We start from the raw sequence: 57,671 nt of genomic DNA, 5'->3' as shown, positions 1-57,671 counted from the left end.
CCGCCGCTTCCCGCGCCCGGTGCTTCGCCGTCAGCCACCGTGGGCTGTGCGGGATCGTGAACAACAGGGCGAGCAGGATCACCGCCGGCACCGCGGTGACGCCGAACTTCACGCGCCAGTCCCACGTCCCCAGATCGAGGCTCGAAACGAAGAAGTTCGACAGATAGGCGACGAGGATGCCGAACACGACGTTCAACTGGAACGCGCCGACCATCGCGCCGCGCTTCTCCGCCGGTGCGATCTCCGCGATGTAGACGGGCGCGAGCACCGACGATGCGCCGACCGCCAGCCCCGCCATGACGCGGAACAACAGCAACGCTCCCCAGTCCCACGCCAGCAGGCAACCGACGCCCGACAGGATATACAGCAGCGCGATGGCTTGCAGCGACGTGCGCGCGCCGTAACGGTCGCCGGGAATGCCAGCGGTCAGTGCACCGATCAACGTGCCCCACAGGGCGCTGGACACGGTAATGCCGACGCCGCCCGCATCCAGCGCGAAGGCATCGCGCACACCCGATGTGGTTCCCGCGATCACGGCCGTGTCGAACCCAAACAACAGGCCGGCGAGCGCGCCGACCGTCACACCCCGGATCAGCGTTGCGTTCAAACGGCTACTCCTTCGCTCGCGTGGGGGCCCGTGGTGCGCCCGACGCTGCGGGCGGGTCAAGCCATGTGAGGCAACCCACTGATGAAGAATGTTTCATGGGCAGCAAAGCATACGCAACAATCATTGATCGTATACCGGGTTTAGTATACGATCCTCAACCTCACTGGACAGCGATCCAGATTTTTACGGGGGCTTCAATGATTTACAGGATTCGAGCAGCGGGTGCGATCGCGGCGGCGTGTGGCGCTTTGCTGACCAGCACGGCAATGGCGCAGGTTGCGAGTTCTCCGGCCGATCTGCCGCAGGGCGCGCCCACCGGTACCGATGAGGGTAGCGCCGACATCCTGGTCACCGGCACGCGCATCAAGCGCGCGGACCTGAACAGCAACAGCCCGCTGACCGCCGTCGACAGCCAGGAGATCCAGTATCAGGGTGCGACGACCGCGGAGGCCGTGCTGAACCGCCTGCCGCAGTTCACCGCCGACGCGAACGAGAACGTCTCCAACGGATCGGACGGCACCGCGAACGTCAACCTGCGCAATCTCGGCAGTTCGCGCGTCCTGACGCTGATCAACGGTCAGCGCATGCTGCCGCAGCAGGCGGTCGACATCAACTTCATCCCCAGCGCGCTGATCGAGCGGATCGACGTGGTCAGCGGCGGCGCATCGGCGGTGTATGGCTCGGACGCGCTGGCCGGCGTCGTCAACTTCGTCCTCCGCAACAAATTCGACGGGCTGCGGATCGATGCGCAGGCCGGGTTCGCGCAGCACATCAACGATAACAAGGACATTCGCGCCGTCCAGGCCGCACGCGGATATGCGCTGGCGCCGCGGCAAGTGGCGGATGGCGGCAAGCAGGACATCAATGCGGTGTTCGGCAAGACCTTCCTCGACGGTCGCGCCAACATCACCCTCTACGGCGGCTACCGCCACTTCGATCCGGTGCTGCAATCGAACCGCGACGTGTCGTCGTGCGGTATCAACCCCGACGGAGACTCCGCCTTCGTCTGCGGCGGATCGAGCAACACGCCGTTCGGCACCTTCGTACCCCTCGCCGGGCCGAACCAGGGCCGCACGCTGACCAACGCCAAGGACGGGTCGCGCACCTGGGTCCCGTACGACAACAGCTTCGCGTATAATTTCTCGCCGACCAACTATTTTCAGCGCTCGGACGAACGCTACACCGGCGGCGGCTTCGCCAGCTTCAAGATCGCCGATGCGGCGGAGGCGTATGGCAGCCTGATGTACATGAAGGATCACACCTTCTCGCAGGTCGCACCCTCCGCCCTGTTCCAGGGCACCACCTTCAACATCCCCTGCAACAACCCGCTTGCCAGCACGAGCCAGTTGAACGCGCTCTGCGGCGCCAATGCCGGCACCGGTACGCTGCAACCCGCATTCATCGGCTATCGTCTGGCGATCGCGCCGCGGCGCGACGACCTGCGGCATGAAGACTATCGCTATACCGCCGGCCTTCGCGGCGATCTGGGTAGCGGCTTCAGCTACGATGTCGGCTTCCTGCAATCGCGCGTGAAGTTCGACGAGACGTATCTGAACAACGTCGACAACGTGAAGGCGCAGCGCGCGCTGGACGTGGTGACCGTCGGCGGTGTCCCGACCTGCCGCTCGGTCGTCAACGGCACTGATCCCGCCTGTATCCCCGTCAACGTATTCCAGGCGAACGGCGTTACGTCCGAACAGGCGCAGTATCTGTTCTCCCCCAGCAACACCGGTTCTCGCAATCGCCAGACGGTGTATTCGGGTACGATCAGCGGCGACCTCGGGAAACTGGGCATCACCAGCCCGTTCGCGACCGCGGGCGCATCGCTGGTGCTGGGTGCCGAGCGCCGCATCGAGACGCTGCGTGCGTTCGGCGACGCGGTCGCGCAGCAGGGTGGCTTCCGCGACAGCGACGGCCGCATCGCCGTCAACGAAGGTTATGGCGAACTCGAAGTGCCGCTGGTGCAGGATCGGCCGTTCTTCCACGACCTGACGATCAACGGCGCGGCGCGCTACTCCGCGTACAAGAACACGCAGGGATCGACCGGCTTCGGGTCCAAGTACAATGTCTGGACGTACAAGGGCGAGCTGACGTGGAGCCCGGTCCGCGACATCCGCATGCGCGCCAGCTACAACCACGCGATCCGCGCGCCCAATATCGGCGAGCTGTTCGCGGCGCAGAGCATCGGCAACGTGTCGGCGCAGGACCCCTGCTCGGGCGCAACGCCGGCGGCCAGCGCGGCGGTCTGTTCGCTCACGGGCGTCACGGCCGCTCAATATGGCAACATCATCGCATGCCCGGCGGACACCTGCTCCGGCCAGTTCGGCGGCAATCGCAACGTCAAGCCGGAGACGGGCGACACCTACACCATCGGCCTGGTGCTGACGCCGCGGCAGATGAAGGCGTTCTCGCTGTCGATCGACTATTTCAACATCAAGGTGAAGGATTACATCAGCTCGGTCGCGCCGCAACTCGCGATCACCCAGTGCGCGCAGACCAGCGATCCGTTCTTCTGCAACCTGTTCAACCGCGATCCGCGCAGCGGCGCGATCTTCGGCGATCAGGGCTATGTCATCTCCACGACCGTCAACACCGGCTATCTGAAGACGTCGGGCATCGACGTCACCGCCGACTATACGCTGGAACTGGGTGGCGCGGGCCGCATCAACATGAACATCGTCGGCACGTGGCTGAACGAGCAGGTGTCGCAGCCGCTGCCGGGCCTCGGCAGCTACGACTGCAAGGGTCTGTACGGCTACACCTGCGGCCAGCCGAACCCCGAGTGGCGGCACGTGGCGCGTGCGACGTGGATGCTGCCGGACGACGCGACGCTGTCGCTGTCGTGGCGCCATCTGGGCGCGACCAAGCTGTCCAGCCTGTCCGACAACTCGTTCCTGGAGGGCACGCCCAGCATCATCAACCGGCGGATCGGCGACTATAACTATTTCGACCTCGCCGGGACGGTCAGCGTCGGCAAGCAGTTCACGCTGCGGATGGGCGTCAACAACCTGCTCGACAAGGACCCGCCGATCATCGCCAGCGGCATCCTGTCGGCCTTCGGCAACGGCAACACCTTCCCGGGCGTGTACGACGCACTGGGCCGGACGGTGTTCGCAGGCGCGACGGTCACGTTCTGATCGCGTGACGGGCCGATCGCAGGATGGGCAGGTGCGAGATCACCCGCCCATCCTGCTGATCTAAAGCCCATCCATTCAACGCTTTGGCATTGACAAGCAAATTGCTTTAATCGATCGCACGGGTGCAGCCCGGCCGATGACGCGGGCGCCTTCGCAGGGGAGTGACGCTGATGGCCATGACAGACCGCGCTCGCCGCGCCGTTCGGCCAAACGGCGTCCCCGCCGGTGGCAACATCGTCGCCCCCGCCCAACCCGAGCTTTCGATCTTCCCGTCACATCCCTGACGGGCAGCGCCCGCCGTATACCACCCCCCTCCCCGACGGCGGAGCGAGGCACTCCGGATCCCCATCCGGGGTGCCTTTTTTTGCGCGCCCAATTTCGGGCGTGCCTAAAGCCGAAAAGCACCGAAACGGCATGATTTGATGTCCTCGCCGTCCACACACGCGGGAACATGCGCCACCACTCACGACGATGAGGGCGGGGCTGGACGACGGGGGAGACTGGAATGGGACGGGGGCTGGTCGAATCGGCACGGCGGGTGGCGCAACTGGACAGCTTGCGTGGGATCGCCGCGCTGCTGGTCGTGCTCCATCATTCGCGACAGGCGTTCATCAACGACGTGAACGATGCGACGACCGGGCTGTCGGCCTATCTGGACATGGGCAGGCTGGGCGTCGTCATATTCTTCATCATCAGCGGCTTCGTGATCGTCAAGGCGGTACCCGGCCACGGACCGCGCTCCGTCGGCCTGTTCTGGAAGCACCGGTTCTTCCGCCTGTTTCCCGCTTTCTGGATTTCCGTGATCCTCGCCACGATCGTCGCGCAACTGGTGGCGGGCAGCCAGTGCTGCGCGTTCGCGACGCCGGTCAGCCGCGACATCGTCCTCGCCAATATGACGATGATCCCGCTCCGCCTGCACGAGCCGATGCTGATCGGGGTTTACTGGTCGCTGGAGTTGGAGCTGTTCTTCTACGCGCTGATCTCCGCAATCGCATTGGCAGGCAGGAACGTGGGGCAGAACGGAGCACGCACCGTGACGCTGACGGCGTTCGGCATGTTCTTCGCGGCGATCGTCGCCGCCGGCGCCACGGCGATCCGCGAAGGCACCGGGGAAATCGGCAAGGATCAGATGTTCCTCGCATTGCTGCACCTGTCGCTGATGTTCGCGGGCAGCGCGCTGCGCTATCATTGGGACGGCACGCCACGTCGCGAAACCTTCCTGCGCGACATGCCGGTGGCGCTGAAGGCGTATCTGTTCCTGCAACTCGGCTTCTTCGTCGGCGTCGCGGCAATCAAGATGCGGCACGGCATCGAACCGCACACCTTCCGCGTCGCCGCCACGTACCTGCTCGGGATCGGCGGATTCCTCTGGTGCCTGCGATCATTCGACGGATCGTGGCTGGGCACCGTGCTCGGCAACCGCAGCTACGGCATCTACCTGATCCACGTGCCGGTGATGAGCCTCTTGTCCTACGCTATCGCCCGGTCCGTGTTGCCGCCGCTGGGCTATGCAACGTACCTGATTGCGACATTGGCCGTGACCATGCTGCTCGCCGACCTGATGCGCCGCTTCGTGGAACGCCCGGCGATCCGGCTCGGCCACCTCCACGACCGTTGGGTATCGAACCGGCGGGTGCTGACGGTCGTTGCGCCGCCGGTCGCAGCACTGGCGGTGGAGCCGATCCCGGCGCCGGCGAACGATGCGCTGGCGGGACCGTCGACGCAGCAGGCGTGAGCGCGAGCAGCGAGAATTGATAGCGTCATGCCGGGCTGGTGCCGACATCCACATCACCCCGAGCCAGACGGCGTCGAGTTTGTTGCACGGCAGGATGCCGGGACGAACCCGGCATGACGGGCTACGCGATCATGCGGAAGGCCCCTGCCCCGCCCCGCGCCCGAACGACGGCGGCCGGTCCGCGACCGCCATACCGAAGCGCGACGGCGCGGTGCCCATCGTGAACTCCAGCTCGCCACCACGGATCAGGTCGGCGTGCGAAATCCAGTTCTTCGTCCACGGCCGGCCGTTCCAGCGTACCGACTGGACGTAGGGCGCATTCGGCGCGTTGCCAATCGCGCGGACGCGCAGTCTGCGCCCCTTGCCGACTTCGACCTCCGCCGTGTCGAACAGGGGCGATCCGAAGACGTAGATCGCGCTGACCGGATCGACCGGATAGAAGCCGAGCGCCGACAGCACGAACCACGCGCTCATCTGGCCGCAATCGTCGTTGCCGATCACGCCGTCCGGGTCCGCCTTGTACATCTCCACGCACAGACGCCGCACCATCGCCTGCGTCTTCCACGGCGCACCGGCATAGGCGTAGAGATAGGCGGCATGCTGGTCCGGTTCGTTGCCGTGCGCGTACTGTCCGACCAGCCCGGTGATGTCGGGCGGCGCATTGCGCGGCAGCGTCGAGGGCGCGGTGAAGAACGCGTCGAGCTTGCGCACATAGTTGTCGTCGCCGCCGAACAGGTCGATCATCCCGTAAATGTCGTGCTGGTTCAGGAACGTCGCCTGCCAGCCGTTGGCCTCCGTATAATCGCGGTACTTCTCCGGATTATGACCGAGCTGGATCGGGTCGTACGGCGTCCACCACTTGCCATCGGCGAAGCGCGGGCGGGCGAAGCCGATCGAGGGATCGATGACGTTGCGATAGTTGCGGCTGCGCTGGCGCAGCGCCGCCGCGTCGTCACCTGCGCCGACCGCATCGGCCAGCACCGCCATCGCCCAGTCGTCATACGCATATTCCTGCGTCCGGCTGACCGATTCCCAGATCTTGTCGGCGGGAACATAGCCCAGGTCGTAGTAGAAACCGCGACCGAGCGTGCTGTCCGCATCCTTCAGCGTGCGGTCGAACGCGCGGCGGCGGATCATCGGCCAGGCGGCGGCATAGTCCGCCTCGATCCCCTTCGCCTTCGCCTCCGCCAGCACCGACACCGCGTGCCAGCCGGTCATCGTCCCGGTCTCCACGCCCTGCAGCGGCCAGATCGGCGGTCCGTACGGGCTCTGTGCGGTCTGGCGGATCAGGTCTCGGGTCAGCAGCGTCGCCACCTCCGGCCGCACGATCGTCAGCAGCGGGTGGAGCGCGCGGTACGTGTCCCACAGCGAATAGGCGCTGTAGGCCTTTTCGCCCGCCGGCACGCTATGCACCTGACGGTCGAGCCCGACATAGCGGCCATCGCGATCGGTGAAGAGCGTCGGCGACACGAAGCTGTGATACAGCGCGCTCGCCATGATCGTGCGCTGCGCCTCGGTGCCGCCCGACACCTTCACGCAATCGAGTTCCTTCGTCCACGCACGTGCCGCCGCCTTGCGCGTCGCATCGAAGCGCCAGCCGGGGGCCTCCGCCGCGAGAGCCGCCTTCGCGCCATCGACATCGACCGCGCTGATGCCGGTCTTGATCTCGATCGGCGCGCCGCCCGCCTCGTCGAAGAAGAACGCGACCTTCAGCTTGTTGCCCGTCACGCCTGTTGCGCCGGCCGCGGCCGGCGCATCGCTGTCGCCGAAGAACTGCACGCGGTCGGGCTGGCGTGACATCCGCATTGCGAAGTGGATGCGGCGGCCCTTGGCCCAGCGATGCACCCGGCGGCTGCCGGTCAGCAGCCCGTCCGGCGACAGCGCCAGCGACGCCTCGTCGACCAGCGTCCCCTTGTCCCACACGTCGAGGATCATATGTGCGAAGTCGATCAGGATGTGCCCCGGCCCGGCCGGGAAGCGGTAGCGATGCTGCCCGGTTCGCTCCGTCACGGTCAGTTCCGCCAGCACGCCGGATTCCAGCTTCACGCGGTAATAACCCGGCTCCGCGTGCTCCTCGGAGAACCGCTGGCGATAGCCCGCATCGGGATTGTCGAGAGGCCCCGGCTGCAATTGCAGCGGCCCCGTCGTCGGCACCACCAGCACGTCGAGCATGTCGCCGATGCCCGTGCCCGACAGGTGCGTGTGCGAGAAGCCCATGATCGACGTGTCGGTCCGGTGATAACCCGAACACGCGTCCCAGCGTTTGTTGTCGGTGTCGGGGCCAAGCTGTACCATCCCGAATGGCATCGACGGCCCCGGGAAGGTATGGCCATGACCGCCGGTGCCGACGAACAGGTCGGGCTTCCCCGCCACGGCGCGTGCCGCGAACGCGGGGGCGGGCAGCGCACCGGCGAGGCCGGCCAGCCCGGTCGTCGCCAATACCTGTCGGCGGGTCGTGGTCGTCAAAGCGTGTCTCCGGGTGAAATCAGATTTTGGCGGCGAGCAATGCCGGCTTGCGCTTTTCCAGGTCGAGGATCAACTCGCCGAACAGCCCGTTCGCCCACGCAAACCAGCTTCGCGTGAACTTCGCCGGGTCATCCTTGTGAAAAGATTCGTGCATGAAGCCGGTGCCGCCATGCGTCGTCTTCAGCCACGACAGGCATTGCCGGATCACGGCCTCGTCGTCGCTGTTCATCGCGTGCGTGACGATCGACATCGGCCAGATCATGTCCAGCCCGATATGCGGCCCGCCGATCCCCTTCGCGGCGGTGCCGCTGAAGAAATACGGATTACGATCGCTCCACGCCAGCACGGCGGTGCGGCGGAACAGGGGGTCGGCACGATCCGCCGCGCCGAGCAGCGGCAGGCCAGACAAGGACGGCACATTGGCGTCGTCCATAAACACGGCGTTGCCATATCCGTCGACCTCGTACGCCCAGACCTCGCCACCCTGCCCGTCCGGCATCTTCCCGCACTGGCGCAGCGCCGCCTCGACCTCGGTCGCCAGCGCCTCCGCATCGGTCGCCGCCGCGGTGTCGCCGCGCGCCTCGCGCTGAACCGTCGCCATCATGCGCAGCGCGGACACTGCGAACAGGTTGGACGGGATCAGGAACGGGTACAGAGTGGCGTCGTCCGACGGGCGGAACATCGAATGGATCAGCCCGACCTTCTTCGTCGGCGCACCCAGCCCCTCGAACATCAGCGTTTCGGTGGGCGACACGTTCAGCCGCTGGAACCGGTACGTGCCGGGGCCGTCCTTGCGCTGCTGCTCGCGGAAGGTCGCGACGGCGCGGGCCATCGCCTGCGCCCAGACTGCATCGAAGGGCGTCCGGTCGCGCGTCGTCGTCCAGTACGCATGCGCCAGCCGCATCGGATAGCAAAGGGAGTCGATCTCCCACTTCCGCTCGGCCACGCCGGGCTTCATCTCGGTCCGGTCGGTCCGCGCGCCGAGGTTCGACTTCGCGGTGGGGTCCTCCATGAACGCATTGGCATAGGGATCGATCAGGATGCAGCGCGCCTGCCGCTGGATCAGCCCGGCGAACAGCTTGCGCAGCTTCGCGTCACGGGGCGCGAGATGGACATAGGTCTGAAGCTGCGCGGAACTATCACGCAGCCACAGCGCCTCGATATCGCCGGTGATGACGAACGCGTCGGGCTTGCCGCCGGCTTCCGAGTATTTGACCGTGGTGTCGAGCGTGTTGGGGTAGCAATTCTCGAACAGCCACGCGAGTTCGGGGTCGGCGATCTTCGCCTTCACGCGCGCGATCTCCGCCTCCACCGCCTTACTGACGAAGCGGCGCTGCGACACCGGCGGTCGCTTGCTGACGAGGCCCGGCGTCGCCGCCCGCAGCGGCATCGCGCCCGCCACGGCCAGCGCCGCACTGCCGGCCAGCATGTCGCGCCGGTTCACTTCGCCGCACTCCGCGCCGCGCTTTGGGGCGGACTTTGGGGCGCACTCATCGAGAACGGCGCATCCGCCTTGCGCGCGCCCCAGTTGCGGTTCGGCGTCGGCCCCATCACGAAGCGGAGATTGCCGCCCTGCTTCAGCGCGTCGCGCGACAGCCAGGGCTTGTCGTGCGTCTTTCCGTTGAAGCGCACCGACTGGATGTAGACGTTCTCCGGCCCGTTATTCTGCGCCTCGATCGTCAGCGTCCGGCCGCCCGGCATCGCCAGCCGCACACTGCGGAACAGCGGACTGCCCACCGCATACTGCCCGACCGCGGGCGTCACCGGATAGAAGCCGAGCGCGGAGAACACGTACCACGCCGATGTCTGGCCGTTATCCTCGTCGCCCGGATACCCGTCCGGCGCGGAGGAATAGAGCTTCCGCATCACGTCGCGAACGTGGAACTGGGTCTTCCACGGCTGGCCCGCCCAATCGTACAGGTAGATCATGTGCTGGATCGGCTGGTTGCCATGCGCGTACTGGCCCATGTCGACGATCTGCATCTCACGGATCTCGTGAATGACCTGCCCGTAATAGCTGTCGTCGAAGATCGGCGGGGTGGTGAACACCGAATCCAGACGGTCGGTGAACGCCGTGTCGCCACCCATGAGGTCGATCAGGCCCTGCACGTCCTGCATGACGGACCAGCTGTAATGGACCGAATTGCCTTCCGTGAAGGCGTCGCCCCATTTGTACGGATTGAACGGCGTCGACCACGAACCGTCCTGGTTGCGACCGCGCATCCAGCCACTCTCTGTGTCGAACAGCTTGCGGTAATTCTGCGCGCGACCCGCATAGAGCCTGGCGTCCTCGGTCTTGCCGAGCGCGGCGGCGACGCGCGACAGCGAGAAATCGGCGGTGGCATATTCCAGCGTGCGCGCCGCATTCTCGTTGATGTCGACGTCGTACGGCACGTAACCAAGGCGGTTGTAATATTCGACGCCCTCGCGCCCGACCGCGCCCACGACCTTGCCCTTCTTGTCGCGCGGGCGCCCCTCGGACGTGGTCGCGTTCTTGACCATCGCCTCGTACAGCGTGTTCACGTCGAAGCCGCGCACGCCAGCCGAATAGGCGTCGGCGATCAGGTTCGCGGAATTGGACCCGATCATCACGTCGCGGTGGCCGGGGCTGGCCCATTCGGGCAGCCAGCCGGATTCCTTGTACGTGTTGACCAGCCCCTGCATGATCTCCCCGTCCCGCTCCGGATACATCAGAGCGAAGAAGGGGAAGACCGCGCGCCACGTGTCCCAGAAGCCGTTGTCAGTATAGAGCGGGCCGGCGTGGACCTTGCCGTCATACGGGCTGTAATGGACCGTCTGGCCGCCCGCATCGACCTCGTGGAAGGTGCGCGGGAATTGCAGCATCCGGTACAGCGCCGAATAGAAGATGCGTCGGTTCTCGGTGTCGGGATCGGTGACCTGGATACGATCGAACTCGCGCTGCCACGCGGTCTTCGCCTTCGCCTTCGTCTGCTCGAACCCGTCGCGGCCGATCTCCGCGTCCAGATTGCGCGCCGCCTGTTCGGCGCTGATGAAGGACGATGCGACCTTGACGGACACCTGCTCGCCCTTGGCCGTGCGGAAGCTGACGACCGCGCCGACATGATCGCCCTCGCGCGTCGGCGCGGCGGTGACCTGTCCGTTATCGTCCCATGTCCGCGTGACGGTGAAGTCGTGGTCGAACTCGGCGACGAACCAGTTGTGGAAATTCGCCGGCACGCCGCCGCTGTTGTTGCGGACGTACCCGGTGATCCGCCGCCGCGCGGGATCGACCGACACCATCGACCCGCCCGCCTGTCCGTCGATCAGGATGTGCGCGTCGTCACTCTTGGGAAAGGTGAAGCGGAACTGCGCGGCGCGGTTGGTCGGCGCGACCTCCGCCGTGACGTCGTAATCGGCCAGATACACCTTGTAGCTGTATGGCCGGCTTTCTTCCGCCTTGTGGCTGTACCACGATACGCGCTCGTCCTGCTTGACGCGCAGCGGCCCCGTCATCGCCATCAGCGCCAGCGCGGCGTAATCGTTCATCCACGGACTGGGCTGGTGCGTCTGCTTGATGCCGTTGATCTTGTTCGCGTCATAGGTGTAGCCCCAGCCGCTGCCGAGCTTCCCCGTCACCGGCGTCCACGCGTTCATCCCGAACGGCACCGCGACCGCCGGGTACGTGTTGCCGTAGGACAGCTCGTAGCTGGAATCGGTGCCCATCAGCGGATTGACGAGATCGACCGACGCGGTCTGAGCGGTCGCCCCCGCTTGCGGCCGCGCGAACGCCGCGCCGGCGTCGATCACGCCCGTCGCCAGCATCGATCCGGCGAACAGCGTCGCGACCGCGGCGCGCAGCGGCCGGGTGGTCAGGATGCGCTTCATGTCATTCTCTCCCATCGCGCATCGGCGCGTGTCGTCGTCATCGTCTGGCGATCAGCGGCCGGGGTGCGACACCGCTGTTCGTCATCTTGACCGGCCGGATCGTACCATCGGCGGCGAAGCTCAGGCGATCGATCGCGACCTGACGATGCTCGCCCTTGTCGTCGTTCAGCGGGCGGCGGTGATAGACGATGTACCAGTTGTCGGTGCCGGGCACGTTGACGACGGAATGATGCCCAGCGCCGCGCGCGATCGTCATGTCCTGCGCCAGGATCTTGCCCTTGGGCGTGAACGGGCCAAGCGCGGTCGGCCCCGTCGCATAGGCGACGCTGTAATCGGGGCCGGTCCAGCCACCCTCCGACCACATCAGGTAATAGACGCCGTTGCGCTTGATGACGAACGATCCCTCGACATAGCCGGGCGGCGTGATCTCCTTGTAGGTCGTTCCGTCCGCGAACGGCTTCACGCTGCGCAGGTCGTCGCTCAGCCGCACGACGTTGCAGTGCTTCCAGCCGCCGGAGAACAGGTACACCTGCCCATCGTCATCGCGGAACACGAACGGGTCGATCGGCTGTGCGCCATTGTGGAATGTATCGATCAGCGGCTTGCCGATCGCATCGCGGAACGGCCCGCCGGGCGTGTCGCTGACCGCCAGCCCGATGCCGCCGACCTCCGCATCGCTCTGGATGTCGTTGGCGCTGAAGAACATGTAGTATTTGCCGTGCGCGTCGATCACCGTCGGCGCCCAGATCGCATAGGATGCCCAAGCGACGTTCGTCACGTCCAGCACGTGTGGGTGCTTGGTCCAGTGGACCAGATCGTTCGACGAGAACGCGTTGAAGAACGTCTGCTTCCCATAGGACGGCCGCACCATCCGGCGCTTGCGGTCCTCCTGCTGGCGCGCGGAAAAGTGCGTCGTGACGTCGGGCCTGCCATCGTCGTCGGAATAGGTCGGGTAGATCCAGTAACGGTTCTGGAAGACGCGGATTTCCGGGTCGGCGTACCAGCCCTTGACGATCGGGTTCGCCGCGATAACCCCCACCGGCAGGGTCAGCAGCGCCAGTCCGGCCAGCAGCGCCTTCTTCATCTCGCGTCCTTCCGGAACGGCCGGGCCGGGATGCTCGCGATCCCGGCCCGATTTTGCATCAGAACTTGTACGACACGCCGACATAGGCGCGACGACCCGAATAGAGGTTCGAGATGAACCGCGCATCGGTGTCGTTGCCCAGATGCTGGCGCTGTTCCGACTTGGTCAGGTTGATGATCGACGCGCTCAGCACGACGTTGTCGAGCAGGTTGTACGACGCGTTCAGATCGATCTGCTCGTACGGGTTGTCGTAGACGTTCAACCCGGACTGAAGCCCGCGGACGACCTCGCCACGACGATTGTACGACGCGCGCAACAGCATCTTGTCGGTTTCGTAGAACAGCGACGCGTTGACCTGCGTCTTGGCGCTGCCGACCAGCGGCGAGCTGCCGACATTCTGCCCGTCGACCGTGATCTGCGCGACCGACGTGTCGTTGTAGGTGAAGTTTACCTGCGCGCCGAGACCGAACGGCAGCGTGTGCTGCGCGTACACCTCGACACCCTGCGACCGCGCGTCGGAGCCGTTGGCGACCGTGCTGTACGGCTGGATCAGAACCTGCTCGCCGTTCACCGTCTGCGTCACGTCGAGCACCAAAGGCACGATGAAGTCCGACACGTCCTTGCGGAACAGCGTCGCGCCCAGCACCGATCCGCGCTTGAAGTACCATTCGATGCCGATGTCGTATTGCCACGCCTTGAACGGGTTGAGCGCACTGTTGCCGCCCGACCCCGACCAGCCCTCGCGCTCGCCGAACTGACGCCGGTCGAACGCATATTCCGGCGTGCGGAACGTCAGGTTGCGCTGCGATCCCAGGTTGCTGAACGCCGGGCGGGAGACGACCTTGGCGATCGCGCCGCGCAGCAGCAGGTTCTCGGTCACGTCGAACGCCGCGTTCACGCTCGGCAGCCAGTCGTCGTACGTCCGGGTCTGGTCGAGCCGCGTGTTGACGATCTGCTCGCGCTGCGCGAGCGGCAGCACGATGCAGTTGCCGTCCGCACCGACCGGCGGCGTCTCGAACGGTCCACCGGGCGCGTTCACGCAGTAATCGGACAGCAGCTGCAACCGGTCCGACGTGACGCCCGTCTGCTTCGTGTTGACGTAGCGCAAGCCGATATTGCCGCGGAAGCGATCGGTCTTGAAGTTGGTCTGGACGTACCCTGCCCAGATCCGCTCGCCAATGTCGTAGACGAAGTCGGTCTCGTCGACGCGTACCGCCTCGCCGTACGTCGTGTTCAGGTAGTTCAGGTAGTTCTGGAAATCGATCGCCGGGAACGCATTGCCGGTAAAACCACCGGCGATATTGCCGATCGGTTTGTCGAAGAAGAACCCCGGCTGCGTCGTCGCGGCGCCCGGCGTGTCCTGATAGCGGAGTTGCGTCGCCGGATCGGCATACCATTCGTTGCGGCCGGTGGAGCGATGCACGCCACCGTCGCGCCACTTCGCGCCGATCTGCACCGAGTCGAGGAACGTCTCGAACTTCCGCGTCAGATCCAGCTGCGCGTAACGCTGGTCGATGCGGCTGCGGTTGAACGACGAGTTGGTCGAACCCAGATCGATCTGCGTCAGGCCCTTGTTGATGTTGTCCTGAAGCTCCGGCGAGAACTCGAAATTGGCCGACTGGTCGGTGAAGTTCCACGCGCTGTACAGGTTGCCGTTGATGCCGCTGGTGCCGTTCACGACGCGCGGCTTGGCGGCGACGCTGAACCGGCCGGAGGGGCCGCCGGTGGCGCGCGTCTTGCCGATCTTGAACGTCGCCTCGAACCGGTCGCGGGCGAACGCGCCCTCGACATCGAAGGTGTTGGAGACGGACTTCTCGCGGCTGTACGTACCGTAGATCTGCGGCGTCTCCATCGTGCACGGCGGCTGGTTGCCGACCTGCACCCGGCACCCGGTCCCGTCCTGCGGCACGGTGAACTGCGCCGACTGGAAGATCGTGCCGCTGGGGTCCAGCGACGCGCCCGAGAAGAAGTTGCCATAACCCCATTCGGGGATCTGGATGCCGTTGCTGACGAAGTTGTCGTTGACCTGGAAGCGGAAGTAGTTCGCCGTGACGGTGAAGTCCTCGAACGGCTTCATCTGCGCGGTCGCCTGGATGCCGAGCCGCTTGCGCCGCTGGTCGGTGATCGTCTGGCTGACCTGCTGCGGCGCCCAGTACCCGGAATAACGTTGGCCCGACTGCGTCGTCGCGCCGGTATTCTCCGGCCAGTAGGAGATCGCGTCGTCATTGGCGAAGGTATTGCCGTTGACGTCGGTCGCCGGCTCGCTCGCGCGGTCGTACGTCCACCAGTTCCAGCTCGACGCCGCGGCGCGGTGATCGCGCACGGTGCGGACCTGGTAGGTGCCGCCGACCAGCACGCCGAACGTCTCGTCCGCATTCTTCCACGACAGCTGGCCACCGATCTGCGGCTCCACCTTCTTCGTCACGTCGGCATAGGTGCCTTCGGCGGAGATGAAGCCGCTGAGCGACTTCAGGTCGAGCGGTCGGCGCGTGTGCAGGATGATCGTGCCGCCGACGCCGCCCTCGTCGAGGCGCGCTTCGGGCGACTTGAACACGTCGACGCTGCCGATCATGTTCGACGGCAGCAGCAGATAGTTGAACGAGCGCGACGGCTCGTTGTCGTCGGCGGACGCGATGAAATTGCCGTTGAGCTGCGTCAGCGTCAGGTCCGACTGGAGACCACGGATGCTGACGCGAGAACCCTCGCCACCGTCGCGATCGATGATGATGCCGGGCACGCGTTGCAGCGAATCGGCCACGTTCTTGTCGGGGAACTTGCCGATGTCCTCCGCGGTGATGACGTCGACGAACGCATTCGCCTCGCGCTTGCGGCTCAGGCTCTGTTCGATCGACTGACGGTATCCCGTCACGACGATATCGCCCCCGGCCGCATCGTCCTGCGGCGCGGCCGTGGCGGCGTCGCCCAGCGGCGCGGCCTGGTTCTCGGTGCCCGGCTGGTTCGATGGCGCCTGCGCCTGCGGCGTTTCCACCGGTTGTGCCGTCGCAGGGGCGGTGGCGGGCGACGTGGCCTGCTGCGCCTGCGCAGAGCCCGCACCGATGACGAGAGTGGCGGTCGCCAGCAAATGCGGCAGCGCGCGGCGGCGATAGCGATCGGAAACGGTCATGCGAAATCCTCCCACGGGCCGGACGCGCACTGCGTCGCCAACCCCAGTCCCACGACCGTCTGCTGCCGCGTCCCTACCCCACGGGGCGGACGGCGATCGGCAGCGGCCTGAGGCGCATTTCGCAATATGAAAAGCAAATTGTCAATAGAATGATATAGATAGGTCCTATCCGGTCATAGATGAAGCGATGCAAATGATTGCGATATCGCTCCCATTAAGTAGCGAGCCGGAAAGGGAAGTTGGGTTCGTCTCCGAAGCGGGAAACGAATCGCGCGGGCGCGGACCGGTGCGCGCGCCACGACGTGTCTTACATCGGTATGCCCACGCGGGTGACCGCGCCGTCGCCCTGCGCGGCCTTCCACAACGCTCCCGGCTTGGGCAGCAGGAAGTGGCTGAAGGGCAGGATCGCGGCACCCACCGCCGGCGCATCCTCCGACAGCGCGGCCCGCGCGACCGGTGCGATCGCCGGCGCATCCGTGGCATCGCCGATCCGCGCGTTCACCCGCTCCGCCAGTTGCTCGACGATCGCGCTCGGCAGTCGCCCGCCGATCAGCACCACCGCCGGATTGATGAGGCAATTGATCGCATCCAGCGGCGTGCACAGCCGTTGCGCGGCGCGGTCCACCCACCGATCGACGCACGCCGCCAGCGCAGCGTCGCGGTTACCGCCGCGCAGCATGTCGGCCAGTGTGAATCCCTCGCCGCGCAGATGCTCGGCCAACCCCGATAACGAGACCAGCGCCTGCACCTGCTCCTGCCCGCCGTCACCGTCCGGCGCGAGCATGAAGCCCAGTTCGCCGCTGCGCCCGTTCGCGCCGCGTGCATACGCGCCGTCGATCACGAAGCCGCCTCCGAGCCCGGAGGAGATGAGGATGTAGAAGAAGCTGTTGAAGCTCTGCCCGAGCCCCAATTGCATCTCGCCCGTCGCCGCCGCCGCTGCATCGTTCTCCACGAACACGGCGAGGGGCAGCGGCTGCGCGAACAGCTCGGCCATGTCGACGTCGTTCCACGCCGCATAGGCCGCCGGTCGGCCCGGCAGATCGACCGACCCCAGATCATCGGGCACCGCGACGCCCAGCCCGACCAGCTTCGCCGGATCGACGTTCGCACTCTTCAACATCGGCTTGATCGAGCGGCGGTAGAGCGCGCGGACATCCTCCGGCAACGCGAAGTCGATCTCCTCCGATTTGCGCGCCAGCACGTCGCCCGCGAAATCGACCAGCACGATCGTCATGTGGTCGCGGTCGACATTGACGCCGATCGAGTAACACGCGTCGCGCCGCACCTCCAGATTGGTCGGAGGCTGCCCCCGACCGCCGCGACGCTGGCCCGCCTCCTCGATCAATCCGTCCTGCAACAGCCGGCGCGTGATGTTGGCGATGGCCGGCGCGGTCAGGCCGGTGATCCGCGCCAGATCGACCCGCGTCAGCGATCCGCCGACGCGGATCGCGTGCAGCGTCACACGCTGGTTGTGGTCGGCGGCGCGTTCCAGGTTGGTCCCCGACAGCCGCGGGACGTCGCGGCGCGTCACGCCGCTATCGCGATCGAGCGTAGGGCGGCACCCGGCCGGCCGATCGTCAGAACCCGCTGCCCCATTCGTCCCCCCGCAAGATCGCTGTTTGAATTATGCAATTTGATTGTTTAATCGGCTGCGATCATCGCACAAGAGCGAAGCAGACGACCGGTAGCTAGTAAAGCCGGCACGTAAGGGGACAGGACGCTTGGGTCCAGACACGCAGCATCGCCACCCATTTGCGGGCATCGAGCTCGGCGGCACCAAATGCGTCTGTACGCTGGCGCACGGTCCCGGCGAGATCGTCGATCAGCGAACCATTCCGACCACGCTGCCGGCCGAGACGCTCGCAGCGATCCTGACGACGTTGCGCGACTGGGATGCGGCGCATGGCTTCGCTGCGGTCGGGATCGCGTCGTTCGGGCCGGTCTGCCTCGACCACGCCGATCACCGCTACGGACATATCCTGGCGACGAACAAGCCCGGCTGGCGCGACACCGATATCGTCGGGCCGATCGCCGCCGCCGTCGATCGACCGGTCGGATTCGACACGGATGTCAACGGCGCCGCGCTGGCGGAGATGCGCTGGGGCTGCGCGCAGGGCTTGCACGACTTCGCCTATGTCACGGTCGGCACCGGCGTCGGCGTCGGCCTGATCGTCCACGGCAAACCCACGCGCGGCATCGGCCATAGCGAGATCGGCCATATCCGGGTGCCGCGCCTGCCGGACGATAGTGTCGCCAGCGCCTGCATCTACCACGACGATTGCGTCGAGGGTCTGGCATCGGGCAGCGCGCTGGTCGTGCGGCTCAAAGGTCGCGCGGTCGCCGACGTGGCGGCGGACGATCCGGTCTGGGACCCGGTCGTCGCGACGCTGGCGGCGATGTGTCATTCGCTCGTCGCCACCACCGGCCCCCTGCGCATCGCGATCGGCGGCGGCGTGCTCAACCGCCAGCCGCATCTGCTGCCGCGAATCGAGGCGGCGCTGGAGCGCAGTCTGGGCGGCTACATGGATCTGCCCGACACCCGCCCCTTCATCACCGCGCCGGCGTTGGGCGATCTGGCGGGGCCGCTCGGCTCGATCGTCCTCGCCGCCAACGCGCTCTGACATCCCCATCCGGAAAGGTCCGACTATGGCATCCAAGCTGCACCGCCTCGGCCTGACCGCCGCGCTGATCCTGACATCTCCGCTCGCCGCGCAGGACGCGGTCCGCCCGTCCGACGCGGTCGATCCGTTCATCGGCACCGGAGGAGAGGGTCACACCTTTCCCGGCGCGGTCGCACCGTTCGGGATGGTGCAATTGTCGCCGGACACCGACACCGGTTGCCAGATCCGCGACTGTTACGGCCACGCCGCTGGCTATCGCTACGACGATCCCACGATCGAGGGGTTCAGCCACACGCATTTCTCCGGCGCGGGCCATTCCGATCTCGGCGACGTCCTCGTCATGCCGGTCTCGGGCGATACGGTGCCGATGGACCCCGGCACCCCCGCCGCGCCCGGCTATCGGTCGAAGTTCGCGCACGCGACCGAGACGGCTCGGCCGGGCTATTACGCCGTCACGCTCGACGGTCCCGGCGTGCGTGCGGAGATGACCGCCGGCACGCGGGGCGGAGTCCACCGCTACGCTTTCCCCAAGGGCCGCGCGGCGCATCTGGTCGTCGACCTGCGCTCGTCGCTGTACAATTATCCGGGCAAGATCCTGTGGTCCGGGCTGCACCTGCGCCCCGACGGCATCCTGACCGGCTTTCGCGAGACACGCGGCTGGGCTCCCGGCCGCAAGCTGTTCTTCGCGATGCGATTCTCCGCGCCGCTGACCGGCCACGCGCTGGTCGATCGCGACAAGGACGTGCCCTATCGCGGCTTCCAGGGCCCCGGTCGCGGCAGCGATGCGCTGGCGGAAAAGCTCGGCAAGGCGCTCGAAGCACGGCTCGACTTCGGCAAGCTCGACCGCCCGCTGGAGGTGAAGGTCGCACTGTCCGGCGTCGACGAGGCGGGCGCCGTCGCCAACCTCGCCGCCGAAACCGGCGATTTCGACGCCGTCTTCGCCCGCGCCCGCAGCGCGTGGGACGACGCGCTGGGCGCGGTCGCGATCAAGGCGGCGGCGCCAATGAAGCGCATCGTCGCGACCGCGCTCTACCACAGCCTGCTCGCGCCCAGCGTCTGGAGCGACGCCGATGGGCGCTGGCGCGGTCCCGACGATCAGGTGCATGTCGCGGACGGTTACACGGTCCGCTCCACCTTTTCGCTGTGGGACACGTTCCGCGCCGAACATCCGCTGCTGACGCTGATCCAGCCCGAGCGCACTACCACCGATGTCGTCCGCTCGCTGGTCGACAGCCAGCGCTACAGCCCCGACGGTATCCTGCCCGTCTGGCAGTTCGCGGGGCGCGAGACGTGGACGATGATCGGCTACCACGCCGTACCCGTCATCGCCGACGCGTACATGAAGGGCCTGCGCGGCTTCGACGCCAACGCCGCGCTCGACGCGATGGTCGCGAGCGCCGACGCCAAGGCCTATGGCGGTCTCGGCGAGTATATCGCGCGCGGCTACGTGCCGATCGACAAGGAGCCGGAAGCGGCGTCGAAGACGGTCGAATACGCCTATGACGACTGGACGATCGCCCGCATGGCGCGCGCGATGGGCCGTACCGATGTCGCCGCCCGGTTCGACAAGCGGGCGGGCAACTGGCGCAACAGCTTCGACGCCAAGACCGGCTGGCTCCGCGCCCGCAAGAGCGACGGCAGCTTCCGCGTGCCGTTCGATCCGACCGCGATCAACTACGGGTCCGACTATACCGAGGGCAATGCGTGGCAATATAGCTGGTTCATGCCACAGGATCAGGCCGGGCTGATCCGCCTACTCGGCGGCGACCGCAAGACGATAGCCAAGCTCGACGAGATGTTCGATTACGACAACTCGAAGCTCGACTACAGCCACGCCGAGGACATCGCCGGCCTGATCGGCCAGTATATCCACGGCAACGAGCCGAGCCATCACGTCGCCTATATGTACAACTTCGCCGGCGCGCCGTGGCGCACGCAGGAGCGGTTGGCGCAGATCGTCGAGTCGCAGTACAAGGCGACGCCGGACGGGCTGTCGGGCAACGACGATCTCGGCCAGATGTCGGCGTGGCTGGTGTTTACGTCGCTCGGCTTCTACCCCGTCGCGCCGGGATCGAACGAGTATGTCATCGGCCGCCCCTTCGTCGACCGCGCGACGCTGCGCCTGCCCAACGGCAAGCAGTTCGCGATCGTCGCGGACGGCCTGTCGGACGCGAATCGCTACGTCGCTTCGGTGACGCTCAACGACCGTCCCCTGACCCGCAGCGTGATCCGCGACGAGGACATCCGAGCCGGCGGCACGTTGCGGTTCACGATGGCCAGCACGCCGAACAAGGTCTGGGGCAGCGACGCGAAGGCGCGGCCGTACTCGATGTCGACGGCGCGATAGGCGGCGACGAGGACCTCAGCACTATATTTCTTACCCACCCCGCCGAAGGCCGGGGTCCAGTTGCCACGAATGCGGTGAGACTCACTGCCTGTGCCGAGACTGGACCCCGGCCTTCGCCGGGGTGGTAGCGAATCAGAGGCCAGCCAAGCCTCGGCCCGCTGAGGACGAGGGGGGCTTGCCACCGGCACACCGCCGGCGAACGAAGCCCCCCACCCGGTCAGGCCCGCATCGCCTTCACAGCATGATCCGCGGCACGCGCGGTCAGCGCCATGAAGGTCAGCGACGGGTTCACGCACGACACCGACGCCATCTGCGCGCCGTCCGTGACGTACAGGTTCGACGCATCGTGCGCCTGGCTCCAGCCGTTCAAGACCGACTTGCGCGGGTCTGCGCCCATGCGCGCGCCGCCCATCTCGTGGATGGCGTCACCCGGAACATGCTCGCTTTCCGAACTGGAGACGTTCAGCAGGCCCGCCTCGCGCAGCATCATCTCACCCTGCTGACGCGCGTCCTTCATCATCTTCAGCTCGTTGTCGCGGAACGTCACGTCGAACCGCATCACCGGCATCCCGAACCGGTCGAGCTTGCTGGCGTTCAGCGACACGCGGTTGTCGGCATAGGGCAGGCATTCGCCGAATGCGCCCATGTCGAACTTCCAGCCGCCATACTTGCGCATGCCTTCCTTCATCGAAGCACCGAAGCCAACCGGCTTCGCCGGCTCGCGCCGCGCGCTGCCCTGATAGCCGTAGCCGCGCTTGAAGCCGACACCCTCTTCGCCGCCGATGTTACGGAATCTGGGGACGTAGACTCCGCCGGGGCGACGGCCATATTCGATATAGTCTTCCATGCCCGGGATGTCGCCGCGCACACCGACGCGAAAGATGTGGTCCATCACGTACCGGCCCAGCGTGCCGCTATTGTCGAAATAGCTCTTGTCGCTGCCCGGCGCGCGGGAGTTCATCAGGATCTGCGTCGAGGCCATCGCGGACGCGCACAGGAACACCAGATCGGCATTCACGACCTGCGCCTGCCCGGTCTTTGCATCGACGTAACGGACGCCTGTCACCTTCTTGCGCGCGGCATCATATTCCAGGTTCGTGACGACCGCGTCGGACCGCAGCGTCAGCTTGCCCGTCGCCCGCGCCGCCGGCAGCGTCACCGCCTGCGTCGAGAAATACGCGCCGAACGAGCAGCCGTTGCTGCACTGGTTGCGAAACTGGCACTTGGTCCGGTTCTGGTCCGGCTTGTCCTGCGTCATGTTCGACAGGCGCGTGTTGATCAGCTTGCGACCGGGGAACTTCGCCTCCAGCCGCTGCTTCACCCACTTCTCGGCGATGTTCATCGGCATCGGCGGCTGGAAGTCGCTGTCGGGGAGGTACGGCAGGTTCTCGCGCGATCCCGACACGCCGATGTATTTCTCGATGTAGCTGTACCACGGCGCGACATCGTCATAGCCGATGGGCCAGACGCCATCGATCCCGTCGCGCTTGTTCGCCTCGAAATCCTCCGGCGCCCAGCGGAAGCTCCAGCGACCCCAGATCAGCGACTTGCCGCCGACCGCACCCGGACGGATCCAGTAGAACGGGCTGCCTTCGTCGTAATCGTACGGATTGGCCTTGTCGTCGTTGTAGAACTTCTGGTTGCTCGGCGCGACGTAGCCGTGCTTGGCGATGAAGTAATTACTCTGCATCAGCGACTGCGGCATCATGTTGCGCGCCGGCACTTCGTAGGCGGGCTTGCCGTCGTAGGTATAGCCCTCCTGGTGCTCGACCATCACGCCGCGGTCCAGCATCAGGACGCGCAGGCCCTTTTCCGTCAATTCCTTCGCGGCGAAACCGCCGCTGACGCCCGATCCGATGACGATCGCGTCGAACCTGTTCGTGGAAGCCATAATATCCTCTCCCCGTATCGTTCAGAATCGCTGCTCAGAAACGCAGTGCGCGCAGCGTCCGGTAGCTGGTGGTGATGTCGGGAAGATACGGCGCTGGCGCCTCGTCGTTCTCGACGTAAAAATGGCGGACGCCCGCTCCGGCCTTCAGCTTGAACAGCGACGCGAAGTCGATCGTCCCCTGTCCCACCGCGGTCATGCTGCGGTCGGGGCGCATGTCCTTGACGTGGTACGCGTAGAGCCGCGACCCGAGCCGCTCGATCAGCGCCTTCGGGTCCTCGCCCGCATGCACCGCCCAGTACAGGTCCAGTTCCAGCTTCACGAGCGCCGGATCGGTTTCCTTGAGCAACCGGTCGTACAGGCTGACGCCACCCGGCTTGATCGTGAACTCGAAGTCGTGGTTGTGATAGGCGAAGCCCAGCCCCGCCTTCTTCAGGTCCGCGGCGAAGCGGTTGATGTTCGGCAGCGCCGCGTTCCAGCCCGCCTCGGTACGATGCTCGTCGGTCATGTACGGCAGGACGACCGTCGTCGCGCCCAGCGTCTTCGCCATCGTCACCGACTGGTCGAAACGCCGCAGCAGCGCGTCGTAACTGATATGCGCGGACGGTGCCTTCAGCCCGAGCCGGTCCGTGGTCCGGCGCAGCATCGCGTGGTCCATCGTGTCGTAGCCACCACCGCCATATTCGACCTCGCGGTACCCGATCTTCGCGATCGCCTCCAATGTGGCGACCGGGTCCTTCTGGAACAGTTCGCGGACGGTATAGAGCTGGATGCCGATCGCCTTGAGCTGCGCGGCGAAGGCCGGCGCGATCCCCAGATCGGTGAGCGCGAGGGCGGCGACACCGCCTGCGCCCGCCAGCAGATGTCGACGGGAGACGATCATGAGGAATACACCTTGTTGACCTTGGAGTAGAGGAACTCACCGTTATATTCGCCCGGCACCGGCAGATACTCGCGCTCCTGCGTGATGCCGACTTCCGACGTGAAGTAACCGACGATCACCAGCTGGCGGAACGGTTCGAAGAAATTGGCGCCACCGGGGATCTGATCGTTCATCGCCAGCGTCAGCAGCGCATCCTGCTGCGCCGGCGTCGCCTTCGATCCGGAGACCTTGTAGTCCTTCATGCTGCGCGCTTCGATCGCGTCGAGGCCGGCGACGATCGGCACCTTGTCGTTGGGCGAGGCCCAGTCCGCCAGCAGCTTCTCGATGAACGCCGGTACGCCCGCGGTGATCGCGCCCGGCGTGTCGGTGGTCGGCATCACCCGCTCGCTCAGCGCCGTCATCAGCGCGCGTTGCGGCGCGGTGAAGATCGCGGTGGTCGGCGGTCCGTCGTTGATGACGGGCATCTTCGCCACCAGCGACGCGCCCGCGGCGCGGGCGATCGGCGCGAACAGTGCGGAGCCGAACATCGCCACGGCTCCTGCCAGGGCGGTTCTGCGATCGATCATTGGCCATATCCTCCCATGCCCTGCGCGGCCGGTACCTCGGCGTGCGGGCGTACCCAGATGTTGCGGAAACTATAGATGGTTATCAACGCGGTCGTCACGCTTGATCGATTTCGTGATAGGCCGCGATCAGGCGATCCTCGCCAGCCCGGCCGGCCAGAGAATTGCCATGTTCCATGCCGATCACGCCGTCATACCGCTTCGCCTTCAACCAGGTGACGATGTTGCGGTAGTTGATCTCCCCCGACGTCGGCTCCTTGCGGCCCGGATTGTCGCCGAACTGGATATAGCCGATCTCGCTCCAGCAGGTCTGAAGCGAGGGGATCAAATTCCCCGACTGGATCTGCTCGTGATACAGATCCGCCAGGATCTTCACCGCCGGGCTGTTGACGCCCCGCGCGATCGCGAATCCCGCCGCGAACGACTGCATGTACACGCCCGGATGATTGGTCCGCGTGTTCAGCGGCTCCATCACCAGCGCCGCGCCCGATGGCGCGACGATGTCGCCCGCGCGCCGCATCACGTCGATAACCCGCGCGGTCTGGATCTCGACCGGGATCTTCGGGTCGAGGAATCCGGTCACCACCGTCATCCGCGACGCGTTCAGCCGCTTGGCGACATCCAGCGATTGGCGGACATCGGCCAGAAAACCCTCCCGCTCCGCCTCGTCGTTGCCGCCCAGCACCGGCCGCGACTGCGACCATCTGGGCATGCTGGCGACGAATACGCCCATCGTCATCCCGCGCTGTTGCAGCGCCTTCGCCATCTGCTCCTGCTCGGCGACGGTGCGGCCGGCGGCCTCGTTATCCTCCCAGGCGGTGAAGCCCTGGTCGGCGGCGTAGGCGATCTGCTCGATCCGGCCACCACGGCTGGCGAAGCTGCCCTCGTGCGGCGCGTATTTCAGCGCGAACCGCGCCGCATTCGACCCACGCCGCTGCGCCGCGACGAGCCCGGGAATGACCGACGCCGCGGCCCCCACGGCCAGCATCGCGCGGCGCGAAACGGTCATGCCGAAAACCGAGGGAGCGGCGTGTGGATCACTTGGACCCTTCCGCCTTCAGATAGGCGATGATCGCGGCGCGCTTCGCCGGATCGGGCGTGGCGATCGGCATGCGCGTGCCGGGCACCTTCTTCTGCGGCGCGGCGAGATACTCGCTCAGCGTCTTCTCGTCCCACTTCAGCTTCGACGCCTTCAGCGCGGGCGAATAGTTGAACCCCGCTGCCGATGCGGCCGGACGCCCGACGACGCCGTACAGATTGGGGCCGATGCCGTTCCGGCCGCCCTTGTTGACCGTGTGGCAGGCCTTGCACGCGGCGAACTGCGGGGGCGATGCCGCGGGCGCGGTCTGCGCCGTCGTGGGCTCCGACAGCCCCAGCACCGCGAAAGCAGCAGCCGCCGCCGCGGCCATACCGATGAACAGCTTCATGCACTCTCTCCCGAATCGACCATCGTCCATTTCTGGTCGGACGATGCGTTCGTTATCATGGCTTCGATGAACCGCATCGTACGCAAACCGTCCGAAATGCCCGGATACCAACGATTTGCATCCCCGCGGATCGTCGCCGCGAACGCACGGTAAAGGTTGGCGAATGCCTCGATATACCCCTCCGGATGCCCCGCCGGCGTCCGCCCCAGCGCGACACTGCGCGGGTCCAGCCCGGGTCCGCCGGCCCGCACGACCTCGGTCGGGCGATCCAGCCAGCGCAGCGTCAGCGTGTTGGGCTCCATCTGCGCCCATTCCAGCCCGCCGCGCTCGCCATAGACGCGCAGCTTCAGGCCGTTTTCCTCGCCCGCCGCAACCTGGCTCGCCTTCAGCATGCCCCGCGCATCGGTGTCGAAGCGCAGCAGCGCGCTGACATCGTCATCCAGCCGGCGTCCCGCGACATGCGTCGACAAATCGGCGGAGACCGACGCCACGCGCAGCCCGCTGACATGCTCCGCCAACTGGAACGCGTGCGTGCCGATATCACCCAGACAGCCGCCCATGCCGGCGCGCGCCGGATCGGTGCGCCACTCCGCCTGCTTGTTGCCGCCGGTGTCGATCGGCAGGCTGAGCCAGCCTTGCAAATATTCGACCTGCACCAGCCGGATCGCGCCCAGATCGCCACGCTCGACGCGCAGCCGCGCCTCCTCGACCAGCAGATAGGCGCTGTATGTGAAGGCCAGCCCGAAATGCCGCCCGCTCGCCTTCGCCGCATCCGCGATCGCCACCGCCTCCGCGACGTTCATCGCCATCGGCTTTTCGCAGAACACGTGGAAGCCGGCGTTCAGCGCCGCGATCGCCATTGGCGCGTGCAGGTAATTGGGCGTGACCACCGCGACCGCGTCGATGCGCTCCCCTTCCGGCAACGCAGCCTCGCCCGCGACCAGCGCGTCGAGCGTGTCGTACACGCGCGCCGCGTCCAGCCCCAGCAGCTCGCCAGTACGCGCGTTGCGCCCGGCGTCGGTGCTGAATGCACCCGCTGTCAGGCGCCAGTCGCCGTCCAGCGCCGCCGCCATGCGGTGGATCGCGCCGATGAACGCGCCTTCGCCACCGCCGACCATGCCCAGCCGTAGAGGTTGCACCGCCGCCACGCGCCTAGTTCCCCTGCCCCGCGTCCGATCCGGCGGCGGGGAGCCCCATGATCGCGCGGATCGCATCGCGATCAACGCCGCTCTTGGCGAAATCATCGAACGCGTGGTCGGTCAGGTGAATGATGTGATCGCGGATGAAGGGCGCACCCTCGCGCGCGCCGTCCTCGGACCGCTTCAGCGCACACTCCCATTCCAGCACGGCCCAGCCGGTATAGCCATATTGCGCCAGCTTGCTGAAGATCGACGAGAAGTCGACCTGACCGTCGCCCAGCGACCGGAACCGGCCGGCGCGATCGACCCAGTCCTGATACCCGCCGTAGACTCCAGAGCGCCCGGTCGGGTTGAACTCCGCATCCTTGACGTGGAAGCACGAGATGCGGTCGTGATAGCGATCGATGAAGTCGAGATAGTCGAGCTGTTGCAGCACGTAATGCGACGGATCGAACAGCAGCCGTGCGCGCGGATGCTCGCCCACCGCGGTCAGGAACCGCTCCCACGACGCTCCGTCATGCAGGTCCTCGCCGGCATGCACCTCGAACGCGCAATCGACGCCCGATTCCTCGAACACGTCGAGGATCGGCAGCCACCGCCGCGCCAGTTCGGCGAACGCTTCCTCGACCAGCCCGGCCGGCCGCTGCGGCCACGGGTAGACATAGGGCCATGCCAGCGCGCCGGAGAAGGTCGCATGCGCCTTCAACCCCAGATTGGCGCTGGCCCGCGCCGCCATCTTCACCTGCTCGACCGCCCAGATTTGACGTTCGGCGGGCTTGCCATGCACTTCGGGCGGCGCGAAGCCGTCGAACAGCGTGTCGTACGCCGGATGCACCGCCACAAGCTGACCCTGAAGGTGCGTCGACAGCTCGGTCACCTCGATACCGTGCCGCGCCAGCCGGCCTTGCAGGTCCTGGCAGTACTCCTTGCTTTCGGCCGCCGTCTTAAGGTCGATCAGCCGCGAATTGCAGGGAATCTGCACCCCGACATAGCCCAGTCCGGCGGCCCATTCGGCCAGCCCGTCGAGCGTGTCGAACGGTGCGGTGTCGCCTTGGAACTGCGCCAGGAAGATCGCGGGTCCCTTCATCGCCGTCATGCCGTCGCTCCCATGCGGTGGTCACCCCTGCTGTTGTCGCGGAACGTCAGTTGGAACAGGATCGCGATCAGCGCCGCGGCGATAGCAGGATACCACCACATCTGGTGCCAGTCGGCGATCGTCGGATTGGCCGGAAGCTGCGAATACAGGAACGCGCCGATCTGCGAGCCCAGCAGCATCCCGACGCCGTAGGTGAACAGCGTCAGCATCCCCTGCGCCTGCGCGTTGACGCCCTTCGGCGTCGCAATCGTGCCGGTGTAGATCGCGCCCGCGACGAAGAAGAAGTCGTAGCACACGCCGTGCAGCGCCACGCCCAGATACACCGCCCACAGCGACCCGCCGCCATCGCCGATCGCGAACAGCGCATAACGCAACGCCCAGGCGAGCATCCCGACCAGCAGCAGCGGCTTCACTCCGAACCGGCGGTACAGCCACGGCATCGAGAACATGAACACCAGTTCGGACATCTGCCCGATCGCCAGCGTGCCGCCGACATTGGTGATCCCCGCCGCGCCGACGAACGGCGACGCATAGGCGTAATACATCGCCAGCGGGATCGAGATCAGCGTCGCGCAGAGGATGAAGATCAGGAACGACCGCTGTTGCAGCAGGCCGAATGCCTCGACGCACAGCACCTGCCGGACGATACCCTCGTCGCTCGGCTTGTCGGCCTCCACGTTCGGCAGCGTCAGGCTGTAGAAGCCGAGCGCGATCGACACGACCGCGGCGACGCGGAAGATCTGCGGGCTGGCGGACAGTCCGGCCCAGCCGATGATGAGGCCGGCGGTGATCCAGCCCAGCGTTCCGAATGCGCGCACGAAAGGGAAATTGTCGGTGCGGTCGCCGAAGCTCTTCAGCGCGATCGTGTTCGCGAGGCCGACCGTCGGCATGTACAGCATCATATAGCCGAGCAGCAGCCAGACGAAGGTCGATCCGGTTTCCGGCGTCAGCAGGGTCGGCAGGATGAACAGCAGCACGCCGCCGAGCAGGTGCAGGATCACCATCAGCATCTTCGGGCTGACGTAGCGCGCCGCGGCCATGCCCAGCAGGAACGATCCCGCGATCGATGCGATCGGCCCGACCGAGAAGGCGTTGCCGATCAGGTTGCCGATGCCGACCGTCTGCATCACCAGGCCCAGCGTGACGGCCCCGGCACCCCAGACGAAGAATTGCATGAACATCAACGCACTAAGGCGTGCGGTCAGCATGCCGCCGTTCCGATCACCCGCCGTCAACACGGCGTCCGCAGTGGCCATTCGCCATACCCTCCCCACGCAGCTTTGCTGCTTGTCGGACAACAGGCTAGGCAGATCGTAAAGCGATGTAAAGGATTACATCATGCGGGCTCGACAGGCCGTCCGGCCGGCCCCATGACGTTGGAATGCCGACGATCATCGACGTCGCCGCGATGGCGGGTGTCTCCACCGCGACCGTCTCGCGGGTGTTGAGCCAGCCCCAGCGCGTGGCCGAGCAGACGCGCCTGCGCGTACTTCAGGTCGTGCAGTCTCTCGGCTATTCGCCCAACGTCGCCGCCCGCACGCTGCGCACGCTGCGCGCCGCCAAGATCCTGCTGACCGTGCCCGACATCTCCAATCCGTTCTTCGCCAGCATCATCCGCGGCGCGGAGGAATCGGCGCGCGACGCCGGCTACGCGATCGTCGTCGGCGACACTCGCCACGATCCGGAGGTCGAGGACCAATATGCCGACATGCTGTCGCGCCGCGAGGTCGACGGCCTGATCTTCCTCGGCCACCGCCTGCCCGACAGTCTGAAGCCGCTGCTCGCCGCGCAGGGCGCCGCCGCGCCGATCGTCAACGGTTGCGAATACAGCCCGGACATCGGCGTCCCCAGCGTCCACATCGACAATGCGGCGGCCAGCATCGACGCGGTCGAACACCTGATCGCGCTCGGCCACCGCGACATCGGCGTCATCGCCGGCCCGGCGATCAGCCCGATCAGCCGCGACCGCCTTGCCGGCGCGATGACCGCGGCCGACCGCCACGGCCTGCGCCAGCGCCTGCTCGTCCGCGCCGGCGATTACTCGGCGCAGTCCGCCTTCGATCAGGCCAGCGCGCTGATCGCGAGAAACGTCACCGCGATCTTCTGCTTCAGCGACGAAATGGCGATGGGCGCGATCAGCGCGATCGCGCAGGCGGGTCTGTCCTGCCCTCAGGACATATCCGTCATCGGTTTCGACGACCTGCCGCTCGCCCGCTTCTTCCAGCCCGCATTGACGACGATCGCGCAGCCCAAGGCGATGATCGGCCGCCGCGCCGTCGACCTGCTCGTCGACATCCTGCGCGACGTCGAAAGCCCGGTACGGCAGGTGACACTACGCCACGAACTCGTCGTCCGGAACAGCACCGCGCGGGTGCGATAGGAAACGGCCGGACCGCGCCGGTCGTTGCGGCAGGCGTCACCACATCATAGCATGCGGGCGGGTTTGTCGTCGGGGAGCGTGAAGCATGGTCATATTAGCGGTGCTTCTGCAACTCGCCCCCGTCACACCTCCAACGGCGCCGCCGGCCTACACACCGCCCCCATTGCACGGCGGCCCGCGCGAGATGACCTGCCCCGTCGGTGGCGAGCGCTTCTCTATATGGCAGCCGACGATGTACAGCACCTATGGCGAGCGGCCCGATGGCAAACCCTACGGCTATCTGCCGTTCCCGTTCCCCGTATCCGAATGCCCCAGTAACAGGCTGATCGCCTTCGATAGCTTCTCGCCAGACGAGGTCGCGAAGCTGGCCGGCATCATCGACACCGTCGAATACACGCGGCTGACCACGACCGAGACCACCTACTACCGCGCCTGGTGGCTCGCGGAGCGTCTCGGCCGGCCGCCCCAGGATTCACTCGGCTTGCTGCTGTCCGCGATCTGGCAGGTCACGCCGGACGTATCCGAAGGATCGACGGCTGACCGCGATGCCGAACAGCGTCGCCGCTATCAGGAGGTGTTCGTCGCCGAGGTCCGTCGCCTGCCCGCCGCTACGCCCGCCAAGGACCGCTTCTGGCTCGAAGCCCGCGCCGCGAACGCCGCCCGACAGTTGGGACGGTTCGGGGACGCGGAAGCCTTGCGAAAAACCGCTGAAGCGTCGCTGTCCAGGCTGCCCGAGAAAAAGGGTTGGGACGCCTATCTCACCAAGCTGAAGAGGGTCATCGCCCGCCGCGACACCGGCGTCGAGCCGCTCGACATGATCCCGCAGCAGGAAGCCGACATCGCTTGCGCATTCCGGCCCCCGTCGAACGCCTTCGACCGCGCCTTCTGCGCCAGACCCGAAACGGCCGCGCGCGTCGCCGACATGCGCAAGTCCCGATAATGGCTGCGGCATTGGGGTTCTCGACCATCAGGTACGCGTCGCATTACCCCACACCGTTGGTACCGAACGAAGTCGCAGCACAGGCAGGGCGATATTGCCTTCAACTCCGCGCAGACCGGCAAAAATCGATGCGAACGGGTCGGATTCGTGCCAGTGCCGACCGACATTCAGCATGGCTCCGTCACCCCGGACTCGTTCCGGAGTCTACTGCGCGGCTTTCGGCACGAAACCGCAAGTCGGCGGCTGAATGCCAATCGGCTCTAGCGCTTCGCTGACGGACTGCTCTGCCGGGTGCTCGCCGGCTTCCCGTCGCGGCTCGTCGGACAGATGCGCTGAAAGGGCTGGCACGCGATGCACGGCGTCGAGCAGGCCATCTTGCCCCCGGTCGTCGTGCAGGCGCGGCATTGCTGCTTCACGGCGACGCACGCCTGCGGAGCGGCGAGCGACAGGATGATCGTCATCAGCATCGCAGGATCCTTCGCTCGACCGATCGGCTCAGCATCGGGACGACGATGACCTCGCCGTCGTAAACACCACGATCGCGGCTGTCCTACAAGCGTCGATCCGGGTTACACGGCGTCGCCCAATCAACGCAGCCTGCCGCTCCTTGCATCGTGAACCAACACCCGCATCGAACGCATTCGATCCGAATGTGCGTCGTTGGACTAACCTTAGCCTAACCTTCCGCGCGCACCGACAGACGCATTTCGGTCAAGCTCCTACGATCCAGCCATATTTCCAGAAACGTCTACGACCGGCTCGACCGGCTCGGGCGGCAGGTCGACCGCCAATTCGACTCGCCGGTTCCTGGCGCGTGCCTCCGGATCGTCGCTGCCGTCCGGGCGGGCGTTGGGAACCAGCGGCGTCGTCTCGCCGAGTGCCACCACAGTGATCCGGTCCGCCGCGATACCCTTTTCGACCAGATAGTCGCGCACCGCCTCCGCCCGCGATTGCGATGCACGGAGGTTGACGCGATCGTTGCCCGGCGAGTCCGAATGGCCGCGCACGGTGATCGGTCCACCAGCCGCGATCGTCGGGTTGGCGAGCACCGCATCGATCGCCGCCCGCCCCGCATCGTCCAGCACCAGCCCGGATGCACCGAAGGCCACCGTCGCCGCGACCGGTTCCAGCGCGGGCGGGGTCGGTTCCGGCTCGACGATCTCCGGCCGCAGGATCGACTTCGCGGGTTCCGCGGCGTTCTGCGCGACGTTGGCCAGAGCGTCGTTGCCGACCGCCTCGTTCGTCGTCGCCGGCTCGACCCGGTTGCCGTCCGGCCCCGGCGCACAGGCCGCCAGCCCCGCCGCCGCCATCAGCACCGCATGTTTCATCACGCCGCCTCCCCCTGCATGCGCCTCGCCCCCGGTCGGGTCGGCGGGGCGTAGGACAATATCGTGTCGCCCGGCTGCGGCGTCGGTCGGCTGGCGTGCGAGAAGAAGCGCAACGCGCCGCCCTTGCGCAACAGCAGCAGCATGTCCGCTTCATCGGGCAGATCGGCCTTGATCGCGTCGAAGTCGAACTGCTCGGTGATCCGCGTCTTGCGAAAGCCCCAGCCCTGCCGTTCCCGCGACACGATTTCTTCCACGCCGTGGCCGCTGGCGAACAATGCCCGCCCGCGCAGGGACGACGGCAGGGCGCGTGTATCCTCGTCGTGTTCGTCGGTGCCGCCGCCGAGCTGATAGACATTGTCGCGGCCGATCTCCGGCGCGAATTCGTTGCAGACCAGCGCGTTGTACGCTTCGTTGTCACTGGTCGCGACCAGCACCTGGAATTGTTGCAGATCCAGCCGGTCCTCCGTCGCCTCCGCCAGGATTTCGCCGTGATAGGTGGCGATCCCCGCCTGCCGCGCCGGCGACAATCGCTGCCAGCTGGTGTCGCAGATCGTCACCGGCACCTCCAGCGTGCGCAACTGGTCGGCCAGCGACAGGCTCCACGGCGTGCCGCCGACGATCAGCAGCCCCCGTTCCGCCGCACCGGTCACCTTCAGCCAGCGCGACACGGGGCCGATCGAGAACCCGTGCGCGACGATCGTCGCCACCACGACCGCGAACGACAGCGTGACGAGGATCGACCCGTCGCCATACCCAAGCTGGTCGAGCCGCAGCGCGAACAGGCCGGAAATCGCGACCGCGACGATGCCGCGCGGCGCGATCCACGCGACCAGCAACCGCTCGTTCCACGGCACCCGCGTGAACGCCAGGCTCAGCAAGACGGTGGCCGGCCGTACGACGAACAACAGCGCGAGCAGGAACCCCGCGAACCGCCATTCGAAGCGGCGCAGCACCTCCAGGTTCAACGTCGCCGACAGCAGCACGAACACGCCGGAAATGAGCAGGACGGTGACGTTTTCCTTGAATGCATGCACGTCGCGCAGCGACGCCAGCCGCATGTTCGCCAGTGCGACGCCCATCACCGTCACGGTCAGCAGCCCGGTTTCCTGATGGATCAGGTTCGACACGACGAACGCGCCGACGACCGCGACCAGCAGCACCGGCGCCTTCAGATATTCCGGCACATATCCGCGTGGGAACGCCCAGCCCACCGCACGCGCCGCGAGCCAGCCGATCAGCCCGGCGATCACGCTCGCCGCCAGCAGCGACACGACGACGCTGGCGATCGTGCCGCCCTCCCCCACCCGGCGCAGATATTCGTAGGTGACGACACCGCACAGCGCGCCGATCGGATCGTTGACGATCGCTTCCCACTTCAGGATCGCGCGGGGTCGCGCCGCGATGTTGCTCTGGCGCAGCAGCGGCAGGACGACGGTCGGGCCGGTCACCACGAGGATACCGGCGAACAGCACCGCCACCGGCCACACCAGGCCGCCGATGTAATAGCAGGCCAGCGTCCCGAGCACCCAGCCGATCGGCACGCCCAGCAGCAACAGCCGCGTGACCGCACCATCGGTCCGTCGCAATTCGCGGAAGTTGAGGCTCAGCCCGCCCTCGAACAGGATCAGCGCAACCGCGATCGACACGATCGGCTCCAGCAGCTCGCCGAAGACGTGCTTGGGATCGATCAGGCCGGTCACGGGGCCGGCGACCACCCCCGCCACCAGCATCAGCGCGATCGCGGGCCAGCCGGTGCGCCACGCCACCCACTGCGCACCGATACCGAGCGCGCCGATCAGCGCGATCACGAGGGCGGGATGCTCCATCCGATCGTTCGATAGCGGCTGTGATCCCGAAGGTGAACCCGAAGTTTCAGCCGTGGGTTGTTCCTGTGAACGGTATCGCCTATATTCGTTCCAAGGAGAACGTCATGGCGACGCTGGCTAGAGCGGCCGACACATCCAACGCCGCCCGCGTGTTGAGCGAAGCGGTCGCACGGATCGCAGGCTTCTGGAACCTGTCTAACGCCCAGGCAGGGGCGATCCTCGGCCTATCGGCGCCGACCATTTCGCGGCTGCGGGGTGGGCAGTATCGGCTGGAACCGGGCAGCAAGCCATTCGAACTCGCCCAGCATCTGCTGCGGCTGTTCCGCTCGCTCGACAGCTGGCTGGGGCAGGACGACCTTTCGGCACGGTCCTGGTTGGAGACGCCGAATCTCGACCTCGGCGGCCCGCCGATCGCGCAACTGGCAACGGTGCGCGGGCTGCTGCGAACGAGCGACTATGTCGACGCGCTGCGTGCCCGCGTCTGACATTCGCCCCTATAAAGGGCGCGGCATCCGCATCGTGGAGGCGCAGCACCGGATCGCCACCAACCGCCTCGCCGCCGAAGCTGTCGATCAGGCGCTGCTGGAGGCGCTGGCGGACGAGGTGAAGCCGCCGCTGCCCGATGCGGCACGGCACCTGCCGTGGCTGCTCGCCTCGCCCTTCCGCTACGGGCTGGGCCGTCCCTCCCGCTTTCGCGCGGCGGATGTGCTGCCCGGCATCTTCTACGCGTCGGAGGATATCGAGACCGCCGTCACCGAAACCGCCTATTGGCGACTGGTCGCATTCGCGCGCTCGCCGGGCTTTGCACGACCGCGCACGCCGACGCCGATGTCCGCCTTTTCCGTCGCGGTCGACGCCCCGCGCAGCATCGACCTGACCTTGGCCGACCCGGATCGCTGGACCCACCCGTCCGACTATACGCGAACACAGGCACTCGCCGCCAGGGCGCGCGCCGACGATGTCGCGGCAATCCGAGCCCCCTCCGCCCGGCGTACGGGCGGCGTGAACCTCGCCGTCCTCGACCCCGCCGCGCTGAAACCGCCGCCCCGCCCGCATTCCAGCTGGGCCTATCTCACGACCGGGGACGGCCTGCTCGCCACGCGGGAGATGAGCGATCAGGCGATGCGCTTCACGCCGGCCGGGTTCGGCCTGTCGCCCGAGCTCGCCTGAATCCGCACCCTCTCCGGGAGAGCCCCTTGCCCAAGTCGCTGACGATCCTGCTCGCATCGTTACTCTGGCTCGGCGGGTGCACCGCCGCCGATCCCGTCAACAGCCTCGCTGCGATCGGCACCGAGACGCAGGCCCCTCCCGCCGCAGCGCGTCGCACGATCGACGTCGCGGTCGCGCACTGGGCACGCGGCCGGTTCACCCCCGGCACGCCACGCTGGTTCGTGCTGAAGCCCGGCCTACCCGGCGTTGCCGTGATGAAGGCGATCGACAACGGGCTGGGCGGACGAGCCCGTCGCTTCGTCGAAACCGGACCTGACGGTAGCAATGTCACGCTCTACGGCTGGCGGCTGAGCGAACCCGCGGCGGACGGCCACGATGCCCTGATCGCCGTTGTCAGCCACGGCGATCCCGCCGTCGCCGCCTATCTTCCGGCGACGCTGTCGGGCCACCGGCCGCAATGACCTGCTGGCACTTGCGTCGCATTTAGTCGCAGGAAACGTGCGGTACATCGCGCCCAACCACATGGGTCAGGGTTCTCGCCGGATTCAACGATGACAAAGCGCTCATCTTTTGTCAGAGGCGCGTCATGATCGACCTCGACCGAAAGCTGATTGCCTACGCCATCATCGGCGTGGTGGTCATCATCGCATTGCCGATCATCATCGCCGTCCGTCGCAAGCGTCACCGCGAGAAACTGCGTCGGCGTGGAATCAAGACTTACGGCCACTGATCGGCGGCCGTCCTTGGATGGGCGGGTAGCCTAGCGGGGCGCATCCAACGCAACGCCCGCCGTCGGCATCGGAAACACCGGCCTGCCATCCGCCGACCAGTCCACACGCTGGATACGCGGCGACCGCTTGGCCGTGCACTTCATATCCGGGCCCGGATTGGCGTGGTAGACGATCCACGTTTCACGCCCGTTCGGCGACGTGAAGAATCCATTATGGCCCGGTGCATAGACGCCCTGCGCCCCCGCGGTCGCGATCACCGGCTGCGGCGACTTTCGCCATGCCCGCGCGTCCAGTGGATCGCTGCCCCTCGCCGCGCTCAGCAGTCCGATCGCATAGCCGTCCGACCAGCAGGCGCTGGCGGAATAGGTGATGAACAGATCGCCTTTGGGCCCCGACAGGAACTCCGGCCCTTCCAGGATCTGGCGACCTCCCTGCCGCTCCCACTGCAGGTCGGGGCGTGCGATGATCGTCTCCGGCCCAGCCAGCGTCCACGGGTTTGCCATCTTCACGATCGCGAGCACGCTGTCGGGACCGACATAGGGCGAATAGACGAAATAACGCTGTCCACGATGCGCGAAGGTCGTTCCATCGATGCCCCGGTGCGCGGTCCTCAGCATGCCGCGATCGACCCATTCACCGGCCAGCGGGTCCTCGCTCGCATTCTCCAGCACGAACACGCCGCGATGCGCGTCGTCGTCACGCCCGCTCGCCGCGGCGGTGTAATAGAGGTACCATTTGCCATCGATCCGGTGCAGCTCCGGCGCCCAGATCGACTGCGCGTTCGGTCCCGTCGCGGGGGGCGTCCACACCACCGTCTCCGGTGCGTCGGCAAGGCGCGATACATCCTTCGTCGCGCGGATCGCGAGCCGGTTTACGAGCGTGTGCATGTAATAATAGGTGTCGTGATGCCGCACGATCCACGGATCGGGGCCGGACCGCAGCAAGGGGTTGGTGAAACTGCGCACAGAGGGAGCCAGTGCGGCACTCCCCGTCATCGGCAAGGCCGTATACGCCGCGGCCGCGATCATCGTCGCGATCTTCATCGCCTCGACCCTTTCATGAATCCGGAAACGCCGCCACGATCGCATCGTACTGCGTCTTCGATATGGCGATCATCGATCCGTGCCGAACCCCTGCGGGCATCGTATAGCGGTCCCATTCCGGCATACCGGTATTGCCGGCGACCTGATACCATGGACCGGTCAGCCGCGGTGCCGTCGACAGCCCATAGCTCGTTCCGGCATATTGCTCGTAGTAGAGCAGCCAGTCGCCTGAGTGCGGCGAACGGATCACCGTCGGCGCCTCCCGGAAATTGGGGCTGATAGGCGGACCGGGCGGCGGATAGGGCCCCAGCAGCCGCTTCGCACAGCTGATCCGGATCGTCTTGCCCGTCGGCCAGTCGGTCGACGGGTAGCGTTCGTCCTTCACGATCGCGCAATAGCCGCCGGACCCGTTCGGCTGCACGACCGTGTCGATCGTCGCCATCGGCCATGCGAACAGCCGCAACGGCCGGTCGGGGAAGGATTTCAAATCCTTCGACAGCACGTACAATGTCCGCTGGCTGGCCCAGTAGCGTTCGGGGTCCTCCCGCGATCCGTCGCGATTGGGCGTGTGCCAGCTCAGCAGGAACCGGCCGGACGGCGCATCGAAGAACAGTTTCGGCGCGCCGATCCGCTGCAGCGGATGCGGGTGGCCCGGCACCGCGCTCAGGTCCGGCCGGTATGTTCCGTAAGGTGTCCAGCGGATCAGATCGTCCGACACCCAGAAGCGGATCAGCGGATCGTCGTCGCTGCGATTGCCGACGAGATAATAACGCCCATCGCCCCCGCGCGCGATCGATGCGTGGCCGTGATAGTCCGCGGACACGGGCCGTCCGCCATTCACCGACCGCCAGTGCAGCCCGTCGCGGCTGACGGAATAATGCAGCACGCCGTACCGCGCCTTGGTCATGTGCGCGAACAGATAGGCACCGTCGACATCGATGCGCGGCGTGACCGGGCCGCCCGGCGGGTTCTGGCGCGCCGGTAACGGGCTGTTTGCCAGCAGGAGCAGCGCGGTACCGGCGAAGACCGTGAAACCGACGCGATGCATATGCCTAGACCTGTCCGGCGAAGGCGCCGCTCGGGCGAAAGCCGCCGACATGCGCGCCCTTAGATCTGGGCCTGTGCCGATGTCATCGCGTCACGGTTCCACGCGAGTCGCCGACTTCCAGCCAATATCCGTCCGGGTCCTGCACATAGATCTGGCGCACGCCGTCGAAGCGGGTCTGCATCGTGCTGGGATCGCCCGCCAGATTCGTCCAGACCAGCTTGTGCCGGTCGAGCCAGGCCGTCACGCGCGCGAGATCGTCGACGTGCAGCGCCAGATGCTCGTTGCGGTTCGACGGCTTCGGTGCCGTCCGACCGTCCAGGATATGGAGTGCCATGCCGTTGCCGAGGTCCAGCCACCGCCGGTTCTTGAGCGGGGTGGGGATCATGCGCAATCCGAACGCTTCCCGGTAGAACGTCGCGCTCCTGTCGAGATCGGCCGCCTGGATCGCGACGTGCTCAGCCTTGGCGGGGACCTGGCTCTCCGCCTGCGGCATCATGGCCATCAACAGCAGCGCGGAAACCGGGACCATCGACATCTCTCCATTACGAATGTTTCCAGCAACCTATCCGCTTCTCCCGCGGACGCCAGCCCCGTGGTGCAACAATCCCGGCACCTCCTTGACGAGCAACGCCTAGTTGCGTCCGCAGCACTTCTTGAATTTGTTGCCGGACCCGCACGGACACGGGTCGTTGCGGCCGACCTTGGCGACCGACGGTGCGGGCGCAGACATCGAGCCCCGACGCGCGGAACGATCCCTATGCAGCGCGGCGGTCCACATCGCGATCAGGTCCGCCGCACGGTCTGCGATGGCATCGATTTCGTGATGCGCCAGATCGCTACGCTCGTGGGCGATATCGATCAGCGTGTTCATCCCCGTCAGCGCTGCGCGCGTCTCGTCGTCCCCGGCATCGGCGATCACGGCCCAGCCTTCCGGTTGCAGGACCAATGCCTTCTCGAAGCCCTCGACCCAGAATTCCCACAGGAGCTCACCATTCCGCTCGTCGACGTCCAGCAACGGCTGGTAGCGGCTGCGCTCCATCGCCCGCGACAGTTCTTCGGCATACGCCGTGACCATCGAGGCGAACCAGCGGGCGTCTTCTGCGTCTTCGAACGGCGCGTCGCCACCGCCCCAGATCACCGGCATCCAGTCCGCCTGTGCGCTGCTTTGCGGACTCACGAGGATGCCCGCGAGATAACCGTCCAGTTCGGAGAGCAGCATCGCATCGTCGATCGGCAGATCAGCGAGCGCGCCATCGAGGCGACGAAGACGGGAGGGTGGCTTGGCAGCGGCGTTCAGCATGATCGCCGCCTTGGATCGGGGCGCGGCGCTTCGCAAGCGATCACCAAGTTTGAGCCGGGGGGGTACGACGCCATCACGCAACCGACTGCTCGGCGGTGGCCGACGCTCCTGCCGGTCAGCCTTCGTGCCGCTCTTCCGATTGCGGACTGCTGCCGAACGCGAGAGCCTCTGCCGAGCCGACCGGCTGCTGGCCACCGAACAGGCGGTCGAGCCGCTCCCTGATCTCGCGACGGAAGTTCTGAATGGCGGTTCGTCGCGGCGCGGCGATCGATACCTCGTCCGCGATCGCATCCTTGATGCGCTGCAAGGCGAGGTCGCTCAGGATGTTGGCGTTGTGCAGCTCGATACAGAGTTGCACCAGTCCCACGGCGGTGGCCTGCGCCCGCAGCCCGACGTTGGTGACGTCGAGATGCAGTCGCTTCTGCTTGTCTACGGAGTTCACTGCTCCTCTCCTTTTCAGCGGCAATAACGCATCAAGGCCGTGATTGGCTGCCGAAAAGACCAAGGCCGCGACACAGTGGCGTCAGGATCCGGGGCGGCGCGTGCCTTCGACATCATCGTCCGCAAGCCCGCCGCCGAGCGACCGGTAGAGTTCCACGAGGTTGCTCTCCCGGTTCAGCCGCGTCGTGACGAGCTGCTGCTGGGCGGCGTAAGCGGTGCGCTGCGAGTCCAGCGTGTTGAGGAACGACTCGACGCCCGCGCGGTACCGGGCATCCGAGATGCGCAGCGCCACGGAGGCGGCGTTGACGCGCGCGGTCTGCGCGGAGACCTGTTCGTCGATCGTCCCGCGCTGCGCCAATGCATCCGCAACCTCGCGAAAGGCGGTCTGCACGGTGCGTTCGTAGGTCGAGACGGCTGCCTGCTGCTGCGCCTCGGCCACCTGCACGTTGCCGCGCAGCCGGCCGCCGTCGAACAGCGGTAACGAGACTGAGGGCGCGCCGGTGTAGGTGAAGCTGCCACCCGCGAAGAGGCCGCTCAACGCCGTGCTGATCGTGCCCAATGTGGCCGTCAGCGAGATACGCGGGAACAGCGCGGCCCGCGCCGCGCCGATATTGGCGTTCTGCGCGATTAGCTGATGTTCGGCCTGCAACACGTCGGGACGTCGCAACAGCACGTCGGACGTGATCCCGCCCGGCAACGCCTTCAGCGCCGCACCGCCTTCGCCCAGGCCCTGCGGCAGCAGCTCGGTCGTGACGGGCGCTCCGACGAGCAGGTCGAGCGCATTCTTGTCCTGCGCCAGCCGGGTCCGCAGCACCGCGATGTCGTTGCGCGCGGTCTGGTAGCTGGTCTCCGACTGCCGCGCCTCCAACTCGGACGCGACGCCGATACGGAACTGCGCCCGCGTCAATTCGAGCGATTGTTCGAACGACTTCAGCGACTCCTGCGAGATGCGGAGCTGATCCTGATCCGACGCATAGGTCAGCCACGCGGTCGCGATCTCGGCGATCAGGCTGATGCGCGTGGAGCGCTGCGCCTCCTCGGTGGCGAAATACTGTTCCAGCGCGGCGCGGCTAAGGTTCCGCACCCGGCTGAACAGGTCCAGCTCGAATGCGGAGAAGCCCGCATTGACCGAATAGAATTCCAGATTCGAGGAGGACGAGCCCACCCCGGCACCGACGCCGCCCGTGCCGGTACCGGTCCCCGTTCCGGTGCCGCCACCGGTGCCACCGCCGGCGGCGCCACCCAGCGCGCCGGCCGCACCCTGGATGTTGTTGGTGTAGGTACCCGACCCCGACAGCGTGGTGGAGGGGACCAGATCGGCGCGCTGGATGCGATATTGCGCCCGCGCCTGAAGCACGTTGGCCGCCGCGATCCGCAGGTCGCGATTGTTGTCCAGCCCCAGCGCGATCGTGTTGCGCAGGCGATCGTCCGTGAAGAACGCCCGCCAGCCGATCCGGGTGATGTCCGGGGCGTCGGTCGCGGCGACCGGATAGACGCCGCCCTGTGGCAGCGCGGCCGGGACCGCGCCGACCGGCCGGACGTATTTGGGTGCCAGATTACACCCGGCGAGCGCGGTCGCCGCGAGCAGGGCCAGGACACACTTGCTGTTCATCACCACTCAGGCTCCCTGCGGCGCGGGCGTGTGCCCATGCTCGCCCCCATCACGTCGGTCGTCATCGCGCCCGCCGTCGTACCGATCGTCGTCATGCCGGCCGTCATCCTCCGGCTTCACCTCCGCGCTGTGGCCGAACAGGCGCAGCACGATGATGAAGAACATCGGTACGAAGAAGATCGCCAAGACGGTCGCCGAGATCATGCCGCCAACCACCGCCCGGCCGATCGCGTTCTGCCCGCCTGCGCCGGCGCCGCTGGCGATCGCGAGCGGAAACACGCCGAACACGAAGGCGAGACTGGTCATCAGGATGGGTCGAAGCCGCAGCTTCGCCGCCTCTACCGCGGCGTCGAACGGCGTCAGCCCCTGCCGGATCTTCTCCTCGGCGAACTCCACGATCAGGATGGCGTTCTTCGCCGAGACGCCGATCGTCGTGATCAGGCCCACCTGAAGGTAGATGTCGTTGTTGAGACCCGTCAGGCTCGCCGCCAGCAGCGCGCCGACGATACCCAGCGGCACGACCAGCATCACCGAGATCGGCACCGACCAGCTCTCGTACAACGCCGCGAGGCAGAGGAAGACGATCAGCAGCGACAGGCCGTACAGCGCCGGTGCCTGACCACCCGACAATTGTTCTTCGTAGCTGAGACCGGTCCAGTCCAGCCGCGTGCCCGGCGGCAGCTTGGCCTGCATCTCCTCCATCGCCTTCAGCGCGGCACCGGACGAGACGCCGGGCGCAGGCTGCCCCAGAATCTCCATCGAAGGCTGTCCGTTGTAGCGCGTGAGCTGCGTCGGACCCTGGCTCCACGACAGGGTAGAGAAGGCGGTGAACGGCGCCATCGACCCACTCGCCCCGCGGACGAACAGGTCGCCGATATCGTCCGGCGCCATGCGGTAGGGTGCATCCGCCTGAATATAGACGCGCTTCACGCGACCACGATCGATGAAGTCGTTGACGTACGATCCACCCCACGCGGTCGCGATCGTGCTGTTCACCGTCGACAGGTCGAGCCCGAGGGCGCGCGCCTTGTCCTGATCGACCTCCACCTTGAGCTGCGGCGCGTCGTCCAGCGCGTTCGGGCGGACGCCGACGAGCTGCTTGTTCTGCGACGCCATGCCGAGCAGCATGTTGCGCGCGGCGAGCAGTTTTTCGTGACCCAGCCCGCCGTCGTCGACCAGCTGGAGGTCGAAGCCGGTGGCGTTGCCCAGTTCCTGCACGGCCGGCGGAATGACCGCGAAGATCAGACCGTCGCTGTAGCGCGAGAACACGCCCATCGCGCGGCCGATCACCGCCTGCGCCTTGTTCTCGGCGCCCGGTCGATCCTTCCACTCCTTCATCGGGATGAAGGCGATGCCGCTATTCTGGCCCTGCCCTGCGAAGCTGAAGCCGTTGATCGTATAGACGCCGCGGATCGCGCTGCCTGCATCGCTCAGGAAGTGATCGCGGACGAGGTCCAGCCCCTTTTGCGTCCGGGCGGTGGTGGCGCCCGGAGGTCCCTGCACCAGCGCGATCATCACGCCCTGATCCTCGTCGGGCAGGAAGCCCGTCGGCAGGCGCATGAACAGGAACGTCATGCCCGCCAGGATCAGCGCATAGGCGATCAGCGACCGCACCCAGCGATTGGCGGTGGACCGCACGCCACGCTCGTAACGGTCGCGGCCGCGATCGAAGCGGTCGTTGAACCAGCGGAAGAACCGCGTCAGCGGGCCGTTACCCTGATTCTTGTTCTTGTCGTGCGGCTTCAGGATCGTGGCGCAGAGCGCCGGCGTCAGGATCAGCGCGACGGCGACCGACAGGACCATCGCCGACACGATCGTGATCGAAAACTGGCGATAGATGACGCCGGTGGAGCCGCCGAAGAATGCCATCGGCAGGAACACCGCGGACAGGACGACGGCGATGCCGATCAGCGCGCCGGTGATCTCGTCCATCGACTTGCGCGCGGCCTCCTTGGGCGTGAGGCCCTCGTCGGTGATCAGGCGCTCGACGTTTTCGACGACGACGATCGCATCGTCGACCAGCAGACCGATCGCCAGCACCATGCCGAACAGGGTCAGCGTATTGATCGAATAGCCGAACGCCGCCAGCACCGCGAACGTCCCCGTCAGCACGACCGGCACCGCGATCGTCGGGATCAGCGTCGCGCGGAAGTTCTGGAGAAAGAGGAACATGACGAGGAAGACGAGCACGACCGCCTCGACCAGCGTGTGGATCACCTGTTCGATCGACAGCCGGACGAACGGCGACGTGTCGTACGGGAAGATGACCTTCACATCGGGCGGGAACTGCTTGGCGATCTCGTTGACGCGCGCCTTGACCGCCTCGACCGTGTCGAGCGCGTTGGCGCCCGGTGCCAGCTTGATGCCGATGCCGGACGCGGGCTTGCCGTTCCACTGCGCCGAGAAGGCGTAGTTCTCGGCCCCGATCGCGACGCGCGCGACGTCGCCCAGCCGCACGACCGATCCGTTCGCGTTGCTCTTCAGACGGATCTGCGCGAACTGCTCGGGCGAGGTCAGGCGCGATGACACCGACACGGTGGCGTTGAGCATCTGCTCCTTGGGGGCGGGCTGCGCACCGATCTGGCCGGCGGACACCTGCGCGTTCTGCGCGGTGACCGCACTGGTCACGTCCGCCATCGTCAACGCGAAATTGTTGAGCTTCAGCGGGTCGACCCAGATCCGCATCGCGTACTGGGAACCGAAAATCTGCGTGTCGCCGACGCCGGTGACGCGCGACAGCGGGTCCTGGATCTTGGAGGCGACGATATCGGCGAGATCGTCGGCGTCGTGGCTGCCATTCTCGGAATACAGGCCGACGAACAGCAGGAAATTCTGCGTCGCTTTCGCCACGACGATGCCCTGACGCTGCACTTCCTGCGGCAACAGCGGCGTCGCCGCCTGCAACTTGTTCTGGACCTGCACCTGCGCGATGTCGGGATCGGTGCCCTGCTCGAACGTCAGGGTGATCGTGACGATGCCGGCGGACGACGACGAGGACGAGAAGTAGCGAAGGTGGTCGATCCCCTTCATCTGCTGCTCGATGATCTGGGTCGTCGTGTTCTCCAGCGTCTGCGCGTCGGCACCCGGATAGTTCGCGGTGATCGACACCGCGGGCGGCGCGATGGCGGGAAACTGCGCGATCGGCAGGACGCGGATCGACAGGATTCCGACGATGACGACCATCACCGCCAGCACATAGGCGAAAATCGGGCGCTCGATAAAAAAGCGTGCCATCAGCGTCTACTTCGCCTGCGCCTGCGCCTGACCCTGCTGCGGCGGCTGACCGGCGGGCTTGGCGTTGGGATTCCACGGCTTGCCCTGCACCGGCATACCCGGACGCAGCATCATGCCGCCTTCTACGATGACCTTGTCGCCGGGCTTCAGACCGCCGGTGACCAGCCAGTTGTCGCCGATCGCGCGGTTGGTCTGAAGCGTGCGCGGCTCGACCTTGTCGCCGGCCCCGACGACCAGCACGGTCGCCTGACCCTTTTCGTCGCGACTGACCGCACGCTGCGGGACCAGCATCGCCTTCGACTGCGTCCCCTCGACGAGCGAGGCGCGGACGAACATGCCCGGCAGCAGCAGCCCGTTGGGATTGGGGAACAGCGCCCGGATCACCTGCGAACCGGTGGTCGGATCGACGGTCACGTCCGCGAAGCGCAGCGTACCCTCGGGACCATAGTCGCTGCCGTCCTCCAGCATCAGCTTGACGCGGGCATTGCCGTCACGGGTCAATTGCCCGCTGATGATCTGCCGGCGCAGCTTCAACAGGTCGGCGCTCGACTCCTGTATGTCGACATAGATCGGGTCGATGCGCTGGATCGTGGCGAGCGCGTTGGTCTGCGCCGCGGAGACGAGTGCGCCGGTCGTGAACACCGATCGGCCGATGCGGCCGGTGATCGGCGCGCGGATCGTCGTGCGTGCGAGATCGATCTGCGCCGTGCGCAACGCCGCCTGCTGAGCGGCGACATCGGCCCGCGCCTGCGCCGCGGTGGTCTGGGCGTTTTCATACTCCTGCCGCGCGATCGCGTTGATCTTCACCAACTCGCCGTAACGGCGGGCAAGGGCGGCGCTCGACGCGATGCTGGACCGCGCGCGGGTCAGGGCGGCGCGCGCACTCGCGACCTGTGCCTCGTACGGGGCGGGATCGATCCGGTAGAGCGCCTGCCCCTTGCGGACCACGTCGCCCTCCACGAACAGGCGCGCCTGTACCAGCCCGTTGACCTGCGGCCGAACCTCGGACGTTTCGAACGCGGTCGTTCGACCGGGCAGTTCGGTCGTCAGCTGCACCGGCTCCTCGCGAACGACGACGTAGCCGACCGGCGCCGGGCCCTGTGGAGCCTGCTGCTGCGGTGCACCGCCCCCGCACGCCGACAAGGCGAGCAAGGCGGACGACGCCAACACACAGCCCATCAGCCGCTTGGAGAACATAAATTTTCCTGCTTGAAAAAAGGGAAGAGAGCGATCACTCACGAAATCGGTCGTTAGCCGCGCCATTCGGACGCGTCAACAAGGCTTGAGAGAGGTTCTGAATTGTCGATTGTCGAATGCCCGCCCTTGTCGCGTGCGGAGTTGCGCCGGGAAAACGTCAAGGACGTGGCACGAAGGCTGTTCGTGGAGCACGGCTTCCATTCCACCGGTATCGCACTGATCGCGAAGGAATCGGGCGTTGCCGTCCAGCAACTTTACCGCGACTTCCCGTCGAAGGAGGACATCATCGCGGCCATCGTCGAGGAAGATTGCAGGAAGTTCGCCGACCTCGCCACGCTGGACGCAGCCTTGGCGGCGAAAGATCGGACCGGCGTGCGAACCTGGCTCGATTCGGCGACGTGCAAGGAGGACGAGGAAGGCGACCGCCTTTTCCTGGAGATCGCAGCGGAAGCATCCCGCAACGATCGCATCCACGCGATATTCACGAAGATACGATTGATGATGTCGGACAACATCAGCAGGGCTTTCGCCGGCCTGATGGGCAGCACGACCGTCACCCACGAACATCGGCTGCTCGCGGAATCGTTCATGATCGTATCGATCGGCTCGGTCTTCACCCGAACGCTGCACAGCGAGGCGGTACAAGCCGCCAGCGCCAAGCTCATTTCCTGCCTTATCGACGGCGCGTCGAGTGGGACCGCGATCGGCTGCGAGGCTTGATTATCGGGCAGTGCAAGGTCCGGCGACCATTGCTGTTCGTGCGGGTCTCTCGTGAAGGCTTCGCGTGCCCTTCATCGGCGACGCTGAACGTCACGATGCGCTCCTGAGCGACGATCGAATGGCAACCCTCTCTCGGGGAAGCCCCCGATTAAGGCCTCAGTGCTCGTGCGGAGTCGCCCTCAGCGCCTCCAGCACCTCCTCCGCCCGCGCGGGATCTCCGATCGCCAGGACATGACCTTCACTTGATGCGGTGAGCGGGTCGCCGTTCCAGTCGCACAGGCGTCCGCCGGCTCCCTCCACGATCGGCGCGAGCGCGGCGAAATCGTATAGCTGCAACCCCGATTCGCAGACGATATCGAGGTGTCCCGACGCGAGCAGCCCGTAATTGTAGCAATCGCCGCCATAGACGGGCCCCTGCCGGACGTGCCCGCCCGACGCTGCTGCGACGAGCGCCATGTAGTGCGGCACGTCACCCTCCGCGAACAGATGCGGGCTGGTGGTGGCGACGACCGCGCCTTCCAGAGCGGGGCAGGCGCGGGTGCGAACGGGGACGCCGTTGAACGTCGTCGGGCGGCCGGCAACGCCGACCCAGCGTTCGCGCTGCACCGGCTGGTCGATGATGCCGAGCACCGGCCAGCCATCCTCCAGCAGCGCAATCAGCGTGCCGAAGATCGCGCGGCCGGCGGTGAAGCTGCGCGTACCGTCGATCGGGTCGAGCACCCATTGCCGGTTCGTCACCCCCGGCTTGATCCCGTATTCCTCACCGTGGACGCCGTCGCCCGCGCATTCGGCGTCGAGCAGGCGGCGCATCGCCGCTTCGGCTTCCTTGTCGGCGAGGGTGACGGGGCTGTGGTCGGCCTTCGTCTCCAGCCCGTGAGGCTTGCGGAAATAGGGGCGGATCACCGCGCCCGCGGCGTCGGCGAGGCGGTGGGCGAGGTCGATATCGGCGGGGCGGACTGGCATGACACCGGCCTATCGCGGCGCACGCGCCCGCGCTACAGCCTTGTCCGATAACGCCCGAGAGGATTTTCCATGCGCCTGCTGCCGATCATTGCCGCCGTTGCGATCGCCGCCCCTGCCTGTGCGGCGCTGGCGCCCGGTGCGCAGGCACCCGACTTCACCACGCGCGGCGCGGTCGCGGGCAAGGTGGTCAACGTCCACCTCGCCGACCTGCTGAAGAAGGGCCCGGTCGTGCTCTACTTCTTCCCGGCGGCGTTCACCGGCGGCTGCAACGCGGAGGCGCATGCGTTCGCGGAAGCGATGCCCGCCTTCCGCAAGGCGGGCGCGACCGTGATCGGCATGTCCGCCGACGACGTGCCGACGCTCCAGCGCTTCTCGTCGGAGAAGTGCGCCGGCAAGTTCGCGGTCGCGAGCGCCGGGCCGAAGGTCATCGCCGGCTACAACGTGTCGCTCGGCAAGCAGATGGCCGGTCGCGACATCACGAAGCGCACCAGCTACGTCATCGGCCGCAACGGCCGGATCGCGTTCGTCCATGACAATATGGATGCCAGCGGCCATGTCGAAGAGACGCTGGCGGCCGTCCAGAAGCTGAAATCCTGATCTTTTTACGCGTTTTGTCAGTCGGTTGACGCTCTTGACCCAGCGCCAACCGTTAATGTTGCGGCTCCGACATGATTACCGGATGCTAACGGTTGTCCCGTAAACGCCTTCGCTGGAGATCAGCGGAGGGTGGGAATGGGACACGCCGGCATTGCGCGGCGACAGGATCATGGGGAAGACCTGTACGATCGGATCGGGGCATTTCTGGCCGCGCACCGGTTGAGCCCCGATCCTGCGCATTACATGTTCGCTCATGCCGTGTTGGCGGAGCCCGGGGGGGATCTGGCACGCGAAGTCGCGCTGTTGACCGACGGCGGATATCGGCTGACGCACGAGCAGATCGAGCAGCTCGGCGGCGAGGTGGTCGCCGGCGGGATGCCGCCGGCGCGGTGGGCTGGCGGCGACGTCGCGCTCGACCGTCAGGCCGAAGCGCTCGTTGCGCAGACCCAGGCGCAGGTCGACGTGTTCGCGGCCATGACACGGGCGATGCATGTCGAAACGCGCGACTTCGGTCGTGATCTCGCCGCCAGCGCCGCCGCGATCGAACGCTCGCCCCGGTTCCAGCACAGCGACGAAGTGACGCGAATCGCCACCGCAATGATCCGCCGCATCCGCGAATCGGAAGCGAAGCTGGCGCAGGCGACCGAGGAAGCCGACACCTTGCGCGCCAAGCTTGCACAGGCGCGCGACGACGCGCGGCGCGATCCGCTGACCGGTCTGTGCAACCGACTCGGCTTCGCCGACGCGTTTGCGGAGCGGGTGGAGGGCAGCGGCCCGCACTGCCTCGCCCTGTGCGACATCGACCGGTTCAAGCGCGTCAATGACGAGTTCGGACATCCCGTGGGCGACCGCGTGCTCTCGGCGATTGGCGAGGCGCTGGCCAAGACGTGCGACGGTCATATCGTATCGCGCCACGGCGGCGAGGAGTTCGCGATCCTGTTGGCGGGATGCGACCTGGCGAGTGCCGCCGCATTGCTCGACGCGGCGCGGGCCGAGGTCGCTTCGCGCCGGTTCCGCGACCGCGATACCGGCAAGCCGCTGGGCATGGTCACCATCTCTGCGGGCGTGACGGCGATCCGGGCGGGCGAGAAGGCCGATACCGCCTTCGAGCGCGCCGATCGGCTGTTGTACACGGCCAAGGACACGGGCCGGGACAAGGTCTGCGCCGCCTGACGCAGGCCGCGCCATTAGCTGGCGCTGAACCCCATGCGAAATGGCGAAGAACGCCAGACGCTTTGGTCAGGGCGAACAGAAGTCATAGTTATCAATGGCTTAGAAAATTGGCACGGTGTCTGCAAAGCTGCTGACATCGGAGCCGAACGGTCGGTTCCGCCAAAAGGAGAACGACCATGACCCAGTATTTTCAGTCCGCCCAGCGCTTCGCCGTCTGCTTCGTCGCTGCCCTGAGCTTCGCCGCAATCGCCGTCAGCGCCGCCGTTCCCATCGTTCCGATCGCCTGAACGATCCACCCGGAGCAACGGACATGAAACAGAGCATCCTCATCGGCCTGATCGGCTTCGCTTCGACCGTGATGCTGATGATGGGATCGGCGCACGCCACGCTGATCTGAAGCTGAACCGCGGGCGGTGTGCCGATCAGGCCGCCGCCGCCCCCGCCCCAGCGCCTACCGGGCCGACCGGAGCCTCCTCCATCCGCGAATAGGTCCCGATCAGGATCCCCGCCGCCAACACCTTCCCGGCCATCGCCGCCAGCAGGGCCGTCCGACCCGGCGTATCGCCCGGATCGCCCGCCCCCTCCGCCAACGCGAAAAGCTGAAACGCATAGCGATGCTCGCCGTGGCCGGTCGGCGGATCGGGCGGCAACCAGCCCTCCCGGTAATAGGAATTGCGGCCGACATCGCGGCCCGCCGTGTCGCCCTTCCCGTCGGCGACGATCGCCCCCTCCGCCAAATGCCCCGCCTCCGGTGCGAGGTCCCAGACCACCGCATGCACCAAGGGCTGCGGCGTCGGCGAATCCGCATCCTCGACCAGCAGCGCGAGCCGGGCCGTGCCCGGCGGTGGATCGCGCCACATCAAAGGCGGCGACACGCCCGCACCATCCGCGGTGAACCGGTCCGGCAGGCGCCCGCCATCGGCGAAGGCCGGGCTGGACAGCGTCAACGCCTCGAACGCCCCCAACCCCTCCTGCGCGACCGCCAGCTTGTCGGTGCCCGCGCGCAAGCCCTTCAGCGCACTTCCCAGCCAATGCGGCACGTGTTCCAGCATGTCGTATCCTTCAGGCGGAGGGGCAGTCGCCGGGCCGGCGTTCGGCGCGGGCGCGGGTGGTCCAGCGGCTGGCGTCGCCCATCGACGCCGCGTCGTGGTAGCACACGACCGCCTTGTCGGCGTTGGCGTCCGCGGCGATCATCACGGTCCAGTTCCGGTCGCCGCAATTGTTCTGCTCGCACCCATGCGCCGCCACCAGCGCGCCGCGGCGGAAGATCGGCGTCGTCGTCGCCTCCCGCCCGGCGATCAGGTGCCGCGGGCGTTCGTCCGGCACCAGTTCGATCAGCACATTCGCGACCTCGCTGCGGTCGAAGAAGGTCACGCCGTCGACCGCGTCGTTCGGCAGATGCCCGACATAATTGGACAGCGGTGTCGTCTGCGCCTGCCCGGCGATCGGCGCGGGCGCCTGGGTCGCGGGTGGCACGAAGCCGCTGGGAGCGAGGGTATTGCCGTCCGGCTGGCCCTTGCCACACCCGGCGATCGACAACGCGACGGGGAGGATCGCCGTGGCGATGATCGTGTGACGCGACATGCGCAGCTGTTCCTCCCTGCGATTATGGTCTTGGCGGTGGGAACGCGCCGCACGGACGGCGGTTGCAGTCGGCACAGAACGATGGGAGCCGTGCCGTGGACCTGTCCCGCTTCATCGATGCACAGGCCCGGAGCTGGCCGACCGCGATCGCCGAGGTCACTGCAGGACGGAAATGCAGCCACTGGATGTGGTGGATCTTTCCGCAGATCGCCGGTCTGGGGCGCAGCGAAACCGCGCGGCATTACGCGATCGCTTCGGCCGACGAGGCCCGCGCCTATCTGGCGGACCCGCTGCTCGGATCGCGGCTGATCGAAGCGACGCGAGCGGCGATCACGGCATCGGGGTCGGCGGAGACGATCTTCGGATCGATCGACGCGATGAAGCTGCGGTCCTCGCTCACGCTGTTCGAAGCGGTCGCTGCCGATTCGCAGAAAGCCGTGTTCACGGCCGGGCTGGACCGGTTTTATAGCGGCGAGCGCGACAGGGCGACGCTGGACCTGCTGAAATGAGGAATATGGTCACCACGCATAAACGAACATGCGTGGTGTGATCGATCAACGGTCGCGTTGAGAAGCGGTTGCATCGACAGCAAAATTCCAACCGGAATACATCCGGATCGGTAACATGGCGCAATTGCAGTCAGTTCAGGAGCCATTTCACCTGCGAAAGCCGAGTTGGGGCGCAGTATTCCGGTGAGTTCCATGGTTACGACGATGTTAACCACGTCCGCTTTTGCTTATGGAAGCGAATGGCGAAGCTGTTGATCGCCAATGTGACTTGGTAGATTCTGCTTAATATAAATCGAGCGATTTTGTTCCCGCGAAAAAGCGCTGGGAGCGAAATTTGACGTGTTCGGGTACAACGTTGCGACTGTGGATGGGGGGGCTTCCCGCAGCCGCCCTTGCTACTGCCGCTGCGTGCGTCCCCGCTTCGCCCGCGACGGCGGACACCCGCGCCGGCACCGCGATCACCAATACCGCGCAGCTTCGCTACGACGTGGACGGCAAGTCGCAGTCCATGCCCTCCAACACCGTCACGATCGTCGTCGCGGAACGCCTGGACATCGGGCTGTCTCATGACGGCGGCATGGTCACGATCGACACGACGCCCGTGTCGGTGCCCGTGCAACTGACTAATCAGGGTTCTGGTCAGGAAAGCTTCACCGTCACCGCCGGCACCTCCACGCCGACGACGACGGTGCAGACCGTCGCGATCGACACCAACGGCGATGGCCGGTTCGAGCCGGAGCAGGACATCGTCCTGACCGGGGCGACGCCGGTCCTCGCGCCCGGGGAGACGCTGCCGCTCGTCGCGGTGCTCGCTCCGACCGCCGGCACCACCCCGGCCGACGGCAGCCTGACGGTGACGGCGGAGGCGACCACCGGTCACGGCGACCCCAGGCAGGAATTGCCGGGTCTTGGCGACGATGGCAGCGATGCGATCGTCGGCGATACCGGCGCGATCGCGAGTGCGGCGATCCCGTTCGTCGCCACCGCCTCCACCACCCCGACGCTGGTCAAGTCGCAGTCGGTCGCCGCCGCGGACGGCACCCCGCTGACAGCAGGGGCAACCGCCGGCAGCGGCGCCGTCGTCACCTACACGCTGGTGGCCCGGATCCCCACCGATGCCGCCCTCTCCGCGGCGATCATCGACGACCCTGTCCCCTCCGACGCGGTCTACCTGCCCGGCACGCTGACCCTCGACGACGCCAGGATCAGCGACGCCGCCGACGGCGATGCCGGCGGCTTCGACGGCCAGTCCGTGTCCATCCGCCTGCCCGACCGGCCGGGCGGCCCCGCCACCACCCACACCGTCCAGTTCAAGGTCCGTCTCCAGTGAAGGAAATTGCGATGATCCCGTTCCTGTTCGCCGCGGTCGCGGCGGCAGCGAGTCCCCAACCCGCTGCCGCTGCCGCTTCCCCGCTCGCCCTGACGACGACGATGCTCGCGGAGACGCGGGTGCCGGCGGCGGACGGCAGCGTCACGATGAAACTCGCCGCGCCGAACCATGTAGGACCCGGCGACCGCGTCGTCGTGCAGCTCGCCTATCGCAACCGCGGCACCGCGCCGATCGCCGGGCTGGTGCTCGCCAATCCGGTGCCGAACGGCCTTGCCTATCGCGGTCCGCGCGGGGCCGGCGCCGCGCCGGAAGTGTCGGTCGACGGCCGCACCTTTGGACCGCTGTCCACCTTGCGCGTGCCCGCCGTCGCGGGCGGCACGCGTCCTGCCACCGCCGACGACGTCACGCACGTCCGGTGGCGCCTGAATTCGCCGGTGACCGCGGGCACCGGCGGCGAACTCGCCTTCCAGGCGATCGTCCGATGACCCGTCCCACCACCACCACCACCACCATCCGAACGACAGGAGGCACCATGTTCACGCGTACCATGCGCCTGCTGCTGACCGGCACCGCGGCCGTTTCCGGCATCGCGGCGTCGCAGGCAGGAGCGCAGACCACCCCCAACGGCACCGCCGCCGGCGTGTTGGTCACCAACACCGCCAATGCGACCTATTCGGTCAACGGCCAGTCGCAGACGACCGCGTCCAACGCCGCGACGTTCGTGGTCGATCGCAAGGTCAACCTGACCGTCGTCGCGCTGCAATCGGCGGACACGCAGGTGAACCAGGGTCAGGTCGGCGCGGTGACGACGTACCGCGTCACCAACAAGACCAACGCCATTCAGGACATCCTGCTGGACGGCGACCAGAACCTGTCGCTCGGCCTTGGTCTCGGCACCGACAATTTCGACATGCAGAACCTGAAGGCGTACGTCGATTCGAACGGCAACAACCAGTATGATCCGGGCGTCGACACTGCGACCTTCATCGACGAACTGGCTCCCGACGGCGCGGTGACGGTGTTCCTGGTCGGCGACGTGCCGGCCAGCTCCGCGCAGCTCGCCATCGTCAACCTGCACGCGACTGTCGCGGCGGGTGGGCAGGCCGGCACCAAGGGGGCCGCGCTCACCGCAACGCTGCTCAACAGCAAGGACGATGTCGACGTCGTCTTCGCCGACGCCGACACCGACGGCGTCGGTGCCGATCTGCTGCGCGACGGGCAGGCGCGTGCCTATCTGGCCTATGTCGTCGGTATTCACGACGTCGCGCTGAGCGTCACCAAATCGTCGTTCGTGGTCAGCGACGGCGTCAGCACGCTGAACCCGAAGGCACTCCCGGGTGCCGTCGTCGAATACTGCCTCGCCGTCCGCAACGCGACGCTCGGCACCGGCGCCAATGCGGTGACGCTGACCGACGTCATCCCGACCAACACCACCTATGTCCCCGGATCGCTGAAGATCGGCCTGCCGGGCGGTAGCTGCGTGTTGCTCGGCGGCGAGGCGCAGGACGACGACGCCACCGACGATACCGACGGCACGACGTACAAGGGCAGCTTCGACACGCAGACCAAGACGGTCACGGCGATCATCCCGACCGTGAACGGCGGCGCCGCCGTCAGCGCCGCCTTCAATGTGACGATCAACTAAGCCCCTCCCCCTCCCCGAGGCCCCTCCCCCTCGGGCTCCGGCACGCGCGGACCGTCTGTCCCCTCGTTTCGCGCGTGCCGGCACTTTTCAGGATATCATGCGACCGCTTCACCGCCTTGCCCTGCCGATCATGCTCCCCCTCGCCCTGTTGTCGGCGGGCGTGGCGGCATTGGCGCAGACGGCAACAGGCGGACGCGTCGAGAATACGGCGACGCTGTCGTTCCGCGCCGCGACCGGCGAAACCGCTACGGTCCGCTCGAACACCGTCACCCTGCCCTTTTCGCGCTCCAAGCGCCCGACACGCATCAGCTTCCGCCTTGCCCCTCCCGGTCGCGAACTGACCGGCGCGCGCTGCGACCTGACGCCGTCCCCGCAATACACCCCCGCCCCGATCGACGAAGCGATGCTGGCGTCCGCCCCGCCCCTCGCCGCGTTTGACCTGTCGCAGCCGATGATCTTCGTGCTCGACGCCCCCGGCGCCAATCGCGATCCCGCCGTCCGCGACACCGCCAACATCGGCATCTCCACGCCCAGCTACAAAGGCGAGATCCCGATACTGGAAACCGCCCCCGACAGCGGTGTCTTCGCCGGCGGCGTTCCGCAGGTCGGCACGCAAGCCGAGCTGAAGCCGTGCGAAGCGATCCTGAAACGCGGAGAGCGGCTGAGCTTCAGCTATACCGAGGATAATTTCAGCTTTTCGTCGACCAACTCGCTGCTGATCGATCCCGCCGGCTACGTCTTCGATTCGCGCGACGGCACGCTGGTGGACGGCGCGATCGTCAGCCTGGTCGATGCCAACGGTGCCCCCGCCACCGTCTTCGGCGTCGACGGCATCAGCCGCTATCCGTCCACCGTCGTCAGCGGCCAAGAGGTGACCGACGCCAGCGGTCGCGTCTACGTCGCCGACAAGGGTCGTTACTGGTTCCCGCTGACCCTGCCCGGCACCTATACGATCCGAATCCAGCCGCCGGGCGACTATACCGCGCCCTCCGTCGTCCCGCGCGAGGATCTGGCGAAGCTGACCGGCAGCAACGGCGCATACATCATCAACGATGCGTCGTTCGGCCTGCCCTTCGTGCTGGAGACGCCCGACCCTTTCCTGACCGATATCCCGCTCGACCGGCCGGGATCGAACAGCCTGTTGCTGACCAAGACCGCCTCCGTCCGCGACGCGTCGCCGGGTGATTTCGTCCAGTACCGCCTGCAACTGTCGAACCGCGGCGACGCGCCCGCCCGTGCGCTGAAGGTCACCGACACCCTGCCGACCGGCCTGCGGTACGAGCGGGGATCGACCCGCGGCGCGGCGGAGCCCGACGTCGCCAGCGACGGCCGCACCTTGTCGTTCACGATCCCCGACGTCGGCGTCGGCGGCAGCGTCGACGTGCGCTATGTCGTGTCGATCGCCCCCGGTGCGCCGGTCGGCGAGGCGCTGAACCGTGCCCGCGTCGCCGGCAGCGGCGTGACCAGCAACGAGGCCGCCGCCTCCGTCCGCCTGCGCGCGCTGCTGTTCAGCGACGCGATGACGCTGATCGGCCGCGTCACCGAGGGTGCGTGCGGCGATCCGGTCGAAAAGCGCAAGGGCGTGCCCGGAATCCGTCTGATGATGGAAGACGGCACCTTCACCGTCACCGACAAGGACGGGTTGTACCATGTCGAAGGCCTGCGCGCGGGCCGCCATGTCGTGCAACTGGACGAGAACAGCCTGCCCGCGACGCACCGCGCCGTGGCCTGCGACGCCGATACGCGCGCGGCCGGTTCCGCCATCTCGCGCTTCGTCGAGGGCGTGGGCGGCACGCTGAAGCGCGTCGATTTCCAGCTGGAGCCGACCGGCCGCACCGCCGCCGCCAGCGATGCGTTGCCCGTCGCCGTCGCCGACGATGCCGCCGCCGCGGGCAACCGCGACTGGATCAGCGGACAGACGCCCGGCACCGACTGGCTGTTTCCGGCCGCCGATCACAACCCCCGCGACCCCGCGCTTCGCGTCGTCATCAAGCATGCCCCGTCCGAACGGATCGCGCTGAGCGTCGACGGTACGCCGGTCGAGGCGCTGACCTATGACGGCTCCGATACGGCTCCAGATGGCGGTGTCGCGGTGTCGAAGTGGACGGGCGTGCCACTGCATGCAGGCAACAACCTGCTGACCGCCCGCGTCCTCGACGCCGGGGGCAAGACCGTGACCACGCTGGAGCGCACCGTGCATTATGCCGGCGCCGGCGTCCGTGCGACGTTCGATGCCGCCAAGAGCCGGCTGGTCGCGGACGGCCTGACCCGCCCGCTGATCGCCGTGCGCGTCGTCGACAAGGACAATCGCCCGGTGCGCGCCGGCACGCCGGTGCCCTTCCGCCTCAACCAGCCGTACCGCGCCGCGGTCGAAGCCGCGCTGGAGCAGCGCCGCCAGCTTGCCGGGCGCGAGAAAACCGAGACGCTCGTCAATGTCGTCGGCGACGACGGCTATGCCTTCATCGCGCTGGAGCCGACGACGCAGGCAGGTGCGGTCCACGCGACCGTGTTGCTGACCGAAGACAAGACCGTGCGGTCGAGCGACATCCGCGCCTGGCTGTCGGGTGCCGCCAAGCAGTGGTCGGTGGTCGGCTTCGGCGCGGGCACGATCGGCTACGACACGCTGAAGAGCCGGTCGACCGCGCTGCCTCGCTCGGAGCGCAACAAGCTCGTCACCGACGGTCAGCTCGCCGTTTATGCCAAGGGCCGGATCAAGGGTCAGTGGCTGCTGACGATGGCCTATGACAGCGACCGTGCCTATGATCCGCAGCGCGGCCTGCTCGGCGTGATCGATCCCGATCGCTACTACACCGTCTATGGCGACGGCAGCGTGCAGGGCTACGACGCGCCGACCCGCCGCAAGCTGTACCTGCGCCTGGAGCGGCGTGAGCTGTACGCGCTGTTCGGCGATTTCGAGACCGGCTTCACCGATACGCA

The 57,671-nt window shown here is 66.8% G+C and carries 47 protein-coding genes (2 of these 47 only partly in view); 18 read left to right on the top strand and 29 right to left on the bottom strand.

Going from position 1 to position 57,671, the window contains the following annotated elements:
* Positions 1-607 carry the start of a sugar porter family MFS transporter gene (locus ILT43_RS17670; protein ID WP_204200308.1) on the bottom strand. Its footprint begins 698 nt before the window's first position, so the window shows 607 of its 1,305 coding nt (coding positions 1-607); it begins with the start codon at positions 605-607; its stop codon lies beyond the left edge, outside the window.
* A 197-nt stretch (positions 608-804) separates the two neighbouring features.
* On the opposite strand from ILT43_RS17670, the gene ILT43_RS17665 reads away from it, so the two are divergent.
* Positions 805-3,744 (top strand): TonB-dependent receptor domain-containing protein, encoded by a 2,940-nt coding sequence (locus ILT43_RS17665; protein ID WP_204200307.1) that lies wholly within the window; start codon positions 805-807, stop codon positions 3,742-3,744.
* A gap of 505 nt (positions 3,745-4,249) precedes the next feature.
* Positions 4,250-5,479, top strand: a complete 1,230-nt coding sequence (locus ILT43_RS17660) for an acyltransferase family protein (RefSeq protein WP_204200306.1) — start codon at positions 4,250-4,252, stop codon at positions 5,477-5,479.
* 129 nt (positions 5,480-5,608) lie between these two features.
* Here the strand turns inward: ILT43_RS17660 and ILT43_RS17655 are convergent, their stop codons facing one another.
* From ILT43_RS17655 to ILT43_RS17630, 6 genes are all read right to left on the bottom strand, one after another.
* Positions 5,609-7,945 (bottom strand): GH92 family glycosyl hydrolase, encoded by a 2,337-nt coding sequence (locus ILT43_RS17655; RefSeq protein WP_204200305.1) that lies wholly within the window; start codon positions 7,943-7,945, stop codon positions 5,609-5,611.
* Positions 7,946-7,964: 19 nt separating this feature from the next.
* Positions 7,965-9,374 carry a glycoside hydrolase family 125 protein gene (locus ILT43_RS17650; RefSeq protein ID WP_425530312.1) on the bottom strand — a complete coding sequence of 470 codons (1,410 nt, stop codon included), beginning with the start codon at positions 9,372-9,374 and terminating at the stop codon, positions 7,965-7,967.
* An 11-nt stretch (positions 9,375-9,385) separates the two neighbouring features.
* Positions 9,386-11,791: a GH92 family glycosyl hydrolase gene (locus tag ILT43_RS17645; protein ID WP_204200303.1), complete on the bottom strand. Its 2,406-nt coding sequence runs from the start codon at positions 11,789-11,791 to the stop codon at positions 9,386-9,388.
* Positions 11,792-11,828: 37 nt separating this feature from the next.
* The gene (locus ILT43_RS17640) at positions 11,829-12,875 is read right to left on the bottom strand and encodes a glycoside hydrolase family 43 protein (protein WP_204200302.1); all 1,047 of its coding nucleotides are present in this window, start codon (positions 12,873-12,875) and stop codon (positions 11,829-11,831) included.
* Between the two features lie 58 nt (positions 12,876-12,933).
* Positions 12,934-15,999, bottom strand: a complete 3,066-nt coding sequence (locus ILT43_RS17635; protein ID WP_204200301.1) for a TonB-dependent receptor — start codon at positions 15,997-15,999, stop codon at positions 12,934-12,936.
* 307 nt (positions 16,000-16,306) lie between these two features.
* The gene (locus ILT43_RS17630; RefSeq protein WP_204200300.1) at positions 16,307-17,530 is read right to left on the bottom strand and encodes an ROK family protein; all 1,224 of its coding nucleotides are present in this window, start codon (positions 17,528-17,530) and stop codon (positions 16,307-16,309) included.
* 190 nt (positions 17,531-17,720) lie between these two features.
* Between ILT43_RS17630 and ILT43_RS17625 the strand changes: the two genes are divergently transcribed.
* Entirely contained in the window at positions 17,721-18,620 is a 900-nt protein-coding gene (locus tag ILT43_RS17625; protein WP_204200299.1) for an ROK family protein, read from the top strand.
* Positions 18,621-18,645: 25 nt separating this feature from the next.
* The gene (locus ILT43_RS17620; RefSeq protein WP_204200298.1) at positions 18,646-20,967 is read left to right on the top strand and encodes a GH92 family glycosyl hydrolase; all 2,322 of its coding nucleotides are present in this window, start codon (positions 18,646-18,648) and stop codon (positions 20,965-20,967) included.
* A gap of 217 nt (positions 20,968-21,184) precedes the next feature.
* Here the strand turns inward: ILT43_RS17620 and ILT43_RS17615 are convergent, their stop codons facing one another.
* The 8 genes from ILT43_RS17615 to ILT43_RS17580 all read right to left on the bottom strand — a co-directional run bounded on the left by ILT43_RS17615 (position 21,185) and on the right by ILT43_RS17580 (position 29,219).
* Positions 21,185-22,858 (bottom strand): GMC family oxidoreductase, encoded by a 1,674-nt coding sequence (locus tag ILT43_RS17615; RefSeq protein WP_204200297.1) that lies wholly within the window; start codon positions 22,856-22,858, stop codon positions 21,185-21,187.
* Positions 22,859-22,892: 34 nt separating this feature from the next.
* Positions 22,893-23,738 (bottom strand): sugar phosphate isomerase/epimerase family protein, encoded by an 846-nt coding sequence (locus ILT43_RS17610; RefSeq protein WP_204200296.1) that lies wholly within the window; start codon positions 23,736-23,738, stop codon positions 22,893-22,895.
* Positions 23,735-24,304 carry a gluconate 2-dehydrogenase subunit 3 family protein gene (locus ILT43_RS17605; protein ID WP_204200295.1) on the bottom strand — a complete coding sequence of 190 codons (570 nt, stop codon included), beginning with the start codon at positions 24,302-24,304 and terminating at the stop codon, positions 23,735-23,737. Before ILT43_RS17605 ends, ILT43_RS17610 begins: the two co-directional genes overlap by 4 nt.
* A gap of 94 nt (positions 24,305-24,398) precedes the next feature.
* The gene (locus tag ILT43_RS17600; RefSeq protein ID WP_204200294.1) at positions 24,399-25,310 is read right to left on the bottom strand and encodes a hydroxypyruvate isomerase family protein; all 912 of its coding nucleotides are present in this window, start codon (positions 25,308-25,310) and stop codon (positions 24,399-24,401) included.
* A gap of 28 nt (positions 25,311-25,338) precedes the next feature.
* Entirely contained in the window at positions 25,339-25,728 is a 390-nt protein-coding gene (locus ILT43_RS17595; protein WP_204200293.1) for a c-type cytochrome, read from the bottom strand.
* Positions 25,725-26,846: a Gfo/Idh/MocA family protein gene (locus tag ILT43_RS17590; protein ID WP_239475028.1), complete on the bottom strand. Its 1,122-nt coding sequence runs from the start codon at positions 26,844-26,846 to the stop codon at positions 25,725-25,727. The genes ILT43_RS17595 and ILT43_RS17590 overlap by 4 nt, the downstream gene beginning before the upstream one ends.
* Before the next feature lie 34 nt (positions 26,847-26,880).
* On the bottom strand, positions 26,881-27,963 hold the full coding sequence (locus ILT43_RS17585; RefSeq protein WP_204200291.1) for a sugar phosphate isomerase/epimerase family protein: 1,083 nt from the start codon (positions 27,961-27,963) through the stop codon (positions 26,881-26,883).
* On the bottom strand, positions 27,960-29,219 hold the full coding sequence (locus ILT43_RS17580; RefSeq protein WP_204200290.1) for an MFS transporter: 1,260 nt from the start codon (positions 29,217-29,219) through the stop codon (positions 27,960-27,962). The genes ILT43_RS17585 and ILT43_RS17580 overlap by 4 nt, the downstream gene beginning before the upstream one ends.
* A 125-nt stretch (positions 29,220-29,344) precedes the next feature.
* On the opposite strand from ILT43_RS17580, the gene ILT43_RS17575 reads away from it, so the two are divergent.
* Both ILT43_RS17575 and ILT43_RS17570 read left to right on the top strand, forming a co-directional pair.
* On the top strand, positions 29,345-30,343 hold the full coding sequence (locus ILT43_RS17575; RefSeq protein WP_204200289.1) for a LacI family DNA-binding transcriptional regulator: 999 nt from the start codon (positions 29,345-29,347) through the stop codon (positions 30,341-30,343).
* Positions 30,344-30,506: 163 nt separating this feature from the next.
* Complete coding sequence (locus ILT43_RS17570; protein ID WP_204200288.1) at positions 30,507-31,283, top strand: hypothetical protein; 777 nt, start codon at positions 30,507-30,509, stop codon at positions 31,281-31,283.
* Positions 31,284-31,543: 260 nt separating this feature from the next.
* Here the strand turns inward: ILT43_RS17570 and ILT43_RS17565 are convergent, their stop codons facing one another.
* The 3 genes from ILT43_RS17565 to ILT43_RS17555 form a co-directional block, all read right to left on the bottom strand.
* On the bottom strand, positions 31,544-31,750 hold the full coding sequence (locus ILT43_RS17565) for a hypothetical protein (RefSeq protein WP_204200287.1): 207 nt from the start codon (positions 31,748-31,750) through the stop codon (positions 31,544-31,546).
* Between the two features lie 252 nt (positions 31,751-32,002).
* On the bottom strand, positions 32,003-32,611 hold the full coding sequence (locus ILT43_RS17560; protein WP_239475026.1) for an OmpA family protein: 609 nt from the start codon (positions 32,609-32,611) through the stop codon (positions 32,003-32,005).
* On the bottom strand, positions 32,611-34,437 hold the full coding sequence (locus tag ILT43_RS17555; RefSeq protein ID WP_204200285.1) for a cation:proton antiporter: 1,827 nt from the start codon (positions 34,435-34,437) through the stop codon (positions 32,611-32,613). Before ILT43_RS17555 ends, ILT43_RS17560 begins: the two co-directional genes overlap by 1 nt.
* A gap of 104 nt (positions 34,438-34,541) precedes the next feature.
* On the opposite strand from ILT43_RS17555, the gene ILT43_RS17550 reads away from it, so the two are divergent.
* The 4 genes from ILT43_RS17550 to ILT43_RS17535 all read left to right on the top strand — a co-directional run bounded on the left by ILT43_RS17550 (position 34,542) and on the right by ILT43_RS17535 (position 36,337).
* The gene (locus tag ILT43_RS17550; RefSeq protein WP_204200284.1) at positions 34,542-34,922 is read left to right on the top strand and encodes an MbcA/ParS/Xre antitoxin family protein; all 381 of its coding nucleotides are present in this window, start codon (positions 34,542-34,544) and stop codon (positions 34,920-34,922) included.
* Positions 34,894-35,607: an RES family NAD+ phosphorylase gene (locus ILT43_RS17545; protein WP_204200283.1), complete on the top strand. Its 714-nt coding sequence runs from the start codon at positions 34,894-34,896 to the stop codon at positions 35,605-35,607. Before ILT43_RS17550 ends, ILT43_RS17545 begins: the two co-directional genes overlap by 29 nt.
* Positions 35,608-35,633: 26 nt before the next feature.
* Entirely contained in the window at positions 35,634-36,068 is a 435-nt protein-coding gene (locus ILT43_RS17540) for a hypothetical protein (protein WP_204200282.1), read from the top strand.
* A gap of 125 nt (positions 36,069-36,193) precedes the next feature.
* The gene (locus tag ILT43_RS17535) at positions 36,194-36,337 is read left to right on the top strand and encodes a hypothetical protein (protein WP_204200281.1); all 144 of its coding nucleotides are present in this window, start codon (positions 36,194-36,196) and stop codon (positions 36,335-36,337) included.
* Positions 36,338-36,367: 30 nt separating this feature from the next.
* On the opposite strand, the gene ILT43_RS17530 is transcribed toward ILT43_RS17535, so the two are convergent.
* The 8 genes from ILT43_RS17530 to ILT43_RS17495 form a co-directional block, all read right to left on the bottom strand.
* Entirely contained in the window at positions 36,368-37,381 is a 1,014-nt protein-coding gene (locus tag ILT43_RS17530) for a glycoside hydrolase family 43 protein (protein ID WP_204200280.1), read from the bottom strand.
* Positions 37,382-37,394: 13 nt separating this feature from the next.
* Positions 37,395-38,429 (bottom strand): glycoside hydrolase family protein, encoded by a 1,035-nt coding sequence (locus ILT43_RS17525; protein WP_204200279.1) that lies wholly within the window; start codon positions 38,427-38,429, stop codon positions 37,395-37,397.
* A gap of 82 nt (positions 38,430-38,511) precedes the next feature.
* Entirely contained in the window at positions 38,512-38,958 is a 447-nt protein-coding gene (locus ILT43_RS17520; protein WP_204200278.1) for a VOC family protein, read from the bottom strand.
* Between the two features lie 102 nt (positions 38,959-39,060).
* On the bottom strand, positions 39,061-39,729 hold the full coding sequence (locus ILT43_RS17515) for a UPF0149 family protein (protein WP_204200277.1): 669 nt from the start codon (positions 39,727-39,729) through the stop codon (positions 39,061-39,063).
* 115 nt (positions 39,730-39,844) lie between these two features.
* Positions 39,845-40,171, bottom strand: a complete 327-nt coding sequence (locus tag ILT43_RS17510) for a hypothetical protein (RefSeq protein WP_204200276.1) — start codon at positions 40,169-40,171, stop codon at positions 39,845-39,847.
* An 81-nt stretch (positions 40,172-40,252) separates the two neighbouring features.
* Positions 40,253-41,782 (bottom strand): efflux transporter outer membrane subunit, encoded by a 1,530-nt coding sequence (locus tag ILT43_RS17505; RefSeq protein WP_204200275.1) that lies wholly within the window; start codon positions 41,780-41,782, stop codon positions 40,253-40,255.
* A 6-nt stretch (positions 41,783-41,788) separates the two neighbouring features.
* The gene (locus ILT43_RS17500) at positions 41,789-45,016 is read right to left on the bottom strand and encodes an efflux RND transporter permease subunit (RefSeq protein ID WP_204200274.1); all 3,228 of its coding nucleotides are present in this window, start codon (positions 45,014-45,016) and stop codon (positions 41,789-41,791) included.
* 6 nt (positions 45,017-45,022) lie between these two features.
* Entirely contained in the window at positions 45,023-46,213 is a 1,191-nt protein-coding gene (locus ILT43_RS17495) for an efflux RND transporter periplasmic adaptor subunit (RefSeq protein WP_204200273.1), read from the bottom strand.
* Between the two features lie 165 nt (positions 46,214-46,378).
* Here ILT43_RS17495 and ILT43_RS17490 point away from each other — a divergent pair, with 165 nt between their 5' ends.
* Positions 46,379-46,933: a TetR family transcriptional regulator gene (locus ILT43_RS17490; protein WP_204200272.1), complete on the top strand. Its 555-nt coding sequence runs from the start codon at positions 46,379-46,381 to the stop codon at positions 46,931-46,933.
* A 156-nt stretch (positions 46,934-47,089) separates the two neighbouring features.
* Here the strand turns inward: ILT43_RS17490 and ILT43_RS17485 are convergent, their stop codons facing one another.
* Positions 47,090-47,896: an inositol monophosphatase family protein gene (locus ILT43_RS17485; protein WP_055846525.1), complete on the bottom strand. Its 807-nt coding sequence runs from the start codon at positions 47,894-47,896 to the stop codon at positions 47,090-47,092.
* Between the two features lie 69 nt (positions 47,897-47,965).
* On the opposite strand from ILT43_RS17485, the gene ILT43_RS17480 reads away from it, so the two are divergent.
* A complete protein-coding gene (locus tag ILT43_RS17480) occupies positions 47,966-48,493 on the top strand; it encodes a peroxiredoxin (RefSeq protein ID WP_204200271.1) in 528 nt (175 codons plus the stop codon).
* Between the two features lie 135 nt (positions 48,494-48,628).
* Complete coding sequence (locus ILT43_RS17475; protein WP_204200270.1) at positions 48,629-49,666, top strand: GGDEF domain-containing protein; 1,038 nt, start codon at positions 48,629-48,631, stop codon at positions 49,664-49,666.
* A 422-nt stretch (positions 49,667-50,088) separates the two neighbouring features.
* Here the strand turns inward: ILT43_RS17475 and ILT43_RS17470 are convergent, their stop codons facing one another.
* Positions 50,089-50,718 carry a YbhB/YbcL family Raf kinase inhibitor-like protein gene (locus ILT43_RS17470; RefSeq protein WP_204200269.1) on the bottom strand — a complete coding sequence of 210 codons (630 nt, stop codon included), beginning with the start codon at positions 50,716-50,718 and terminating at the stop codon, positions 50,089-50,091.
* A 10-nt stretch (positions 50,719-50,728) separates the two neighbouring features.
* Positions 50,729-51,250, bottom strand: a complete 522-nt coding sequence (locus ILT43_RS17465) for a hypothetical protein (RefSeq protein ID WP_204200268.1) — start codon at positions 51,248-51,250, stop codon at positions 50,729-50,731.
* 95 nt (positions 51,251-51,345) lie between these two features.
* Here ILT43_RS17465 and ILT43_RS17460 point away from each other — a divergent pair, with 95 nt between their 5' ends.
* From ILT43_RS17460 to ILT43_RS17440, 5 genes are all read left to right on the top strand, one after another.
* Positions 51,346-51,759 (top strand): DUF1810 family protein, encoded by a 414-nt coding sequence (locus tag ILT43_RS17460; RefSeq protein ID WP_204200267.1) that lies wholly within the window; start codon positions 51,346-51,348, stop codon positions 51,757-51,759.
* A 367-nt stretch (positions 51,760-52,126) separates the two neighbouring features.
* Entirely contained in the window at positions 52,127-53,089 is a 963-nt protein-coding gene (locus ILT43_RS17455; RefSeq protein ID WP_204200266.1) for a hypothetical protein, read from the top strand.
* Positions 53,090-53,100: 11 nt separating this feature from the next.
* Entirely contained in the window at positions 53,101-53,574 is a 474-nt protein-coding gene (locus ILT43_RS17450; protein WP_204200265.1) for a hypothetical protein, read from the top strand.
* Positions 53,575-53,621: 47 nt separating this feature from the next.
* A complete protein-coding gene (locus tag ILT43_RS17445; protein ID WP_204200264.1) occupies positions 53,622-54,734 on the top strand; it encodes a DUF11 domain-containing protein in 1,113 nt (370 codons plus the stop codon).
* 97 nt (positions 54,735-54,831) lie between these two features.
* On the top strand, positions 54,832-57,671 hold the 5' portion of the coding sequence (locus tag ILT43_RS17440) for a DUF11 domain-containing protein (protein WP_204200263.1). It continues 2,146 nt past the right edge of the window; the window shows 2,840 of its 4,986 coding nt (coding positions 1-2,840); its start codon is at positions 54,832-54,834; its stop codon lies off the right edge, out of view.

It is taken from the genome of Sphingomonas longa, from assembly GCF_016892685.1.
In the GTDB taxonomy this organism is placed as follows: domain Bacteria; phylum Pseudomonadota; class Alphaproteobacteria; order Sphingomonadales; family Sphingomonadaceae; genus Sphingomonas; species Sphingomonas longa.
The sequence above is the reverse complement of the archived record's forward strand: the minus strand, read 5'-3'. Positions and strand labels throughout refer to the sequence as shown.

Coding starts and splice junctions, on each gene's coding strand:
- ILT43_RS17665 (WP_204200307.1), top strand. CDS start 805: ATGATTTACAGGATTCGAGCAGCGGGTGCGATCGCGGCGGCGTGTGGC.
- ILT43_RS17660 (WP_204200306.1), top strand. CDS start 4,250: ATGGGACGGGGGCTGGTCGAATCGGCACGGCGGGTGGCGCAACTGGAC.
- ILT43_RS17650 (WP_425530312.1), bottom strand. CDS start 9,374: ATGCTGGCCGGCAGTGCGGCGCTGGCCGTGGCGGGCGCGATGCCGCTG.
- ILT43_RS17645 (WP_204200303.1), bottom strand. CDS start 11,791: ATGAAGCGCATCCTGACCACCCGGCCGCTGCGCGCCGCGGTCGCGACG.
- ILT43_RS17640 (WP_204200302.1), bottom strand. CDS start 12,875: ATGAAGAAGGCGCTGCTGGCCGGACTGGCGCTGCTGACCCTGCCGGTG.
- ILT43_RS17635 (WP_204200301.1), bottom strand. CDS start 15,999: ATGACCGTTTCCGATCGCTATCGCCGCCGCGCGCTGCCGCATTTGCTG.
- ILT43_RS17620 (WP_204200298.1), top strand. CDS start 18,646: ATGGCATCCAAGCTGCACCGCCTCGGCCTGACCGCCGCGCTGATCCTG.
- ILT43_RS17615 (WP_204200297.1), bottom strand. CDS start 22,858: ATGGCTTCCACGAACAGGTTCGACGCGATCGTCATCGGATCGGGCGTC.
- ILT43_RS17610 (WP_204200296.1), bottom strand. CDS start 23,738: ATGATCGTCTCCCGTCGACATCTGCTGGCGGGCGCAGGCGGTGTCGCC.
- ILT43_RS17605 (WP_204200295.1), bottom strand. CDS start 24,304: ATGATCGATCGCAGAACCGCCCTGGCAGGAGCCGTGGCGATGTTCGGC.
- ILT43_RS17600 (WP_204200294.1), bottom strand. CDS start 25,310: ATGACCGTTTCGCGCCGCGCGATGCTGGCCGTGGGGGCCGCGGCGTCG.
- ILT43_RS17595 (WP_204200293.1), bottom strand. CDS start 25,728: ATGAAGCTGTTCATCGGTATGGCCGCGGCGGCGGCTGCTGCTTTCGCG.
- ILT43_RS17590 (WP_239475028.1), bottom strand. CDS start 26,846: ATGGTCGGCGGTGGCGAAGGCGCGTTCATCGGCGCGATCCACCGCATG.
- ILT43_RS17585 (WP_204200291.1), bottom strand. CDS start 27,963: ATGACGGCGATGAAGGGACCCGCGATCTTCCTGGCGCAGTTCCAAGGC.
- ILT43_RS17580 (WP_204200290.1), bottom strand. CDS start 29,219: ATGGCCACTGCGGACGCCGTGTTGACGGCGGGTGATCGGAACGGCGGC.
- ILT43_RS17575 (WP_204200289.1), top strand. CDS start 29,345: ATGCCGACGATCATCGACGTCGCCGCGATGGCGGGTGTCTCCACCGCG.
- ILT43_RS17565 (WP_204200287.1), bottom strand. CDS start 31,750: ATGCTGATGACGATCATCCTGTCGCTCGCCGCTCCGCAGGCGTGCGTC.
- ILT43_RS17560 (WP_239475026.1), bottom strand. CDS start 32,611: ATGAAACATGCGGTGCTGATGGCGGCGGCGGGGCTGGCGGCCTGTGCG.
- ILT43_RS17555 (WP_204200285.1), bottom strand. CDS start 34,437: ATGGAGCATCCCGCCCTCGTGATCGCGCTGATCGGCGCGCTCGGTATC.
- ILT43_RS17550 (WP_204200284.1), top strand. CDS start 34,542: ATGGCGACGCTGGCTAGAGCGGCCGACACATCCAACGCCGCCCGCGTG.
- ILT43_RS17545 (WP_204200283.1), top strand. CDS start 34,894: ATGTCGACGCGCTGCGTGCCCGCGTCTGACATTCGCCCCTATAAAGGG.
- ILT43_RS17535 (WP_204200281.1), top strand. CDS start 36,194: ATGATCGACCTCGACCGAAAGCTGATTGCCTACGCCATCATCGGCGTG.
- ILT43_RS17530 (WP_204200280.1), bottom strand. CDS start 37,381: ATGAAGATCGCGACGATGATCGCGGCCGCGGCGTATACGGCCTTGCCG.
- ILT43_RS17525 (WP_204200279.1), bottom strand. CDS start 38,429: ATGCATCGCGTCGGTTTCACGGTCTTCGCCGGTACCGCGCTGCTCCTG.
- ILT43_RS17520 (WP_204200278.1), bottom strand. CDS start 38,958: ATGGTCCCGGTTTCCGCGCTGCTGTTGATGGCCATGATGCCGCAGGCG.
- ILT43_RS17515 (WP_204200277.1), bottom strand. CDS start 39,729: ATGCTGAACGCCGCTGCCAAGCCACCCTCCCGTCTTCGTCGCCTCGAT.
- ILT43_RS17505 (WP_204200275.1), bottom strand. CDS start 41,782: ATGAACAGCAAGTGTGTCCTGGCCCTGCTCGCGGCGACCGCGCTCGCC.
- ILT43_RS17500 (WP_204200274.1), bottom strand. CDS start 45,016: ATGGCACGCTTTTTTATCGAGCGCCCGATTTTCGCCTATGTGCTGGCG.
- ILT43_RS17495 (WP_204200273.1), bottom strand. CDS start 46,213: ATGTTCTCCAAGCGGCTGATGGGCTGTGTGTTGGCGTCGTCCGCCTTG.
- ILT43_RS17485 (WP_055846525.1), bottom strand. CDS start 47,896: ATGCCAGTCCGCCCCGCCGATATCGACCTCGCCCACCGCCTCGCCGAC.
- ILT43_RS17480 (WP_204200271.1), top strand. CDS start 47,966: ATGCGCCTGCTGCCGATCATTGCCGCCGTTGCGATCGCCGCCCCTGCC.
- ILT43_RS17475 (WP_204200270.1), top strand. CDS start 48,629: ATGGGACACGCCGGCATTGCGCGGCGACAGGATCATGGGGAAGACCTG.
- ILT43_RS17470 (WP_204200269.1), bottom strand. CDS start 50,718: ATGCTGGAACACGTGCCGCATTGGCTGGGAAGTGCGCTGAAGGGCTTG.
- ILT43_RS17465 (WP_204200268.1), bottom strand. CDS start 51,250: ATGTCGCGTCACACGATCATCGCCACGGCGATCCTCCCCGTCGCGTTG.
- ILT43_RS17455 (WP_204200266.1), top strand. CDS start 52,127: ATGGGGGGGCTTCCCGCAGCCGCCCTTGCTACTGCCGCTGCGTGCGTC.
- ILT43_RS17450 (WP_204200265.1), top strand. CDS start 53,101: ATGATCCCGTTCCTGTTCGCCGCGGTCGCGGCGGCAGCGAGTCCCCAA.
- ILT43_RS17445 (WP_204200264.1), top strand. CDS start 53,622: ATGTTCACGCGTACCATGCGCCTGCTGCTGACCGGCACCGCGGCCGTT.